General features: G+C 67.6%; 59 protein-coding genes and 1 other RNA gene (1 of these 60 only partly in view). 24 read left to right on the top strand and 36 right to left on the bottom strand.

Translation table 11 applies throughout. The annotated features are described in order from the left end of the window. Positions 1–99 precede the first annotated feature (99 nt). Entirely contained in the window at positions 100–1,056 is a 957-nt protein-coding gene (locus tag F5X71_RS28040) for a GlxA family transcriptional regulator (RefSeq protein ID WP_167464708.1), read from the bottom strand. A gap of 154 nt (positions 1,057–1,210) precedes the next feature. Between F5X71_RS28040 and F5X71_RS28045 the strand changes: the two genes are divergently transcribed. Continuing rightward, entirely contained in the window at positions 1,211–1,666 is a 456-nt protein-coding gene (locus F5X71_RS28045) for a hypothetical protein (protein ID WP_167464709.1), read from the top strand. A 13-nt stretch (positions 1,667–1,679) separates the two neighbouring features. Here F5X71_RS28045 and F5X71_RS28050 read toward each other — a convergent pair whose 3' ends face one another. The 6 genes from F5X71_RS28050 to F5X71_RS28075 all read right to left on the bottom strand — a co-directional run bounded on the left by F5X71_RS28050 (position 1,680) and on the right by F5X71_RS28075 (position 5,415). After that, positions 1,680–2,042 (bottom strand): ribosomal subunit interface protein, encoded by a 363-nt coding sequence (locus F5X71_RS28050; protein WP_238815514.1) that lies wholly within the window; start codon positions 2,040–2,042, stop codon positions 1,680–1,682. 111 nt (positions 2,043–2,153) lie between these two features. Continuing rightward, on the bottom strand, positions 2,154–2,816 hold the full coding sequence (locus tag F5X71_RS28055; RefSeq protein WP_167464710.1) for a VC0807 family protein: 663 nt from the start codon (positions 2,814–2,816) through the stop codon (positions 2,154–2,156). Positions 2,817–2,938: 122 nt separating this feature from the next. After that, positions 2,939–3,277: a hypothetical protein gene (locus tag F5X71_RS28060; RefSeq protein WP_167464711.1), complete on the bottom strand. Its 339-nt coding sequence runs from the start codon at positions 3,275–3,277 to the stop codon at positions 2,939–2,941. 213 nt (positions 3,278–3,490) lie between these two features. Then, positions 3,491–3,883 (bottom strand): hypothetical protein, encoded by a 393-nt coding sequence (locus F5X71_RS28065; protein WP_167464712.1) that lies wholly within the window; start codon positions 3,881–3,883, stop codon positions 3,491–3,493. Between the two features lie 138 nt (positions 3,884–4,021). Further along, positions 4,022–4,930 (bottom strand): EamA family transporter, encoded by a 909-nt coding sequence (locus F5X71_RS28070; RefSeq protein WP_167464713.1) that lies wholly within the window; start codon positions 4,928–4,930, stop codon positions 4,022–4,024. 155 nt (positions 4,931–5,085) lie between these two features. Continuing rightward, the gene (locus F5X71_RS28075) at positions 5,086–5,415 is read right to left on the bottom strand and encodes a plasmid stabilization protein (protein ID WP_167464714.1); all 330 of its coding nucleotides are present in this window, start codon (positions 5,413–5,415) and stop codon (positions 5,086–5,088) included. Positions 5,416–5,534: 119 nt separating this feature from the next. On the opposite strand from F5X71_RS28075, the gene F5X71_RS28080 reads away from it, so the two are divergent. Beyond that, positions 5,535–5,918 (top strand): helix-turn-helix domain-containing protein, encoded by a 384-nt coding sequence (locus F5X71_RS28080; RefSeq protein ID WP_167464715.1) that lies wholly within the window; start codon positions 5,535–5,537, stop codon positions 5,916–5,918. 87 nt (positions 5,919–6,005) lie between these two features. Here F5X71_RS28080 and F5X71_RS28085 read toward each other — a convergent pair whose 3' ends face one another. Together F5X71_RS28085 and F5X71_RS28090 are read right to left on the bottom strand one after the other, a co-directional pair. Beyond that, entirely contained in the window at positions 6,006–6,599 is a 594-nt protein-coding gene (locus F5X71_RS28085; protein ID WP_167464716.1) for an ATP-dependent Clp protease proteolytic subunit, read from the bottom strand. Between the two features lie 2 nt (positions 6,600–6,601). Continuing rightward, positions 6,602–7,204 carry a ClpP family protease gene (locus F5X71_RS28090; RefSeq protein WP_167464717.1) on the bottom strand — a complete coding sequence of 201 codons (603 nt, stop codon included), beginning with the start codon at positions 7,202–7,204 and terminating at the stop codon, positions 6,602–6,604. Positions 7,205–7,282: 78 nt separating this feature from the next. Here F5X71_RS28090 and F5X71_RS28095 point away from each other — a divergent pair, with 78 nt between their 5' ends. Then, entirely contained in the window at positions 7,283–7,771 is a 489-nt protein-coding gene (locus F5X71_RS28095; RefSeq protein ID WP_167464718.1) for a GNAT family N-acetyltransferase, read from the top strand. A 119-nt stretch (positions 7,772–7,890) separates the two neighbouring features. Here the strand turns inward: F5X71_RS28095 and F5X71_RS28100 are convergent, their stop codons facing one another. Next, positions 7,891–8,781, bottom strand: coding sequence for a helix-turn-helix transcriptional regulator (locus tag F5X71_RS28100; protein ID WP_167464719.1), 891 nt, complete (start codon positions 8,779–8,781; stop codon positions 7,891–7,893). Between the two features lie 101 nt (positions 8,782–8,882). On the opposite strand from F5X71_RS28100, the gene F5X71_RS28105 reads away from it, so the two are divergent. Then, on the top strand, positions 8,883–9,632 hold the full coding sequence (locus tag F5X71_RS28105; RefSeq protein WP_167464720.1) for an SDR family oxidoreductase: 750 nt from the start codon (positions 8,883–8,885) through the stop codon (positions 9,630–9,632). A 62-nt stretch (positions 9,633–9,694) separates the two neighbouring features. Here F5X71_RS28105 and F5X71_RS28110 read toward each other — a convergent pair whose 3' ends face one another. Beyond that, a complete protein-coding gene (locus F5X71_RS28110) occupies positions 9,695–11,260 on the bottom strand; it encodes a peptide ABC transporter substrate-binding protein (RefSeq protein WP_167466799.1) in 1,566 nt (521 codons plus the stop codon). Between the two features lie 218 nt (positions 11,261–11,478). Continuing rightward, a complete protein-coding gene (locus F5X71_RS28115) occupies positions 11,479–13,203 on the bottom strand; it encodes a thiamine pyrophosphate-dependent enzyme (protein WP_167464721.1) in 1,725 nt (574 codons plus the stop codon). A gap of 251 nt (positions 13,204–13,454) precedes the next feature. Here F5X71_RS28115 and F5X71_RS28120 point away from each other — a divergent pair, with 251 nt between their 5' ends. Then, the gene (locus F5X71_RS28120; RefSeq protein WP_167464722.1) at positions 13,455–14,207 is read left to right on the top strand and encodes a PIG-L deacetylase family protein; all 753 of its coding nucleotides are present in this window, start codon (positions 13,455–13,457) and stop codon (positions 14,205–14,207) included. A 6-nt stretch (positions 14,208–14,213) separates the two neighbouring features. Here the strand turns inward: F5X71_RS28120 and F5X71_RS28125 are convergent, their stop codons facing one another. The 16 genes from F5X71_RS28125 to recQ all read right to left on the bottom strand — a co-directional run bounded on the left by F5X71_RS28125 (position 14,214) and on the right by recQ (position 29,562). Next, on the bottom strand, positions 14,214–16,343 hold the full coding sequence (locus F5X71_RS28125) for a prolyl oligopeptidase family serine peptidase (protein ID WP_238815515.1): 2,130 nt from the start codon (positions 16,341–16,343) through the stop codon (positions 14,214–14,216). A gap of 169 nt (positions 16,344–16,512) precedes the next feature. Further along, on the bottom strand, positions 16,513–17,094 hold the full coding sequence (locus F5X71_RS28130; protein ID WP_167464723.1) for a TerD family protein: 582 nt from the start codon (positions 17,092–17,094) through the stop codon (positions 16,513–16,515). Positions 17,095–17,314: 220 nt separating this feature from the next. Continuing rightward, positions 17,315–17,974 carry an RraA family protein gene (locus tag F5X71_RS28135; RefSeq protein WP_167464724.1) on the bottom strand — a complete coding sequence of 220 codons (660 nt, stop codon included), beginning with the start codon at positions 17,972–17,974 and terminating at the stop codon, positions 17,315–17,317. 65 nt (positions 17,975–18,039) lie between these two features. Continuing rightward, entirely contained in the window at positions 18,040–18,366 is a 327-nt protein-coding gene (locus tag F5X71_RS28140) for a hypothetical protein (protein ID WP_167464725.1), read from the bottom strand. A 144-nt stretch (positions 18,367–18,510) separates the two neighbouring features. After that, complete coding sequence (locus tag F5X71_RS28145; RefSeq protein WP_167464726.1) at positions 18,511–19,110, bottom strand: TetR/AcrR family transcriptional regulator; 600 nt, start codon at positions 19,108–19,110, stop codon at positions 18,511–18,513. 47 nt (positions 19,111–19,157) lie between these two features. Next, positions 19,158–20,411, bottom strand: coding sequence for a pyridoxal phosphate-dependent aminotransferase (locus F5X71_RS28150; RefSeq protein ID WP_167464727.1), 1,254 nt, complete (start codon positions 20,409–20,411; stop codon positions 19,158–19,160). Further along, positions 20,411–20,965: a cysteine dioxygenase family protein gene (locus F5X71_RS28155; RefSeq protein WP_167464728.1), complete on the bottom strand. Its 555-nt coding sequence runs from the start codon at positions 20,963–20,965 to the stop codon at positions 20,411–20,413. The genes F5X71_RS28150 and F5X71_RS28155 overlap by 1 nt, the downstream gene beginning before the upstream one ends. Before the next feature lie 101 nt (positions 20,966–21,066). Next, positions 21,067–21,972, bottom strand: a complete 906-nt coding sequence (locus F5X71_RS28160) for a LysR family transcriptional regulator (protein ID WP_167464729.1) — start codon at positions 21,970–21,972, stop codon at positions 21,067–21,069. Positions 21,973–22,029: 57 nt separating this feature from the next. After that, positions 22,030–22,437 carry a hypothetical protein gene (locus F5X71_RS28165; RefSeq protein WP_203218227.1) on the bottom strand — a complete coding sequence of 136 codons (408 nt, stop codon included), beginning with the start codon at positions 22,435–22,437 and terminating at the stop codon, positions 22,030–22,032. A gap of 177 nt (positions 22,438–22,614) precedes the next feature. After that, positions 22,615–23,241, bottom strand: coding sequence for a Fic family protein (locus tag F5X71_RS28170; protein WP_167464730.1), 627 nt, complete (start codon positions 23,239–23,241; stop codon positions 22,615–22,617). Positions 23,242–23,525: 284 nt separating this feature from the next. Continuing rightward, positions 23,526–23,897: a transfer-messenger RNA gene (gene ssrA / locus F5X71_RS28175) on the bottom strand. A gap of 67 nt (positions 23,898–23,964) precedes the next feature. Next, a complete protein-coding gene (gene smpB, locus F5X71_RS28180; RefSeq protein ID WP_167464731.1) occupies positions 23,965–24,438 on the bottom strand; it encodes an SsrA-binding protein SmpB in 474 nt (157 codons plus the stop codon). A 64-nt stretch (positions 24,439–24,502) separates the two neighbouring features. Next, a complete protein-coding gene (locus F5X71_RS28185) occupies positions 24,503–24,733 on the bottom strand; it encodes a hypothetical protein (RefSeq protein ID WP_167464732.1) in 231 nt (76 codons plus the stop codon). A 67-nt stretch (positions 24,734–24,800) separates the two neighbouring features. Then, positions 24,801–25,877: a metallophosphoesterase gene (locus tag F5X71_RS28190; protein ID WP_167464733.1), complete on the bottom strand. Its 1,077-nt coding sequence runs from the start codon at positions 25,875–25,877 to the stop codon at positions 24,801–24,803. A gap of 98 nt (positions 25,878–25,975) precedes the next feature. After that, positions 25,976–27,460 (bottom strand): alkaline phosphatase, encoded by a 1,485-nt coding sequence (phoA, locus tag F5X71_RS28195; protein ID WP_428981406.1) that lies wholly within the window; start codon positions 27,458–27,460, stop codon positions 25,976–25,978. Positions 27,461–27,690: 230 nt separating this feature from the next. After that, positions 27,691–29,562 (bottom strand): DNA helicase RecQ, encoded by a 1,872-nt coding sequence (gene recQ, locus F5X71_RS28200; protein ID WP_167464734.1) that lies wholly within the window; start codon positions 29,560–29,562, stop codon positions 27,691–27,693. A 196-nt stretch (positions 29,563–29,758) separates the two neighbouring features. Here recQ and F5X71_RS28205 point away from each other — a divergent pair, with 196 nt between their 5' ends. Both F5X71_RS28205 and F5X71_RS28210 read left to right on the top strand, forming a co-directional pair. Further along, a complete protein-coding gene (locus F5X71_RS28205; protein ID WP_167464735.1) occupies positions 29,759–30,730 on the top strand; it encodes an SMP-30/gluconolactonase/LRE family protein in 972 nt (323 codons plus the stop codon). 50 nt (positions 30,731–30,780) lie between these two features. Continuing rightward, positions 30,781–31,308 carry a GNAT family N-acetyltransferase gene (locus F5X71_RS28210; RefSeq protein WP_238815516.1) on the top strand — a complete coding sequence of 176 codons (528 nt, stop codon included), beginning with the start codon at positions 30,781–30,783 and terminating at the stop codon, positions 31,306–31,308. 80 nt (positions 31,309–31,388) lie between these two features. Here F5X71_RS28210 and hisN read toward each other — a convergent pair whose 3' ends face one another. The 3 genes from hisN to F5X71_RS28230 all read right to left on the bottom strand — a co-directional run bounded on the left by hisN (position 31,389) and on the right by F5X71_RS28230 (position 32,998). Further along, a complete protein-coding gene (hisN, locus tag F5X71_RS28215) occupies positions 31,389–32,174 on the bottom strand; it encodes a histidinol-phosphatase (RefSeq protein ID WP_167464736.1) in 786 nt (261 codons plus the stop codon). 252 nt (positions 32,175–32,426) lie between these two features. Beyond that, positions 32,427–32,801 (bottom strand): type II toxin-antitoxin system death-on-curing family toxin, encoded by a 375-nt coding sequence (locus F5X71_RS28225; RefSeq protein ID WP_203218228.1) that lies wholly within the window; start codon positions 32,799–32,801, stop codon positions 32,427–32,429. Beyond that, complete coding sequence (locus tag F5X71_RS28230) at positions 32,798–32,998, bottom strand: CopG family transcriptional regulator (protein WP_238815517.1); 201 nt, start codon at positions 32,996–32,998, stop codon at positions 32,798–32,800. Before F5X71_RS28230 ends, F5X71_RS28225 begins: the two co-directional genes overlap by 4 nt. 138 nt (positions 32,999–33,136) lie before the next feature. Between F5X71_RS28230 and F5X71_RS28235 the strand changes: the two genes are divergently transcribed. The 4 genes from F5X71_RS28235 (at position 33,137) to F5X71_RS28250 (ending at position 35,749) form a co-directional block, all read left to right on the top strand. Beyond that, positions 33,137–33,376 (top strand): hypothetical protein, encoded by a 240-nt coding sequence (locus F5X71_RS28235; RefSeq protein WP_167466804.1) that lies wholly within the window; start codon positions 33,137–33,139, stop codon positions 33,374–33,376. 91 nt (positions 33,377–33,467) lie between these two features. Next, positions 33,468–34,583 carry a peptide chain release factor 2 gene (gene prfB, locus F5X71_RS28240; RefSeq protein WP_167464738.1) on the top strand — a complete coding sequence of 372 codons (1,116 nt, stop codon included), beginning with the start codon at positions 33,468–33,470 and terminating at the stop codon, positions 34,581–34,583. 109 nt (positions 34,584–34,692) lie between these two features. Next, entirely contained in the window at positions 34,693–35,538 is an 846-nt protein-coding gene (locus F5X71_RS28245) for a mechanosensitive ion channel family protein (RefSeq protein ID WP_167464739.1), read from the top strand. A gap of 13 nt (positions 35,539–35,551) precedes the next feature. Then, entirely contained in the window at positions 35,552–35,749 is a 198-nt protein-coding gene (locus F5X71_RS28250; RefSeq protein WP_238815518.1) for a hypothetical protein, read from the top strand. 10 nt (positions 35,750–35,759) lie between these two features. On the opposite strand, the gene F5X71_RS28255 is transcribed toward F5X71_RS28250, so the two are convergent. Then, a complete protein-coding gene (locus tag F5X71_RS28255; protein ID WP_167464740.1) occupies positions 35,760–36,383 on the bottom strand; it encodes a TetR/AcrR family transcriptional regulator in 624 nt (207 codons plus the stop codon). Between the two features lie 89 nt (positions 36,384–36,472). On the opposite strand from F5X71_RS28255, the gene F5X71_RS28260 reads away from it, so the two are divergent. After that, positions 36,473–37,912 (top strand): carotenoid oxygenase family protein, encoded by a 1,440-nt coding sequence (locus F5X71_RS28260; RefSeq protein ID WP_167464741.1) that lies wholly within the window; start codon positions 36,473–36,475, stop codon positions 37,910–37,912. Between the two features lie 52 nt (positions 37,913–37,964). Then, positions 37,965–38,216 (top strand): DUF6374 family protein, encoded by a 252-nt coding sequence (locus F5X71_RS28265; RefSeq protein WP_167464742.1) that lies wholly within the window; start codon positions 37,965–37,967, stop codon positions 38,214–38,216. A gap of 53 nt (positions 38,217–38,269) precedes the next feature. On the opposite strand, the gene F5X71_RS28270 is transcribed toward F5X71_RS28265, so the two are convergent. Beyond that, a complete protein-coding gene (locus F5X71_RS28270) occupies positions 38,270–39,268 on the bottom strand; it encodes an IS481 family transposase (RefSeq protein WP_167463479.1) in 999 nt (332 codons plus the stop codon). A gap of 326 nt (positions 39,269–39,594) precedes the next feature. Here F5X71_RS28270 and ftsE point away from each other — a divergent pair, with 326 nt between their 5' ends. Beyond that, positions 39,595–40,275 (top strand): cell division ATP-binding protein FtsE, encoded by a 681-nt coding sequence (gene ftsE / locus F5X71_RS28275; protein ID WP_428981407.1) that lies wholly within the window; start codon positions 39,595–39,597, stop codon positions 40,273–40,275. After that, positions 40,275–41,180: a permease-like cell division protein FtsX gene (gene ftsX, locus F5X71_RS28280; protein WP_167464744.1), complete on the top strand. Its 906-nt coding sequence runs from the start codon at positions 40,275–40,277 to the stop codon at positions 41,178–41,180. The genes ftsE and ftsX overlap by 1 nt, the downstream gene beginning before the upstream one ends. A gap of 77 nt (positions 41,181–41,257) precedes the next feature. On the opposite strand, the gene F5X71_RS28285 is transcribed toward ftsX, so the two are convergent. Continuing rightward, on the bottom strand, positions 41,258–41,635 hold the full coding sequence (locus tag F5X71_RS28285) for a MerR family transcriptional regulator (RefSeq protein WP_167464745.1): 378 nt from the start codon (positions 41,633–41,635) through the stop codon (positions 41,258–41,260). A 58-nt stretch (positions 41,636–41,693) separates the two neighbouring features. On the opposite strand from F5X71_RS28285, the gene F5X71_RS28290 reads away from it, so the two are divergent. Beyond that, complete coding sequence (locus F5X71_RS28290) at positions 41,694–42,455, top strand: alpha/beta fold hydrolase (protein ID WP_167464746.1); 762 nt, start codon at positions 41,694–41,696, stop codon at positions 42,453–42,455. A gap of 37 nt (positions 42,456–42,492) precedes the next feature. On the opposite strand, the gene F5X71_RS28295 is transcribed toward F5X71_RS28290, so the two are convergent. Then, positions 42,493–43,965, bottom strand: a complete 1,473-nt coding sequence (locus F5X71_RS28295; protein WP_167464747.1) for a glycosyltransferase family 39 protein — start codon at positions 43,963–43,965, stop codon at positions 42,493–42,495. A gap of 196 nt (positions 43,966–44,161) precedes the next feature. Between F5X71_RS28295 and F5X71_RS28300 the strand changes: the two genes are divergently transcribed. The 8 genes from F5X71_RS28300 (at position 44,162) to F5X71_RS28335 (ending at position 55,181) form a co-directional block, all read left to right on the top strand. Then, positions 44,162–45,556 (top strand): acyl-CoA dehydrogenase family protein, encoded by a 1,395-nt coding sequence (locus F5X71_RS28300; RefSeq protein WP_428981408.1) that lies wholly within the window; start codon positions 44,162–44,164, stop codon positions 45,554–45,556. A gap of 33 nt (positions 45,557–45,589) precedes the next feature. Continuing rightward, entirely contained in the window at positions 45,590–46,819 is a 1,230-nt protein-coding gene (locus F5X71_RS28305; protein WP_167464749.1) for an acyl-CoA dehydrogenase family protein, read from the top strand. A gap of 808 nt (positions 46,820–47,627) precedes the next feature. Next, positions 47,628–48,260 carry a hypothetical protein gene (locus tag F5X71_RS28310; RefSeq protein ID WP_167464750.1) on the top strand — a complete coding sequence of 211 codons (633 nt, stop codon included), beginning with the start codon at positions 47,628–47,630 and terminating at the stop codon, positions 48,258–48,260. A 102-nt stretch (positions 48,261–48,362) separates the two neighbouring features. Continuing rightward, positions 48,363–48,863: an ArsR/SmtB family transcription factor gene (locus tag F5X71_RS28315; protein ID WP_167464751.1), complete on the top strand. Its 501-nt coding sequence runs from the start codon at positions 48,363–48,365 to the stop codon at positions 48,861–48,863. A gap of 493 nt (positions 48,864–49,356) precedes the next feature. Next, entirely contained in the window at positions 49,357–50,982 is a 1,626-nt protein-coding gene (locus F5X71_RS28320; RefSeq protein WP_167464752.1) for an acyl-CoA synthetase, read from the top strand. A 156-nt stretch (positions 50,983–51,138) separates the two neighbouring features. Further along, positions 51,139–52,797: an acyl-CoA synthetase gene (locus F5X71_RS28325; protein WP_167464753.1), complete on the top strand. Its 1,659-nt coding sequence runs from the start codon at positions 51,139–51,141 to the stop codon at positions 52,795–52,797. A gap of 84 nt (positions 52,798–52,881) precedes the next feature. Further along, positions 52,882–53,445, top strand: a complete 564-nt coding sequence (locus F5X71_RS28330; RefSeq protein ID WP_167464754.1) for a hypothetical protein — start codon at positions 52,882–52,884, stop codon at positions 53,443–53,445. A 248-nt stretch (positions 53,446–53,693) separates the two neighbouring features. Then, positions 53,694–55,181: a PepSY-associated TM helix domain-containing protein gene (locus F5X71_RS28335; RefSeq protein ID WP_428981409.1), complete on the top strand. Its 1,488-nt coding sequence runs from the start codon at positions 53,694–53,696 to the stop codon at positions 55,179–55,181. Between the two features lie 126 nt (positions 55,182–55,307). On the opposite strand, the gene F5X71_RS28340 is transcribed toward F5X71_RS28335, so the two are convergent. Then, a protein-coding gene (locus F5X71_RS28340) for a hypothetical protein (RefSeq protein WP_167464755.1) crosses the window boundary here: on the bottom strand, positions 55,308–55,470 show its 3' portion. Its footprint extends 86 nt past the window's final position; 163 of the gene's 249 nt are visible here — the last part of the coding sequence; its start codon lies beyond the right edge, outside the window; it ends in the stop codon at positions 55,308–55,310.

Raw genomic sequence — 55,470 nt, forward strand, 5'->3', positions numbered from 1 at the left:
CTGCCCTTGCCTCGATGGTGGATCAGGATGCAACGCAGCGATCCTACCGAGAAACGGAGAACAAAGCTCCGGTTTGACGTGACATCCATCCACCCCTGGTCAGTTGCCGACGCCGGACCCGTGGAACGCCGCACGATAGCTCTGCGGAGTGGTGCCGACCACCCGCTTGAACCGGTCGCGGAACGCGGTCGGTGAGCCGAAACCGACCTGCCCCGCGATCCGATCCACGGGATGTCCGGTGGACTCCAGCAGATACTGCGCCTGCCGAATCCTGGCCCGCAGCAACCATTGCAGCGGTGTGGTGCCGACCTGCTCACGGAAGTGCCGGTTGAGCGTGCGGGTGCTGAGCTTGGCGTGCGCGGCGATGTCGTCGAGGGTCAGATCCTTCGCGGAATTGTCCCGCATCCACTGCATCACCGGCTCGAGCGAGCACCCGCGCGGGGTGGGCGGCTGGTCGTGCACGATGAATTGCGCCTGTCCCCCTTCACGTTCCAGCGGCACCACCGAGAGCCGGGCGGTGTCGGCGGCCACCGCCGATCCGTGATCGCGTCGAATCATGTGCAGGCACAGGTCGATTCCCGCCGCGGCGCCTGCCGAGGTGAGGATTTGGCCGTTGTCCACGTAGAGCACGTCCGGGTCGAGATCGATCTCGGGAAACCGGGCGGCGAACTGCGTCGCGGCGATCCAGTGGGTGGTCGCGCGCTGCCCGTCGAGCAAGCCGGTGGCGGCGAGCACGAACGCGCCCACGCAGATAGAAGCGATCCTGGTACCCGCGGCCGCGGCCCGGCGCAGTGCGTCGAGCACCTCTTCGGGCACGGGGCGCTCGGGCTCGGCCCGGCCGGGCACGATGATGGTGTCGGCCTCGGCCAGGGCGGCCAGATCGTAGGGCGCGTGCAGTGTGAACGCGCCCGCGTCGACGGTCGAGGTGAGGCCGCACACGCGCACCCGGTACGCCGCGCGGCCGTCGGGCAGGCGGGCGCCGCCGAACACGTCGACCGGCGTCGCGAGGTCGGATGGAATGACCTTGTCCAGCGCCAGGACCGCTACGACATGCATGGCTTCAGAATAGGGTGCACCCGGATTCCAGCCAATAGCCATGAGCAGTACTTCTTCGATAAACCCCGATGTCAGAGCCATTGGCGAGAATCGACCGGCGTATGGCCGTTTCGCCTATTTCGCTCCGGGCAGATGATCACTTAGTCTCGCGGCTGTGACGAAGTTCCTGCTTTCGGTCCATGTGCTGGCCGTGATCATCGCCGTCGGGCCGGTCACGGTCGCGGCGAGCATGTTCGCGCCCACCACCCGCCGCGCGCTCGCCGCCCCCACCAACGATCGCGACCCCGCCGTGCTGGCGACGCTGCACCGCATCTGCCGGGTCTACGCCTACATCGGCATCCTGGTGCCCACCTTCGGCGCACTCACCGCGTTGAGCCTCGGCGTGCTCACCGACAAGTGGCTCATCGTCTCGATCGGCCTCACCGCGGCCGCCGCCGGCGTGCTCGCGATGCTGATCCTGCCCGGTCAGCACAAGATCCTCGCCGATCTGCCCGCCACGACCCCGGCACTGATCCGACGCCTCGGCATGGACACCGGCATCTTCAACGTGCTGTGGGTGGTCGTCACCGTGCTGATGATCGTGCGCCCCGGCTCCACCACCGGGGCCTGACGAGCACCACTGCCTATTCCGGCGCCATGTGCCGGATCGACTCCCCGCCCTTGGTGTGGTGCAGCCTGCCGAACCGACTGTCCAGCAGATGCGCCATGCTCTCGGCCGCTCCGGTGTACGCCTCCTCGACCGACGCCGCCCGATGGGTGACCGCCACCGGCGGTTGACCGTTCGGGCGCGCCTCCAGCACGCACTGCTTGTCGTCCGGTCCGCCCTTCGCGCCGTTCTGATCGGTGAGATGCGCCTCGACCCGCGTCAGCTGCGCGCTGAAACGGTCGAGCACCGAGGCGATTTCGGCCTCGGCCCGCTCGATCAGGCTGGCGCCGCCGTGGATGCCGCTTCCGGTATTGACCTGGATCTGCACAGCTTTCTCCATTCCCGTTGGGTGGCAAACTCGACGAAACCGACACTACCCGTGCGGGCACGGTGGCCGAGATCACGACGCGGGCCCGGTCCGGGACGGACCGGGCCTCGCGGTACGCGGAGCTCAGGCGCGATCGGCCCGCTTGCGCAGGGCGATCGTGGCCGCCAGCAGCGGCACGACCACCGCGATCATCAGCACCGGCGAGAGCCAGGCCATGGTCGGGATCGGCAGCTGGTAGGCGAGCACCGCGCGGATCGCGGCCTCGGCCACCAGACCGGCGCCCCACAGCACGGCCAGGGTGGCGAACATCCGGCGCTTGGCGGCGTTGTCGCGGTAGACCTGTTCGAGTGCGGCCACGCGTGCCGGACCACCGGCGACAGCGGCCTTGCGCGCCGCGAGATAGGTCAGCGGCTTGCCGACCACGGCGCTGATCAGAAAGGCGAGACCGACCAGCAGCGTGCCCACGGAATCCTTCACGATCATCATCCTCGGGTCACCGCTGATCAGTGACGTGACGAGACCGAAAGCGAACACGCCCAACAGGATTGCGGGGAACACCTCCAGCTTGCGGTGCCGGATCGCCTCGGTGAGCAGCATCGCCCCGGACAGCACGGTGCCGGCGAGCAGCCCGGCGAAATCGCTGTAGCCCAGCGCGTGCAGCAAGAAGTAGGCGCCGACCGGAACGGCGATATCGCGGGCGATCGGCGCGAGCAGGCGCGCGTGGCTGATCGGCGCGGCGGCGCCGGTGGGCTCGGTGATTTCGGTGGTCTCGGTGGTGATGGTCATCGGAGTGCTCCTCGGCGGCGTATTCGGCGGTGCGCTACGTGAATTGACGCTACGGACGCCGGGGAGCCGACAGATCTGTCAACCATCACGACTGTGCCATGACAGATGTCATGGGCGGTGCGCTATGCCCACAGTGCGGCGACGACGGTCTGATAGTCGCACGGTCCGAGCGAGGGCCGTCCAGTCGCCAGCAGCCACCGCTCGACCGCGCGGTCGGCATCGGTGCGATAGGTGCGATCGCCGCCGCGCTCGATCTCGATCACGCCGCGGTGCACCCGCAGGGTTTCCGCTTCCGACAGCTGAGCGATGAAACCCTGGTATTCGCTGTCGTTTTCGCCGGGACCAGCGGCCGCCCGCGGTGCCGCGGCGATCAGGCCGTGCAGCTGCGCCTCGTCGCCGGAGGACAGCCGCCACCGGGGATTCGGCCGGTCGGAACGGAGATCGAGTTCGACCCGGATCATGCGCACACCCTCGCTGCCAACGCGCCACGACGGGCGGCGGTGACCGCCTGCCCGAGCGGGGTCCGGCATCACTCGCCCCTCGGCGGGCGCTCGAATGCGCTGATGGTAGCTCTGTTTCGGGGCCGCGGCCACCGGGTGGGACGGGCCGCTCCGGACACGCCGCCGCCACCCCGGTACGCGCGTGCCAACCGGCTTCACCTGGTGTAGGCCGGGTCAGCCGCCGAAGACGTTGCAGCCGTAGCCCAGATGCACGCCGTGGCCGACACGCACGTCCACGCTCGCGACGATCTGGTCGTCGGGTGCCTGCACCGCGCTGATCGTGTGCGGGCCCTCCGTCGCGGGCACCCAGTCGGTCAGCGCGGTGCCGCCGGACGGGCGCACCGCCGCGAACGGCACGCCGTTGTCGTAGAAGACCACGGGCTGCGACACGTCGGTCACCGCCGCGCGCGCCGTGTAGGTGCACCCGGTCCCGTAGTTGGTCGCCAGCCCGAAATTGATCCCCGGGTACATCGCGACCCGCGTCACCGTCGCCCCCGCCACCGGCGCTGCCCCCAACACCGCCGCCATCCCGAACACTCCCGCCACAACACCGATTCGCATCCGCATCCCGAGGGTCCTATCCGTCCTGATTACCGGTCCGCGACCCCGGCCGACGCAGCCACGCACCCGGGGCAACTCCCCTAGATCCTCACCCCGACCCCGCCTCGCGCGTGCCCGAACCGCCGAACTCGTGGCCGGACCTGGTCAGGACTTACTGGAAGTACGGGTCGCACCCGCCGAGGCGGCCACCACGCAGATGATGCCCAGCCACTGCGGAATGTTCATGACCTGACCGAGCAGGACCAGCCCCGCCAGCGCGGCCACCGCCGGCTCCAGGCTCATCAGCACGCCGAACACCCGGGGCGGAATCCGCCGCAGCGCTTCCAGTTCCACCGAGTACGGCAGCACCGACGACAGCATCGCCACCAGGAAACCCACCACCAGCACCTTGGGGTCGAGCAGCGCGCTGCCCGCCTCGACGATGCCGATCGGCGCGATCAGCAGCCCGCCGAAGGCCATCGCGATCGCGAGGCCGCCACCGCCGGTGGTCTGTTCGCCCAGTGCCGCGCTCAACAGGATGTAGCCCGCCCAGAGCACGCCGGCAGCCAGCGCCAGCAGTACACCCACCCATTCGACGTCCCCGTCGGCCTGGGTCAGCAGCAGCACACCGCCGCCCGCCAGCACCGCCCACACCGGGTCGATCCAGCGGCGCGACCCGGCCAGCGCGACGGCCAGCGGCCCGAGGAATTCGATCGTCACCGCCATCCCGAGCGGAATCCGATCCATCGCCTCGTAGATGGACAGGTTCATCAACGCGAGCACCGCGCCGTAGGCGAGCGCCACCGGCACCGCGCGCCAGCCGATGCGCAGCGCCGAACGCCAGAACAGCACAAGCACGATCCCGGCGAAGGCCAGCCGCACGCCCGCGGCGCCCGCCGCGCCGGTGGCCGCGAACAACTGCTTGGCCAGCGCCGCGCCCACCTGCACGCTGACGATCCCCGCCAGCACCAACGCCGTGGGCGGCACGCCGCCCAGTCCCCGCTCCGCGACGCCCCGCCACACGGTCCAGGCTCGTCCCTCGCGAATCGGCCGTTCGACGTCGATCGCTACCACGCAACTCTCCCATCACAGATCAATGTGCCGCGGCGCCGTTCGCTCAGCGGAACACATCTCTACGACAAGGAGAATCCGGTTTTTACTCCCCCACGCACGAATGTGCTCTCGCCGCGGGCACTGTCCCCGCGGCGAGAGCACACCGATCCGTGCGGCTACTTGCGGCCGAGCGCGGACTCCAGCTGCGACTTGGTCATCTTGGAGCGGCCCTTGATGTTGCGCTGTCGGGCCTCGTTGTAGAGCTGATCGCGGGTCGGTCCCTTGGGGCCTTTACGCCCGGACCGCTGCCCGCCGCGGCTCTGCGGTGACTTGTCCTTGATCGAGGAGCGGCTCGCGGTCTCGGATTCACCGGACTGCGCACGGTTCTTGTTCACCGTGCGCGCCGCGATCTCCTTGGCCCGTTCGGTGCTCGCGCCACGGTCGCGCGCCGAGTCCTTGATGTGCTCGTACTGACGCTCGCGCTTATCACTCCATTGCTTCGGCATGTCACACCTCCTGCGCACCGAGTACCCCCGCAGCACTGCGCAAACATGCCCGGCCGTGGCCCTTCCGCCCTGGGTGAACATCGCGCTGTCCGGCGGCGCGAGGTGCGAGACTCGACGGTATGGCAGCACAAGAGGATGGTGTCGTAGTCGATCTCGCCGCGCGCCGCCGCGCCGAACCTCGCAGCGAGCGCGTCGAAGCGCCCGCGAGCACCCCGCTGCTGCGGGCCGTCTACGGCGAGGTGCTGCGCGACGAGCGACTCGACCAGGATCGAACGCTGGCCGAGGTCGCGACCGAAGTCGGCATGTCCAAGCAATACCTGTCCGAGATCGAGCGCGGACGCAAAGAACCGTCCTCGGAAATGCTGCACTCGATCTGCGGGGCCCTCGGCCTGCCCATCGAATCCCTGCTGTTCCGCGGCGCCCGCCGCCTCGGCGCTATCCGCCGACTGCACCCACGCAAAATCTCCGAAACCCGCGTCCAAATGCTCGCCCTGGTCGCCTGACCCCACGAAACCAGTTCGGAGAGCGGTCTTTTACCGAGAAGGCGGCGCCGACGGGACAGTACCGTCGGCGCCGCCTTCTGGCTCCGGTCAGCGGTCCCGGGTGACGATCAGTTCGTCGGCCAGGCCGTAGGCCACCGCGTCCTCGGCGGTGAAGACCCGATCGCGGGCGGTGTCCTTGCGCAGCTGTTCGACGGGCTGGCCGGAGTGTTTGCTCAAGATCTCCTCGGTCTGCGCGCGCAGCCGCATGACCTCTGCCGCCTGCAGGGCCAGGTCGGAGATGGTGCCCTGGCCCTGGGCGGACGGTTGATGCAGCAGGACCCGCGAGTGCGCGAGCACATATCGCCTGCCGGGGGCGCCCGCGGCCAGCAGCACCGCCGCCCCCGCCACCGCCTGCCCCATGCAGTAGGTCTCGATCGGGGTGCGCATGAACTGCATGGTGTCGTAGATCGCGAGCACCGCGGTGTTCGAACCGCCCGGCGAGTTGATGTACAAGCCAATCTCGCGGTCCGGCGACTCCGACTCCAGGTGCAGCAGTTGCGCCATCACCACATTGGCGACGCCGTCGTCGATCTCGGTGCCCAGGAAGATAATTCGGTCGTTGAGCAACCTGCTGAACACGTCGAAGGACCGCTCGCCGCTCGGCGTCCGCTCGATGACGTGCGGAATGGTGTACTGCGACATGGCTACAACCCCGCTCGATGTCCGTTGGTGAATGGTGCGATCTCGTGGAAGTTTCCGGCGATCCGATCGACGATCCCGTACTCGCGCGCCTGCTCCGGAGTGAACCAGCGGTCCCTGTCGCTGTCCTCCCTGATCTCCTCGAGCGTGTGACCGGTCTCCGCCGCGAGAATCTGCTCGGATTGCAGCTTCATGTATTCGAGGTTCTCCGCCTGGATCGCGATATCCATTGCGGTGCCGCCGATCCCGGCCGAAGGCTGGTGCATCATGATCCGGCTGTGCGGCAAGCTGATTCGCTTGCCGTGCGTGCCGGAGGCGAGCAGCACCTGCCCCATGCTCGCGGCGAATCCGACCGCGACGGTGATCACGTCGTTGGGGATCAGCTTCATGGTGTCGTAGATGGCGAGCCCGGCCAGCACCGACCCGCCCGGCGAGTTGATGTAGACGACGATGTCGCGTTCGGCGTTCTCGGTGGACAGCAACACCAGCTCGGTGCAGGCCCGCTCGGCCATCGCGTCATCGACCTCGCCGGTGAGCAAGATCGTCCGATGGCGGAACAATCTGTCGGCTAATTGGCCTCGATAGTCCAGGTGCGATGTTTCGATCATGACTCAGGTGTAGTCGCGCCGGCGGCCCCATCGGCGCTGTGTCTGCCAACAGCAGACACACCCGGATATAGTGCGCGAATGCAGGACGGCACGACATTGCGGCAGGCCAGAGCCGAGGACACGGCGGCGATCGCGGAGATCTGGTACGAGGGCTGGCAAGTCGCGCACCTGGGCAACGTGCCCGACGAACTACGCCACGCCCGCACCCGCGCCTCCTTCGATACCCGTGCGGCACAACGTCTCTCGCAAACCACCGTCGCGCTCGTCGACGACGGGATCGCCGGGTTCGTCATGGTGGTCGACGACGAGATCGAACAGGTCTACGTCGCCGCCCGCCACCGCGGCACCGGCCTGGCCACCCACCTGCTCGCCGCCGCCGAACAGCACGTCCACGCCAACGGCCACCCCGAAGCCTGGCTCGCCGTCGTCCCCGGCAACACCCGCGCCCGCCGCTTCTACGAAACCCACGGCTGGACCGACAAAGGCCTGTTCACCCACCACGCCCCTGGCCCAACCACCCCCATCCCAGTCCCCGCCCACCGCTACGTGAAGACCGTCGGCCCATAACCGAGCACAGCCAATTCCTGGATCAGCGCGCAGGTGGCCAGATCACGAGCAGCCCGCCTGCGGTCTTTGCCCTTGGCCAGGTTGCGCACGAGGTCGAGGCAGCGGGGGCTGTGTTCGGTTCAGTCTGCTGAAGGGACCGGACTGTTGCGGTTTGTCTCGATCGGGTGGGGGTTGTGCAGGAGCAGGTCGTCGGTGGCGATCATGCTACCGAGCAAGGACAGGGTGCGCTCGGAGTCCGAACCCGGCTGGGCGTGGTAGGCGATGAGCATTTGGCCCGGTGCGCCGTTCACCGTGAAAGTCTCGTAGGCCAGGGTCATTTCGCCGACCAGCGGATGGGCGAAGCGTTTGCTGCCCGCGATTTTCGCGCGGATGTCGTGCCTGGCCCAGAGCGTGCGGAATTCCTCGCTCTTGAGCGACAATTCGCCGACGAGATCGGTCAACCGCGGGTCGTTCAGATCGGTACCGACATTGGCCCGCAGGCTCGCCACCGTCTCCGCGGCGTGCTGCGCCCAATCCGGGTAGATCCGGCGCGCCTCCAGATCTAGAAACATCATCCGGACCTGATTGACACCGGGCACCGAACATGGATTGACCGCTGCGGCAAGCGGATTCGCGATCAACACGTCGAGATACCGGCCGAGCACCAAGGCGGGCGTGTTGGGCCACTGCGACATCAGGCTCGCGAGCCCGGGGCTCACCCGTTCCGCGCGCTGCGGCGCTCGCCGCCGGCGCACCACCGGCCTGGCCAGATCCCGCAGATGCGCGGTGGCCTCCTCGTCGAGGGCGAACACCCGCGCCAGCGCCGCCACCACCTGCTCGGAGGGATGCTTGTCGCGTCCTTGCTCGAGCCGCACGTAGTAGTCGGCGCTCACCCCGGCCAGCAGCGCGACTTCCTCGCGCCGCAACCCGGACACCCGGCGCTGACCCCCACCCGACATACCGAAATCCTCCGGGCGCACCAACTCCCGCCGCGCCCGCAGAAAGGCGCCCAGTCGATTATCGGAATCCATATTTCGAGCGTAGCCGGGCACCCGCGACCCCGGGTGGCCCCCGCACTACCAGGAAGTCCTTCCCCTGGCACGGCGTCGTGACCAGCACAAATCTTGTGGTCATGACAAACAACCTCACCGGCCGCATCGCGGTCGTCACCGGCGCGTCCAGCGGCATCGGCGCCGCCACCGCACAACGGCTCGCGGCCGACGGAGCGAAGATCGCCCTGCTCGGGCGGCGCAAGAACCGGCTCGAAGAACTGGCCGCACAGATCAACGGCGAAGTACTCGCGATAGCCACCGATGTCACCGACCAGCAGTCGATACGGGACGCCGCGGCGACCGTGCGGGCCGGCTTCGGCCCGGTCGATCTGGTGGTCGCCAACGCGGGCGTGATGCTCGCCGCGCCGTTCGAGGCCGCGGCCACCGACGAGTGGGATCAGATGGTGGGCACGAACATCAACGGATTGCTCTACACCGGAAGGGCTTTCATCGACGACCTGCTCGCGGCGGCGGCCGCGGGCGGCCGGGCCGATCTGGTCCTGGTCGGTTCGATCGGCGGGCACCAGGTGTTCCCGAACTACGGCGTGTACACCGCCACCAAGGCGGCGGTCGCGCACCTGACCCGCAATCTGCGCGCCGAGTTCGGACCGCGCGGTGTACGGGTGAAGAACATCGAACCGGGACTGGTGCGCACCGAACTGGGCGACGGCATGCGCGACATTGATCAGAAGGCCGGGCTCGCACAGTGGCGCGACGGGTTGGAAACCCTTGTGGCCGAGGACATCGCGGATGCGATCGGCTACGCGGTCGCGGCGCCCAAGCGGGTGAACGTGGCCGAGATGATCGTGGTCCCGACCGAGCAAGGCTGACAAGCGAAGGCCCGCTGACGTTTTCACACGTCAGCGGGCCCGCCGTCACGAATACCGAACCGCTACTTCTCGATTCCCTCGAAGTCGAACAGCCCGTTCCAGGCCAGCTCGGCCTTCTTCACGTTCTCGGAGCGGCCGGCGGCGGCCTGGTAGTCGAACATCGGAATGTCGGCCATGTCCTTGAACAACAGCGCCTGCGCCTGCGCGACGATCTTGTAGGACTCCTCCTGCGTCGGCGCGGCGAGCGCATCGTTGAGCAGCTTGTCGAACTCCGGGTTGTTGTAGTCGACATTGTTGGTGTCGGAGAAGCTGTAGTACATCGCGCTGAGGAACTGCAGCATCGTCGGGTAGTCACCCTGCCAGCCGTACCGGAACGCCTTGTTGATCGTCTTGGCGTTGACCAGGTCTCGGATGGTCTTGAACGTCGGGTACGGGGCGCCGATGGCCTCGATGCCGAGGGTGTTCTTGATGCTGTTCGCCGTGGCCTCGACCCAGCCCTGGTGCCCGCCGTCGGAGTTGTAGGCGATCTCGTAGCGACCCGACCACGGGGAGATGGCATCGGCCTGCGCCCAGAGCTTCTTGGCCTCCTCCGGGTTGTACTTCAGCACCTCGGAGCCGGGCAGATCGGCCTGGAAGCCCGGCAGCGTGCTCGCGGTGAAGTCCCGCGCCGGAATCCTGGTGCCGTGGAAGATGTTCTGCGAGATCTGTTCCCGGTTGATCGCCATCGACAGCGCCTTGCGCCGCAGCACCCCTTCCGCACCGCCGAAGTGCGGCACCGTGGTCTGGATTCCGATGCTGGCCTTGTACGCGATCGGCTTGGTGATCGCGCGATCGCCGAGGTCCTGCTCGTAGCTGGCCATCGCGCTGTCGGGGATCACGTCGAGGGTGTCGAGGTTGCCCGCCTGCAGGTCCGCGTACGCGGTGTCGAACGACTGGTACATCACGAAACGCAGGCCCTTGTTCTTGGCCGGGCGACCGCCCTTGTACTCCGGATTGGGCACCAGGTCGATCTGCACGTTGTGCTGCCACGCGGAGTCGCCGGCGAACTTGTACGGACCGTTGCCGATCGGGTGCTCACCGAAGGCCTTCATGTCCTTGAACGCCACCTCGGGCAGCGGATAGAACGGCGCGTAGCCGAGCTCGGTCTCGAAGTCGATGGACGGCGCCTCGAGCTCGACGGTGAAGGTGCGGTCGTCGATCACCTGCAAGCCGGACATCGTCTTGACCGTCGGGTTCTCCGCCGACACGTCCTTGAAGCCCTTGATCGGGTTGAACACGTAGCTCTGCAGCTGTGCGTTGGTGCTGAGCGCGCCGTAGTTCCAGGCGTCGACGTAGGACTTCGCGGTGACCGGGGTGCCGTCGCTGAACTTCCAGTCCGGCTTCAGGGTGATCTTGTAGTTCTTCCGGTCGGTCGTCTCGATCTTCTCCGCGACCTCGTTGTGCGCCTTGCCGTCGGCGTCGTAGTACTTCAACCCGGCCCACAGCCGGTCGACGACGCGCCCGCCCATGTTCTCGTTGGTGTTGGTGGGCACCAGCGGGTTCTGCGGCTCTCCGCCGTTGGTGGTCACGATGCTCGTGTCCCCACCCCCGTCCGAGGAACATGCGGTCAGCCCGAGGCTTGTGGCCATCAGTGCCGCCGCGAGCAGCGCACCAGCTCTTGTGAATCTCACGCGTTCTCCCGATTCATAACAGGCCATTGAGACACACCCGAGCACAACGGAACCTCCCCGTGCCCGACCTCGACAACCTTGGAATGTCCTCGGACACTAAACCTTCCACGCCGGATTGTCATGGGATCTACCCATGATCGGACGGCGCCGGGCCACGCGCGCCTGGTCGCGTCGGTTCACGCACGGCTCTCGATGCTCTCCTTCACCTTGGCGATGGCGAACCCCCACGCCTGATCCAGCGTCGGCTTCGGCGGCACCGAGATCTCGTCGGGATTGGTGATCACGTCGAGCAGCACCGGCCGACGCTCGCCCAGCGCCTCCGCGATCGCCCCGTCGAGTTCGTCGGGGTCGGTCACCCGGCGCGAGCGCAGCCCCATCGCCGCCGCGACGGCGGCGATATCCGGGTTGTCCAGCACGGTGCCGAATTCGGGCAGACCACCCTCCTCCTGCTCGAGCTTCACCATGCCGAGCCTGCCGTTGTCGAACACGACCGCCGTGAACGGAAGGTCGTAGGTGACCGCCGTGCGCAGATCGCCGAGCAGCATCAGCAGCCCGCCGTCACCGCAGAAGGCGACCACCTGCCGGTCACGATCGAGAATCTGCGCGCCGAGCGCCTGCGGCATCGCGTTGGCCATGGACCCGAAATTGAACGAACCGAGCAGCCGGCGCGAGCCGCGCATGGTGAGAAAACGCGACAGCCATACCGTCGACATACCGGTGTCCGAGGTGAAGATCGCGTCGTCGGCGGCGTGCCGGTCCACCGCGGCGGCCACCGCCTCCGGCCGGATCAGCTCGTCCGGATTGTCCAGGTGACGGCGGATCCGCCCGAGGAACTTGCGATCGTGCTTCGGCTCGGCCAGCCGCAGTTGGCGCTCGCTCCAATCCTGATAGTGCGACCGCGCCTTCGTCAGATGCTTGTCCGACTTCCCGGCGTCCAGCTTCGGAAGCAGCTCGCGCAACGCCGGGCCCGCGTGGCCGACCATCGCCACGTCGACCGCGGTACGGCGGCCGATATGTTCCAGGCGCGAGTCGAGCTGGATGACCGTCTTGCCGGTGGGGTACCAGTCGCGATAGGGGAAGTCGGTACCGACCAGGAACAGCACGTCACAGTCCTCGAGCGCCGCGTTGGCGGCCGGATTGCCGATCAAACCGGTCTGCCCGACGGCGTACGGATTGTCGTGTTCGAGCCCCTCTTTCGCCTTGATCGTCAGCACCATCGGCGCGCTGAGCTTCGCCGCCAGTTCCAGCGTCTCGGCCCGCGCCTGCCTGGCTCCGATCCCGACCAGCAGGGTCACCTTCTCCGCCTTGTTCAGCGTCTCGGCGGCCTGACGCAGCTCGTCGGGGCCGGGAACAACCGTGCGATCGCGGGCGACGAAGCGCGGGCGCGCGTCGGGATCGGCGAGCTTCATTGCGCCGACATCGCCCGGAATCGTCAGCACCGCGACGCCCTGACGCGAGACGGCGGCGTTCACGGCCTGCTCGAGCAGCCGTGGCATCTGTTCCGCGGTGGTGACCGTCGCGGTGAACTCCGCGACATCGGCGAAGACGGAGTCGTTGTCCACCTCTTGGAAATACTCACTGCCGATCTCCGCGGTGGGCACCTGGCCACAGATCGCCAGCACCGGCGCGTGCGACTTCTTCGCGTCGTAGAGCCCACCGAGCAGGTGGATCGAGCCGGGGCCGACCGTGCCCATGCATACGCCGATGGTCCCGGTCAGCTGGGCCTGCGCACCGGCGGCGTAGGCGGCGACCTCCTCGTGCCGCACCCCGACCCACTCCACCCGATCGTCGCGCCGGATCGCGTCGGTGATCGGGTTGAGCGCGTCACCGACGACGCCCCAGACCTGGGTGACGCCCTCCGCTGCCAACGCGCTGACAATCATTTCCGCGATCGTGGTCATTCCTCGGCTCCTCTGCGATCGGTTGTCCTTTGCGGCGTCTGTACCTCGTCTTTTCGCGGGCATACCCGGCTACCGGCACACCATGCCCAGTAGCGAGGTGCACCACATGCCGTTTGCGCCGTGCCCCGCCGGGTAGCCGGAACGCATGGGTGACTCCGGTCCACGGACGGAGTCACTGTCTGTCTCCGTCGACGTCGTGCCCAGCGCGATCGGGCCGACCTCGGCCGTGCGCACGCGGAAAAGGAGTTCCCATGGTTGCCGAACAGCTCATCGACTCAGCCGCCCGCGGCACCCCGGTGAGCGCGTGGTCCGCATGGCGGCAGCGCCATCACGAACTCTCCCTCGTTGGCTGGCAGCACCTGGTGGTGGTGGCCCCGCATCCCGATGACGAGGTGCTCGGCGGCGGCGGGCTGATCGCGCTGGCACGCGCGCAAGGCCTACCGGTCACGGTGGTCACGGTCACCGACGGCGAGGGCTCCCACCCCGGCTCACCCACCTATTCGCCTGCCGCGCTCGCGGACCTGCGCGCACGGGAATCCCGGCGCGCGGCAGCGGAATTGGGCGTCGACGCACCGATTCAACTGGGTGTCGAGGACGGCAAAGTGGCCGATGCGGAGGCGGCGGTGACCGACGCGATCACCGGTGTCCTGGCCGAATGCGGACGCTCGGGTGTGTGGTGCGCGACCACCTGGCGCCACGACGGACACCCCGACCACGAGGCGGTCGGTCGCGCCGCGGCGGCGGCCTGCGCGGGGTCGGCCACTCGGCTGCTCGAATTCCCGATCTGGATGTGGCACTGGGCGACTCCCGAACATCCCGTGGTGCCGAGCAGCCGCGCGCGCACCCTGACCCTGACCGATCCGGCGGTCGATGCCAAACTGCGGGCCATCGCGCAGTTCCACAGCCAGATCCTGCCGATCTCGCAGCATCCCGCCGATCAGGCCGTGCTGCCGCCGCACGCGCTCGACCGGTTCACCGGTACCACCGAAACATTCTTCGTCTGAACGGGATCACGTCGTCGGCATGAGCCGCCGCATGAAGTAGGTGTATTGCAGCGCGATCATCCGCGCCTGCTCATCGATGGTGGTGCCCGCGCCGTGGCCGCCCTGTGTCGCCTCGTAGAACAGGTACGGATTACCGAGTTCGCCGAGCCGAGCGGCGAATTTGCGGGCATGCTGCGGACCGACCCGGTCGTCCTTGGTGGTGGTCCAGATGAACGGCTCGGGATAGCGGACCCCGGCCCGCAATTGCCCGTAGGGCGAGATGGATTCGAGGAAGGCGCGCTGTTCGGGATCGGCGACGCTGCCGTATTCGCCGACCCAGGACGCGCCCGCCGCGATCTGCTCGTAACGCACCATGTCGAGCAGCGGCACCTGAATGCCGACCGCCTGCCACATCTGCGGGTGCTGGGTGAGCTCGACGCCCATCAGCAGCCCGCCGTTCGAACCACCGAGGATGCCGAGATGTGCTGGCGCGGTGATGTTCCTGGCGATCAGATCCTCGCCGACGGCGGCGAAATCGTCGAACGCGCGCTGCCGGTGGGTCGTCAGCGCGGCCTCGTGCCAGGCAGGTCCGAACTCGCCGCCACCACGAATGTTCGCCACCACGAACGCCCCGCCCCGCTCGAGCCACAGGCGGCCGAGAACACCGTCGTAGGTGGGCGTTTGGGAGAGCTCGAAGCCGCCGTAGCCGTACATGATCGTGGGCGTGCTGCCGTCGAGCCGCTGCCCGGCGCTGTGCACGATGAAGTACGGCACCTGGGTGCCGTCGGGCGAGACGGCCTTGTGCTGGTCGACCACATACCGCGACGAATCGAACCGGGGCGGTGTGGATTTCACCGGCTGCGCCTGCCCGGTCACGGTATCGAGCCGCCACACCGCGGTCGGCTCGAGGAACGAGGTCACCGACAGATACGCGGTGCGGCCCTTCGCGTCCGCGTCCACCGCGGCGACGGCGGCGTTGTCCGGCAGCGGAATCGGCGCCGCGGACCACGAACCGTCCGGCTGCGGGGTGTACACGGCGGCCCGGCCGCGCACATCGTTCAGCGAGGTGACGACCAATCGGTCACGGGTGGCCAGCACGCCCTCGGCGGTCTCCGTCGGACCCGGGACATAGACCGGCGTTGCGTGCAACCGCCGCGGATCCCGCATCACCTCGTCGGCCTTCAGCGAGACCAGAGTTCCCGCCCGGAATGTCGCGCCCTCGGTGGTCCAGTCCTGCCGCACGGTCAGCACGATCCGATCGCCGACCAGCCCGGCCAGGTCCGACTTCGGCGGCAGTGCGAGAGCGGCCGTGCCCGATCCGGTGAGCAGCGTGTAGCTGCGTTCGAAGAACGAGGGCGTGCGTTGAACGACGTTGACCCTGCGGCCGTTTCCGTCACTCAGCAGCAGCGGCGTGGTCGCCAAACCGTCCGCCTTGTCGCCGCGCACGATCTCCACCGCGTCCGCGAGCGGGCGGCCGCGGGTCACCTTCTTGACGATGTACGGATAACCCGACGTGGTCATCTCGCCCGGCTGCCATTCCCGCGACACGAGCAGGGTGTCCTCGCCCGACCACGCGACATTCTGTTTGCCGCGCGGCAGCACGAACCCGTCGGGGACGAATTGCCCGGTGGTCACGTCGAATTCGCGGATCGTGATCGCGTCCTCGCCGCCTTCGGACAGGCTGATCAAACAGCGCTTCCCGGTCACCGACTCGCAGTCGGCGCCCTTCCAGACCCAGTTCTTGCCCTCCGCCGCCGACAGGGCGTCCAGGTCGAGCAGCGTGGCCCACCGCGGTTGCGGCGACTCGTAATCGGCGACCGAGGTGACGCGCCAGATGCCGCGCGTGTGCTCGGGGTCCTGCCAGAAGTTGACGATCCGTCCGTCGACGAGCCGCGGCATCGGGAGACGGTCCGGGGCGTTGCCGAGTTCCTTTGCGGTGGCGAGGTTCTCGGCATAGCGCGGATCCTTTTCGAGCACCCCGAGCGTCTTCTCGTTCTCCGCGGCGACCCAGGCCCGCACCCGCGGACTGTCCAGCTCCTCCAGCCACTGGAACGGATCGTCCGGCGCCGCGTCCCGCCCGCCGCACGCCGCGACGGTCACCACCGTGCACACCGCCGCCGCGATCCGGACCATGCCTCGCACGCCTACACCACTCATGCTGCTCCTCGCGGAATCACACGTTGCTGCACCGACCGAGCTACCCCCGGCACCCTACCCGAGGCATGCGCGGGCCAGACCGAACCGAATCCCCATCCCGACAACGCTGAAGCCCCGCGAGTGGCGCTCCGACATTCCCGGCCCGCCAACGCGGGCCGGTCCGAGTCGGCTACGCCAGGGCGAAGCGGAGCAGTGCCTGCTTGTCCCCCTGCTTGATCTTGCCCTTGCGGTTGAGCACTTCCAGCTGCCAGTTCGAGCCGTTGCGGAAGGCGCGCGCAACGGCGTTGGCGTTGTCGGCGCCGAGCAGCGACGGCCAGATGTCGGCGACCTGCTGGCTGCTGCCGCCGCTCGCGTCATACACCTTGAAGCTGATGTTGTTGGCTTTTTCGAAGGAGCTGCCCTTCTTGAAAGCGGCGGCGACGAACACGATCGCGTCGATACCGCCCGGCACGTCCGCGAAGGTCACGTGCACCGTCTCGTCGTCGCCGCTCGCTGCGCCGGTCTGTTCGTCTCCGGTGTGCAGCACCGAGCCGTTGCCGAGCGGGTCGAGCGAGTCGAGTCCGGCGAAACGGACCGGCTCGCTGCCCTGCATCAGGATGGCGATCAGGTCGAGGTCGACGCCGCGCTTGCGCCGCGCCCAGCCCAGTGCGCCGCCGCTGGTACCGCCCGAGGGATCCCAGCTCACCCCGACACTCAGCTTGGTGACGCCGGCGAGATCCGCGGCGCCGTCTTCTTTCTTGAGCGTGATCATAGGCTTCAGACTAGCGGCGGTTTCGTAAAGCCAAGGGGACGAACAACTCTCGTCTCGGCAGTTGGCAGCGCAACGAAACCGATTGATACCCTTCAGCTCTCAATTGCCGCCGGGCTCTGGTGTACGGTTCGAGCGGACACAGGGGGCGCGGCCCATCGAACATGGCGACAGACTCCCTCGACGACGCGGAGTCGCGTAGTTGCCGACCGCGCACCAGGACTCAGGTCAGGAATTGCAGCGCGGAGGGCTCGCCCCGGTGCAGGGCGTCGGCATGGGCGGCGACGTTGAGTCCGTCGCTGAGGGTGGCGCCCGCGTCCAACTTCGCGACCAGCCTGGCCTCGGCCTCCTTGACCGACGCGGCGGCGTCGAGCAACGCCTCGATGCGATCCGGCGCGACCACGATGACGCCCTCCTCGTCGGCCAGGATCAGATCACCCGGCACCACCGGAACACCGCCGCACGTCACCGGAAGTCGCAGCTCGCCGAGTTCGGTTGTGCTGCCTGCCATCGGAGTGACGAAGCGGCTGTATATCGGCAGTGGGCAGGATCGGACATAGGCGATGTCGCGATACCCGCCGTCGACCACGATGCCGCCGAGTTGCCGCACGAGCGCGCCCCTGGCGAACAGCTCACCGGCGAACGCGATCTCGCTGCCGCCGCCGTCGACCACGATCACATCACCGGGTGCCGCCGCCTCGATCGCGCGTAGCACGGCGAAGAAGTCCCCGGTGCACCGAACAGTGAACGCGGGGCCGAAGATCCGCACACCGCCCGAGCGGAGCCGAATCGCGCTGTCCATCACTCGCGTCGATTTGTCGGCATCGCACAGCGCGGTGGTATCGACCGCGCGAAACTTCTCGACAAGCTGGTCGGCCGGCATCGGTTCCGCCCCTTCGAGGATAGGAAAACGCAATTGCCCCGACTTTACTCCGGGCCGCGGTGCCGCTACGGAAATCCCAGTGGGTCTTGGATATTGAAGGTGTAGACCTCGCCGAGATACCAGAACAAGGCCGCCGTGGTCGGCTCCGCCTCGTCGATCACGCAGAACTCGAGCCCGGTGAGCAGGATGGATCGCCGCTCGGCCAGGCATTGCACCGGACCCCGCGATTGGTCGTACAGGCCCGCGACCGCGAACCGCTGCCCCGACACCGCAATTGTCTTGGGCCCGTTCCACAACCAATCCGGCCTGCCGAAAACGTACCAGTAGCAGCCGAACACAAAAGTGGCGAGCACAAAGAGGGTGGCCAGCAATCCTCGGGCCATGTTTGCCATCTCGCACCTTTCCCCGGGCCATGGTTTCGCGCAAACAGCTGGTTCGAGACGACGCCGGGAGATCATACGACGGGCACCCGCGCGATCCGCGCCGCCGAGCGCACGCCCGCATGTCGGGCCGCGACACCGCGGCGGCGGGTCCGGTCAGGCCGGCGGGAACGCGCGCAGGACCGCGTCGACCAAGGCGTCGGCGAAGGCCGCGTCGAGCGGGCCCGAGCGCATCAACCAGCGCTGGGTGATCGGTGCGTACAGCAGCTCGAGGATCAAGTCGAGATCGGCGTCCGCGGGCAACTGCCCGGCCTGCTGCGCGCTGCGCAGCCGCGCCAGCTTCGCCGCCTTGATCGGCCGCTCCATCCGTTCCCGGTAGGTCTGCGCCAGTTCCGGGTCGTTGATGATCTCGATGTTGAGCGCGCGGATCGGCGCCTCGAACGCCGGGTCGCCGAACTCGGCGACCGTGGCGCGCAACACCGTTCGCAGATCCGCTGCCAGATCACCGGTGTCGGGCAGCGCGATGTCCCCGTCCGCGCCCGCACTCAACGCGGCCAGCGCGTCGAAGACCACCGCGCCTTTCGACGGCCACCACCGGTAGATCGTCTGCTTCCCCACACCGGCCCGCGCCGCGATCGCCTCGATCGACAACTTCCCGTACCCGACCTCCGAGATCAGCTCGTACGTCGCGGTCAAGATCGCCCTGCGCGACCGCTCACTGCGCCGAGCCGGATCCGGCCCACTGCCTCCTGCCATCCTCAGACCATACAACGAAACGAGACGGTCCGTCTTGATCTAGGTGCTCAGGTCAGGGATTGCATCGCGGTGTGGAGACGGTCGAGGGCGGTGGCGATCCAGGGCAGCGCGGTCGGGTCGGTGCTGGCCAGGGCTTCTCGGCGTTGGTCGGGGGTGCTGCCGTAGAGCAGGCTGGTCGCGGCACGGAAGCGCAAGGCGGTGGGAGTGTCGCCGAAATGCGCACCGGCCAGAACCCCGATGCCGAACTCATCGAGCAGCAGATCCGCCAGGGCGACGCCGGTCTCGATGCCGCGCCGCGACAGCCCGGGGCGCAGGGGCTCCAGGTCCGGGTAGAGGTAGAAGCCCGCTTCGGGTGCACGGCAAGCGATTCCAGACTTGGTGAATACCGTGTGTGCCGCGGTAGCGACGGCCGCGTGCAGTCGTCGGCTGGCAGCGATGCGTTCGGTCACTGCCGGGGGCGCTTCGAAGACGTACGTCGCCGCCGCCTGCATGGGTCCGGAAAGGCAGGACCAGACTTCGCTGCCCAGACCGCTGATCCGTTGCGCCAGTTGCGCTCCGGCGCTACCGGGTGGCGTCCGGAGCCAGCCGATGCGCCAGCCGCCGAGGGCCATCGATTTGCTCAGCCCGCCCGTCACGATCGTGCGCTGCGGCAGCAGCAGTGCCGGACTGCACAGTGCCGCAGGCTCATACGCGAGATCACGATAGATCTCGTCGCAGATGATCGTCAGCCCGTGCCGGTCGGCGATATCGCAGACCCGCTTCAGCACGGCCGCGCCCGCGACGGTGCCGGTGGGATTGTCCGGCACGGTCAGGATGAGTATGCGCGGATCGGTACCCGCCGTGCGTGCGGTCGCCAGCGCGGCCTCGAGCAGGTCCGGGTCGGGCACACCACCCACCTCAGGCGGAATCGGCACCCCGATGACGCGCTTGCCGATCACCCCGATCTGGGCCGGATAGCTCACCCACGACGGAACAGGCAGCACGACATCGCCGGGCAGCACCGCGATCGCGGCGAACAGCAGGGCTTTACTTCCCGGCGCGAGCAGGACCTGCTCGGGGCTCGTCGGCAGCCCACCACGCGAGAGATATCCCGCGGCCGCCACCCGCGCGGGGGCGGTGCCCGCCACCGGGGTGTACGAGTTCGCCATCGCGCCATCGGCAAGCGCCGCAGCGACTTCCGGCAGCACCGGCAGCCCGGCCTCGCCGAACCCGAGGTGCAGGATGTCCTCGCCCGCCGCGCGCCGGGCATTGATCTTCTCGTTCAGGGCGAGCGTGGCCGAGGGTGGCACTACGGCGTCCATCAGGCCTCCGCGATCGGCAGTCGGTATTCCCGGCGCACGCTGGTACCGAGCTTGCCGATGTGCGCGCCATAGATGTGGATCGAAATCACCGTCGTGGCACCGGCATTGCGCACCAGATGGATATCCCCCGGCGGTGCGAAGCCGCACGCGGTGCCCGCGGGGTTGATCACGTCGGCCGCCACCACCAGGCGGGCGTCCGGGCCAGCGCCGCGCAGCTCATAGCGCCGTTCCGTCTCGGTGCCCTCGTAAACGCCTGCGACACACCACGCTACGTGGTCGTGAATGGGTGTCTGCTGCCCCGGGCGCCAGACGATGGCCACCACCGAGAAGCTGCCGTCGTCCTCGGTGTGCACGAGGTGCTGGCGATACCGCTGCGGGTCGCCTTCGCGGTACTGGTCGGGCAAGAGATCCGGCTGCCGCAGGAAGGGCTCGAGCCGATCGGCGACGAGCCGGGCCGCCTCGGCGGGCGGACGTTCGAGCCGCACGACTTCCCTTATCGCGCAGACGAGATCGGCGAGCTGTGGCGTGCTTGGTGCCGCTGTGCTGGTCGTCATACCGACCAGGATGCGGGCCGCGACCGCAGCGGTCTACTTAGACAATGTTGCCGATACCCAAGGATCGCTTATAGATGGAATACGCCTGCACACAACAATTTTCACGTCAAACTCATCGCGTTCGCGGCACACTGGATGGCCTCCATCATGAGCCGGGTCACCGGGATCCGCTGATGCCCGGACAGCGTGTACGCCGCCACCGTCCGGGAATCGGCGGGTATCACAGGACGGCTCACCACCTTCGGGTGCCGGATGAACGACTGCACCATGCTCGGCATCACCGCCACCCCGGTCCCCTCGGCCACCAAGCTCTGTACCGCCAGATTGTCGTCGGTGGTGAAGTCGATGTGCGGCTCGAAACCGGCGGTCGCGCACGACTCGATGAAATGGCTCCGGCAGCGCACACATCCCGCGATCCAGCGTTCATCGGCGAGTTGCGCCAGCTCGACGGTGCGCCGCCGAGCCAGCGCGTGCCCGCGCGGCAGCAGCACGATCAGCGGGTCGTCGAGCAGCGAAACCTTGTACAGGTCAGCGGAATCCGGCTGTTCACCCGCGTCGTAGGTGAAGGCGAGGGTGATATCGCAGTCGCCGCGACGCAACGCCTCCACCGATTCGGGCGGCTCCGCGTCGAACAGCTCGATCCGGATACCGGGGTGCCGCGCTTTGATCGAGGCCACCGCCGACGGGACGAGCGTCGCGCACGCGCTCGGGAACGCGCACACCCGGACCCGTCCCGACTTCAACCGGGTGATCGCCGTCATCTGCTGCTGCGCCGCCGAGATGGTGCCGAGAATGCCCGCCGCGTGCCTGGCCAGGATCTCGCCCGCGTCCGTCAACCGCAACCCTCGGCCCACCCGCACGAACAGCGGCGTGCCCACCGACCGCTCGAGCGCCTTCATCTGCTGGCTGATCGCGGGCTGCGTGTACCCGAGATGCCGCGCCGCCGCCGCGAAGGAACCGGTCCGTACGACCTCGTCGAAAACCCGAATGTGCCGTGAGTCGAACATGGCCAAGAATAAGCACCGCTTTGACCGCCACAGCAATTCATGCAGGCCCGCGGTCGGTCAGGGTGCTTCGGGGGCGATCCGGTGGCACAACCAGGCGAGGGATAGGGGGTAGCGGTAGTCGATGCCGCCGTGCCCGGCGTCGAACAGCTCGAACTCTATGATGCCGGCGGGGACGTAAGCGGCGAGCAGCGCGGCACGGAACGCTTCGGCGCCGATGTCGAGGAACCACTCGTCCCTGGTGCCGCCGTCGATCCAGATCCCGCGCAAACCACGCAGGGCCTCAGCGTATTTCGGGACTATGCGGACCGGATCCCAATCGAGCCAACGCTGCCAGGCCGCGTCGTCCAGCACTCCGGTCACCGGGTCGAACGGCAGCTCCACCGTGCCGTCCTCGCGCGCGGAGAAACATGCCGCCACACCCAGCAGGCCGAGCAGATCCTGATCCTCCGGCTTGGTGAAGGCCACGCGCGAGCGGAAGTCGTCCCACCACCGGTGGATGTCCCCGTCGCGCTGGAAGGGGATTGATATGCGAATCTGCTACTCGTCGTAACGATCCGCGGCAGCAGGGGTAGACGATCAGACCGAGGACCGAGATAGGCGGTCCATCAGCTATGCATCAACATCGACTAGGCGTGCCAGCGGTCATTCACCGAACAAGCGGACTGGTACAAGCTCCGCGAGATCGCTTGGGTCTCGGTGCTTGTCGTACTCGCGCAGCAGAGCTATGTACCGAGGCTTATCGAGCGCCCAGTCGTACTGCTCCAGCACGTCACCGTCCTGCGCAGCGAAAAATACGAGGTCGGCGAGCAGACGAGTAGTACGGCCATTTCCATCTGTGAAGGGGTGGATCCTGACCGTTTCAGCGTGCGCCGCGATACCGAGCTGACGCGGCGTCCAATCATTCGTGTGCTGCCAACGGTAACGGATGGTCTCCAGTGAGGCGTGGAGCTCAACAGCGATCTGCTCAGGCGCGACGCCGATGTTCAACTCACGCATCCGGAACTTCCCCGCCCACGTCCAAATATCTCCATAAAGTCGACTGTGGAGTTCGCGCAGAAAATAGCCGCTCAACAACTCATCCAGAGTCAACGTGGCACCGAACACTGCGGTCAGCAGGGCCACGCTGGCTTGTTCCTGTACGGCCTGCTCGAGGTCATAGATGGCGGCCTTACTTACCGGCTCTCCGAGCAACTCCCGGATGTCAGGAAGCAGCGCGTCTGCCTCGTCGTGGGTGATCGGTGTCTCGCCATAGCCCGGCGTCAGGGACATCAGACCCGCGATCGACGCTTCATCAGGAAGCTCTCGACCCGCGCTGACCGTGTATAGCCAGTGGGCACGACCCGGTTCTCGAGCCGCGCAGAGGCCTTGGTCGACTGGACAACGACCCGCTTGACGACCTCTTGGGATACCGAACGACGCTTCACGACTCACCCCTTATCCATTCCGCGTTCTGCACTTCGATGCTACCGGCCGAAGGCCGAACTGAGCATCCTGCCGCATTAGTTCGACACTGAAACGAGCGAGGCCCATGCCTTGTTGGCATGGGCCTCGTGCTGTGGAGCTGCCGGGAATCGAACCCGGGTCCTCCGCCGCGTCTCCAGGGCTTCTCCGTGTGCAGTTCGCTGTGTCTCTACTTGGATCTCTGAGTCTCGCGAACTAGCTCAGATGACGATCCCAGTCGCTGTTGGATTTTCCGTCCGGGTCCGCGACCGGCTCGGACGGTAAGTCCCTCTAGCTGATGCCAGTACCCGGGTCGAGGGACGAACCCGGACTGACAGAGACGACCTACTGCTTAGGCAGCGAGGGCGTACTCGCGCTGATTGGAATCGGCGCTTAATTGGTTGCAATGACGCTTACGGTGGTCTCTTGCCTGCACCGACACGCTTCCCCTAGATCTACGTACGCAGTCGAAACCGTTCAGCCCCGTACGTCCCGGCACCTTGCCGGGCTGTTCATATTAACACCGGCCGATGCCGGGTTCTTCCCATTATTTCACCGCATGCCCTTGACCCGGCGCCCGAGCTCGCGGGTGACCTCGCGCTCCGCGGTGCGTCGGGCCAGGTCTTGGCGCTTGTCGTAGTCCTGCTTGCCCTTGGCGAGGGCCAGCTCGACCTTCACCTTGCCGTCGGAGAAGTACATCGACAGCGGGACCAGCGTCTGGTTGCCCTCCCGCGACTTGCCGACGAGGCGATCGATCTCGCGCTTGTGCAGCAACAGCTTGCGGACCCGGCGCGGGGAGTGGTTGGTCCAGGTGCCGTGGCTGAATTCCGGGATGTGCAGTCCGCGCAACCACACCTCGCCGTTGTCGACCGTCGCGAACGCGTCCACCAGCGAGGCCTTGCCCTCACGCAGGCTTTTGACCTCGGTACCCACCAGCGCGATCCCGGCCTCGTAGACGTCCAGGATCGTGTAGTTGTGCCGCGCCCGGCGGTTGGTCGCGATGACCTTGCGCCCCTGTTCCTTCATAACGCTCAACCTTAAGTGACGCGGCAACCCGATTATTCCCAGGTTGTGGCGTGGCGCTCAGCGATCAGCCGCCGGGACGCAACAGCACCCAGACGGTGAGCAGGGCGATGAAGGCGAGCACGAGCAGCACGGTGGAGATCCGTGGCCTGCCCGGCCGGGGCAGCGGTCGGCGGCCCAACCACACGCTTTCCACGCTGGGATCGATGCCGCGGCTGACGATCGGCGGCGCATCGGGGGGCTCGGTGCTCGGGGAGCTGTCGGCCGCGTCGTCGTCGGGGCCATCACCGCTAGCCATAGCGAGCACGGTAACCCGAACGACGGTGATACGCCCCGATTACCGGGTGTGGCAACAGAGTTGATACTCAGGCCAGACGTCGGGCGAAGGCCTCTGTCGCCGCCGAGGTGGCCACGTCGACGGTGAACACCCGCAGGTCCGTGCGGCTTTCGTCGAGGTCGAGCACCATGAAGCCGAGCTGGTGATAGTTCTCGAACAGCGCGGCGTTGGCACCGTGCGGCGTGAGCGCGGGTTCGGCGGAGACGGTCTTGGCGGCCGCGCCGGACACGATCTGGCGGGTGCCCTTGGATCCGATCGTCGGCTCCAGCACCTGCAGCGAATGGTCGTGGCCGGACAGCAGGTATTGGCAGCGGCCGAGCACATGATCTTCGAAGAAGCGTTTGACGTGGACGCCGTTGATCGGCTCGATCGGCAGGTTCTCGTAGTTGCCCGCGTTACCGTGCGGTCCGTTGTTGAGGTACGGGTGATGGGTGCAGGCGATCTTCCAGGTGGCCGTCGATTCGGTGAGTGCTTGGTCCAGCCAGGCGCTCTGCTCGTTCATGAACTGACCATCGGCCGCCCAGTACGGCGCGAAGATCGGTGGCACGTAGGCGGCGATCGGATTGAGGTCGAGCACGAAGAACTCGACGACCGGATTCTCGTGCGGCACCCGCACCGAGTAGTACCGGCTCGGCATCCACCAGCGCGGCGAGTTCGCGTGGTACTCGACCTCGTAGTTGCCGCGCAGCAGCCAGCCACCGTCGCCGGGCAGCGCCGAGCTGTTGTCGTGATTGCCGAGCACCATCAACCACGGAAAATCCAGGCCGGTATTCGGGTTCTCGAACTTGTCCGCGAACTGGGGGTCGGCGCCGTTGTTCGGACCGGCCTCGTAGATGTTGTCGCCGAGGCCGAGTGCCAGCGAGAACGGCTCACGCCGGTGGAACTCCCGCATCGCGTCGGCGACCGCCCACTGACCGCGCGCACCGGTGCCCGCGTCACCGGTCACCAGCACCCGCACCTTGCGCTCGGTCGGGAAGTCGAACTTGGTGACGCCGGGCGCCACCGGCACCGCCTGGGCAGGCGAGAGACCGACCAGCGACGCCCCCGCCGCGATGCCCGCAGCCCCGGCGAGAAAGTCCCGCCGACCAAAGTTGTTGTCAGGCATCTGAAATCCTCCACGATCCGGTGTCCCGCCCGGCAACCATCTTCACCCATCGGGGCGAGCCCGGCGACGCAGGGCGGGACGAATCGCGGCGCGTGTCGCTATTTCGCGGCCGGCTTCTTGCTGCGATCCAGGCCGAGCGCGTCGCAGATGGTGAAGAACATGTCGGTCTGATCGGTCAGGCCGACCACGTTCGCGGCGCGCGGGCCGTAGGCGGCGACACGCAGCTGAGTGCCGGTGTGCTCCTGCGAACCGCCGGTATCGGAGGTGCCGTACGAGACGCCGATCTCGGCGCCGTCCTTGGTGACGACCTTGCTGGTCAGCGCCGGGGACTTGGTCTCGAGCGGGACGATCTGGCTGCTGTGCGCGTGGTCGGCGGTGACGATCACCAGGGTGTTGCCGTCCTTCTCGGCGAATTCGAGCGCGGCCTGCACGGCCTCGTCGAGGTCGACGGTCTCGCCGACCTGACCGCACGGGTTGGCGGCGTGGTCCTGCTTGTCGATCGAGGCGCCCTCGACCTGGAGGAAGAAGCCGTCCTTGCGGTCTTGGAGCAGGTCGATCGCCTTGCGGGTCATGGTCGCCAGGTCGGGCACGGTGGCGGCGCGCTCCGGGTTCGGCCTGCAGGTCTGCGCGGGCAGGTTCACGCCGTTCGGGACCGCGGTGTCACCGATCCAGCGGACCGGCATGTTGCCGGGCGAGAACAGGCCGAGCACCGGCGCGTCCTGGTCCGCCTTGGTGATGCCATCGAGGCCCGCCTTGTCGGAGACGAGCTGGTAGCCCCGGGCCTTGGCCTGGTCACGCAGGGTCTGCCCCTGCCACTGGCCCGCGACCGCCTTCTGCTCGAAGCTCTTGGCACCGCCGCCGAGGGTGACGTCGGCGCGCGTGTTCAGCAGCTGCTCGCTGATCGAGCCGAGCCCACCGTTCTCCAGCGCGTTGGTCGGGCACTTCACCGTGGTCTCTTCCGGGCCGTAGCACTTGCGCTCGGTGACGTGCGCGGCCTGCACGGCCGGGGTGGCGTCCTGGATCTCGGCGGTGCTGACGTTGCCGGTGGCCTTGCCGTTCGCCTTGGCGATCTCGGTGAGATTGGCCTGCGGCTGTCCCGCGAGGTTCACGCTGATCGCGCCGTTGTAGGTCTTGGTGCCGGTCGCCCAGGCGCTGGCGCTGGCCGCGGACTCGGTGACGTAGTCCGGCTTTCCGGTCTTCTTGTCCAGCGAGTAGTGCGTGTAGGAACCGGTGAGCGGCAGCGCGTCGATGCCCTTGAAGTAGCCGCCCGCCCCCTCGGCGACATTGCGCGCCAGCGTGATCTCGGAATCGCCCATGCCGTCGCCGATCAACAGGATGACGTTCTTGGCCTGGTTGCCGTTGAGCGAGGCACGCACCGCGTCGGTGCGGTCACCGCTGGTCCGGCGGGCGCCACCGTTGTCGCTCAGCGTCCCTTGGGCTTTGGGGCTGATGAGCGCACCGTTGCCCTGTTTCGTGGAGTCGGAGGATCCGCAGGCGGCCAGGGCTCCGATGAGAACGGCGGCGCCCATGACCGCGCCCGCACGGAACCGGCGGGGCAGGGAACGCGACGAGACAGGGGGCATGAGCGAAGACTCCGTTGTTCGAAGTGACGTGGGTCGGTCGGAGCTTTACGAGACCTTCTGAACAAAAAGGGCACAACGGGCAACCTCACGGTTACCAGCCGCTGTCTTATACGCATGTACGCATGCCTGCGCACACCATGAAATAGGCGAATATCACTGCTACACAGTGTTTTTCCCGCGAGCCCGAGCCGCTGTCCGACCCGCGGGAGATGTCCGAAAGGTGGAGAATGTCACTCTCCGGCCAAGACCTCCAGCACGCCCTCGCCGTACTTGGCCAGCTTGTTCTCACCGACGCCACCCACGGCGCCGAGTTCGGTCAGGCTCGACGGCTTGCGCGCCGCGATCTCGCGCAGCGTGGCGTCGTGGAAGACGACGTAGGCAGGCACGCCCTGCTCTTTCGCGGTCGCCGCGCGCCATTCCCGCAGCCGCTCGAACACCGGCACGTCGGCGGGTGCCATATCGACGACGGCCTTGCTCGCCTTCGCGGCGCGGGCCGGCTTGGTTGCCCGCTCCGGTTCCCGGCGCAGCAGCACCTGCCTGCCGTCGAACAACACCTCGTTGCTCGCTTCGGTGAGCGTCAGCACCCCGTAGTCACCGTGCACGGCGAGCAGCCCGCCCGCGAGCAATTGCCGCACCACGCCCCGCCATTCGATGTCCCGGAGATCGGTGCCGATCCCGAAGACCTTCAGCTCGTGGTGATCGTGTTGCAGCACTTTGGGATTCTTCTTGCCGAGCAGGATGTCGACGATATGACCCGCGCCGAAGCTCTGGCCGCGTTCACGTTTCAGCCGAAGCACCGTGGAAAGAAGCTTCTGGGCGGGCACGGTGCCGTCCCAGGATTCGGGCGGGGTGAGGCAGGTATCGCAGTTGCCGCACGCGGTGCCCGGCTGATCGAAGTAGTTGAGCAGCTGGACGCGCCGGCAACTGACCGTCTCGCACAGCGCGAGCATCGCGTCCAGGTGCAGCTGCAATTGGCGCCGATGGGCGGCGTCGCCCTCCGACGAATCGATCATCTTGCGTTGCTGCACAACGTCGTTGAGCCCGTACACCATCCAGGCCGTCGACGGCAGCCCGTCGCGGCCGGCGCGGCCGGTCTCCTGGTAGTAGCCCTCGACCGACTTCGGCAGGTCCAGGTGGGCGACGAAGCGCACGTCGGGTTTGTCGATGCCCATGCCGAAGGCGATGGTGGCGACCACGACCAGGCCGTCCTCGCGCAGGAACCGGGCCTGGTTCTGCGCGCGGGTGCGATTGTCCAGCCCGGCGTGGTACGGCACCGCGCGGATGCCGTTCTCGGTGAGGAAGGCCGCGGTCTTCTCCACCGAATTGCGCGACAGGCAGTAGACGATGCCCGCCTCGCCCGCGTGCTCGGTGTTGATGAATTCCAGCAGCTGCCGGTCCGGCTTATTCTTCGGCTCGATCCGGTATTGGATATTGGGCCGGTCGAAGCTGGCGACGAAGCGGCGGGCCGAGCCCAGGTCGAGTCGTTGCACGATCTCGTCACGGGTCTTGCCGGTGGCGGTCGCGGTCAGCGCGATGCGCGGCACATCCGGCCAGCGCTCGTGCAGCACCGACAGCGCCAGGTAGTCGGGGCGGAAGTCGTGGCCCCACTGCGAAACACAGTGCGCCTCATCGATCGCGAACAGCGCGACCTTGCCCCGGTCGAACAGCTGCGCTGTCGATTCCAGCCGCAGCCGCTCCGGCGCCAGGTACAGCAGGTCGAGCTCACCCGCGACGAACTGCGCCTCCACGGTGCGCCGCTCATCCGGGTACTGGGTCGAGTTCAGGAATCCGGCGCGCACACCGAGCGCGCTCAGCGCGTCCACCTGATCCTGCATCAGCGCGATCAACGGCGAGATCACCACTCCGACGCCGGGGCGAACCAGCGCGGGTACCTGGTAGCAGAGCGACTTGCCGCCACCGGTCGGCATGAGTACGAGCGCGTCACCCCCCGCGACCACGTGTTCCACGATCTCGCGTTGATCGCCGCGGAAGCTGTCGTAGCCGAAGACCCGGCGTAGAACCTCTTGCGCCGCACCGGATCCCGCGTCCGCACCGGTCTCGGTGTCGGTCGCCACGGCCGCGAATGCATCGGGGGGAGTCACCCGGCCCATCCTACGAGTGCCCGCTCGCCGCGCCACCGGTACGTCGCCCGACTTCCCGGCCCGAGTCCCGGCTACTGCACATGTGGACAAACCACAATCCGCGCCGCCGCGGCGCGGGCGTTGACCTGCGACCGCGCCGAATCACGCGGAATTCGCCGGGACGAGCGACCGGCACGCTCCTGTTAAGTTGGCGCACATGGCATTAAGGCTGGCGAGTACCGGAATTCGCGCCGTCGTGTTCGCACTGGCGGCGGGGTTGCTGTCGGCCGTGCCCACCGCGACCGCCGCGCCCGCCGCGCCCGCATCGGCGCAGTGCACCGACGGCTGGCAGGCGACCACGCTGGTCGATGGCGTCGGAAACCTGGAGAATCTCGACGCCGACGGAGCGGGCGGGTACTACGTCACCGGCATCGTCGACGGCTTCCTTGGCCACGTCGACAGCGCGGGCCGTTTCGAGAAGCTGCTCACCGGGCTGGATCTCCCGGCCGGCGTGCGGGTCGCCGGGCCGTATGTCTACTTCCTCACCGGGGACGGACTCACCGCGGCACCGGGCACGCTGCAGCGCTACGAGATCGCGACCGGCGCGGTGACCGTCCTGCTCACCGGCCTGAACGGGCCGAACGGCCTGCTGCTGCTCCCCGACGGAGATCTGCTCTTCAGCACCATCGGGGTGCGCGGGCCGCAGACCGGAATCGGCCGCTACCGGCCTGCGACCGGCGAATACACGCGAACCTGGTCCAGCCTGCCGCTCACCAACGGCCTCGCGCTTGCCCCTGACGGCCGGTCGATCTACACCGACAACCTGACCATGCGCATCTTCCGCATTCCGCTGGACGCGCCGGAAAGTCCCGTCGTGATCGCCGGAATACCGAATCTGGTCACCCTGCCCGACGATATGGAGGCCACCCGCTCGGGCGCCCTATTCGTCGCCGACCACGCCTTCGGCGCGATCAACATGATGGACACCCGCACCGGCACCGCCTGCGCGATCATCACCGGACTGATCAAACCCGGCCCGACCCGTAACCCACCCGACGGCACCACCTCGGTCCGGATCGCCCCGGACGGCGACGCCTGGGCGCTCTACATCACCGCGATGGACGGCACCCTGCGCCGCCTGCGCCCACCGGCCGACATCGACCTGACCCCCGCGACCTCGGCGCTCTAGTGCGAGCGAGTGATAGTGAGAACCAGCAGCACCTCGGAAAGGGAAACACCATGCCGGAACCCGCCCCCATGGTTTTGGCCACCCGCGCCGACGCCGAGGACATCGCGCAGCTGCGCGATCGACTCGCCCGTTGGATGGTGGACAACGGCATCGACCAGTGGCATCCCGGCGAATACCCGGCCGAACTCGTCGCCGACGAGGCGGAGCGCGGCGAATGGTTCGTCTGGCGTGACGACACGGGCGCTTTGATCGCCACGGTCCGGCTGGTGTGGCGCGATCCGGATTTCTGGGGCGCCGACGACGACACCGAGGCAGGCTACATCCACGGGCTCATGGTCGCGCCGGAGCAGCGCGGCCGCGAACTCGGCGGCCGGATCATCCGGTTCTGCACCGACCACACCCTCGACCGCGGCGTCACCCTGCAACGCCTCGACACCGCGGCGAACAACCCGGTGCTCCGGAAGTACTACACCGCACAGGGTTTCACCGAACTGCGCGAGGTGCCCCTGCCCGCCCACTTCCACGGCAACATCAACGTGGTGCTGATGGAGCGCCTACTGACCCCCGCCGACGCCTGATCGTTCGGGTGGATTCCGGCGTACACCGGCATCCACCCCACCGGGCTCGAAAACCGATCATATGCGCCGCACAGCGCGATTCAGCCTCGCAACCGGGCCAACGTCGCGTCGTGCAGGAGGCCGTTGGTGGCGATCGCGTCGCCGCCGTGCGGGCCGGGGGTGCCGTCCAGGGCGGTGAAGCGACCGCCTGCCTCGCGCACGAGGATGTCGAGTGCCGCCAGATCCCACAGGGACACTTCGGGTTCGGTGGCGATGTCGACGGCGCCCTCGGCGAGCAGGCAGTAGGTGAAGAAGTCGCCGTAGCCGCGCACCCGCCAGACGTCGTCGGTGAGGGCGAGGAAGTTGTCGCGCAGGCCGCGTTCGTGCCAGCCCGACAGACTGGAGAAGGCCAGGCTGGCGGCGTCGAGTTCGCCGACCGCCGAGACCGAGATCTGTTTCGGCGCTTCGGTGTCGACGCGATGCCAGGCGCCCGCGCCCGCCCCCGCCCACCAACGCCGCGACAGCGCGGGCGCGCTCACCACGCCGACCACCGGGACGCCGTCGTCCAGCAGCGAAATGAGGGTCGCCCAGATCGGCACGCCGCGCACGAAGTTCTTGGTGCCGTCGATCGGATCGATCACCCACTGCCTGCCCTCGAGCTCGACGTCACCGCCGAACTCCTCCCCCAGCACCGCGTCGCTCGGGCGCTGCTCGGCCAGCACCTGCCGAATCGCCTGCTCCACCGCCAGATCCGCGTCCGACACCGGTGTCAGATCCGGTTTCGCGTCGACCCGCAGGTCCAGCGCGCCGAACCGGGCCCGGGTGAGCGCGTCGGCCTCGTCGGCCAACCGCAGGGCGAGTTCCAGGTCAGAGGAGTAGTCAGCCACGGACGCACCCTATCGGGCGCCGCCCCGCGGAGCGGCACACGGTGTGCGGCCGGTGCAGCGTGGCTATGCGACCGCGACGGCACGGGCGGCGGTCAACGCCTCGGCCCACCACTGGAGTTGATCGAGCAGCGCGGTGGCCGCCGCGGCATGCTCCTGCGGTTCGCGCAACGCGCCCGCTCGTCGAAGAGACGCCGACGCGATGCACCACTCCGATGCCGGTCCGAGCCATAGTCGGGTCCTTCGATTTCCTACTCAACGGAAGCGCCGCAGTGCGTCAGCGATCTTGTCTATCTCTTCCAGCTCGCCAGTCGCGATCGAGATCACGAGCCGCTCCTGCACGTCGGTGTCCACGTTCAACCGAATCCCGTTGATATCCAAGAACGTGACTGTGGACAGCCACGCGGTGCGCTTGTTCCCGTCCACGAACGAATGATTCCGGCACAGCGATTGCAGCAATGCTGCGGCCTTGTCGAACAGGTCCGGATAAGCGTCTTCGCCGAATGCACTCGCACCAGGACGGAAGATCGCGGATTGCAGCAATCCAAGGTCGCGGACCTGAGCATTGCCCTCCATCACGAGTTCGTCGGCGATCCACACCACGTCCTCGAGATCGAGGTATTCGATCACTTCAACCGCTCCATGAGCTCAGCGAACCGAGCCGCCTGCGTGGTCGCGGACTTACGAACCCGGTCACGGTGAGCGTGGCGCTCCACGTATTCAGCGACAGCCTTGTTCACGATCTGGTTCATGCTCGCCCCTTCCACTTTGGCTTGCTTGGCCAAGCTGGTCTCGTTGTCTTCGGTCAATCGGATCGGCATACCCACCAAGGTACCATTGTGGTACCATATCTGCTACGTGGTCCACCGCATTCACTACGCATTCATGAGCAGGCCTGGACCAGCAGGGATCAGCGACCGGTTATCAGGCTCTCCACACTCCATAACGACCTATAGCCTGAAGGAATATCCCAGGGACCCGAGTTCACCGAGCGGGTCGCGACCGTACCGAGTCTCCCGTCCGCCACCGGCATCACCCGATTCGTGCATCCCGAGGCCGGCGCGCTGCGGCTGGCCTACGAAACCCTGGAACTGTCCGCCGACGACGATCAGAGCCTGATCGTGCACCTGCCCGCCGATGACGCGACGGCGACCGCCCTGGACGCCATGACCGGCCGCCGCCCCGGCGCCTTGCGCGCGGTCTGAGCACCGCCGCACGAGCGCCGCTCCCCCGCACGACCCGGCACGGCCGCACTGCTGCTTCGACAGTGGCGCCGTACCAGTAGGCTTGAGCATCGTGCATCCTGACGTTTCCGCTGATCTCGCCGAACTCGACGCCACCCTCAAGACGGTCGAATCGGTCCTCGACATCGAGGAGCTGCGCCGACGTATCGACGAGCTCGAGCACCAAGCCGCAGACCCCGATTTGTGGAACGACCAGGACCACGCGCAGCAGGTCACCAGCGAGCTCTCGCACGCGCAGGGTGAGCTGCGCCGGGTCGAAGAATTACGCCAGCGCCTCGACGACCTCCCGGTGCTCTACGAGCTGGCCGAGGGCGAAGAGGGCGAGTCGCGAACCGCCGCGCTCGCCGACGCCGACGCCGAACGCGCCGCACTGCACGGTGACGTGGAGGCGATGGAGGTCCGCACCCTGCTGTCGGGCGAATACGACAAGCGCGACGCGCTGGTCAACATCCGCTCGGGCGCGGGCGGCGTGGACGCCGCCGACTGGGCCGAGATGCTGATGCGCATGTACATCCGCTGGGCCGACCGGCACAAGTACGCGGTCGAGGTCTACGACACCTCCTACGCCGAAGAGGCGGGCATCAAGAGCGCCACCTTCGCGGTGAAGACGCCTTACGCCTACGGCACGCTCTCGGTGGAGATGGGCACGCACCGCCTGGTGCGGATCAGCCCGTTCGACAACCAGGGCCGCCGCCAGACCTCCTTCGCCGAGGTCGAGGTGCTGCCCGTGGTCGAGACCACCGACCACATCGAGATCCCGGAGGGCGAGGTGCGCGTCGACGTGTACCGCTCCTCCGGTCCCGGTGGCCAGAGCGTCAACACCACCGACTCTGCGGTGCGCTTGACCCACATCCCCACCGGCATCGTGGTCACCTGCCAGAACGAGAAATCCCAACTCCAGAACAAGATTTCGGCGATGCGGGTGTTGCAGGCCAAGCTGCTCGAGCGCAAGCGCCAGGAAGAGCGCGCCGAGATGGACGCGCTCAAGACCAACGAGGGCGCCTCCTGGGGCAACCAGATGCGCTCCTACGTGCTGCACCCGTACCAGATGGTCAAGGACCTGCGGACGAACTACGAGGTCAACAACCCCTCGGCGGTGCTCGACGGCGACATCGACGGGTTCATCGAATCGGGAATCCGTTGGCGGATGCGCGAACAGGCCAGTTAAGTTCGCCCTTTTGGCGCATTAAGTCCGTCCGCTCGCGCGGAATGGGCGAGCAGACGCCGGTAACCTGGCTGGCGTGCGTCCAGTCGGTAGTTCCCTCGAGGTGTTGACCATGCCACTCGCGACGACCTCGGAGACCACGAACTGGTTGCGTTCCAATGGTCTCGAGATCGTGCTGCTGATTCTCGGCGCGGTGCTGTTCAGTCGATTCGCGACGTTCGTCCGGGATCGGATCACGCGCAAGATCGACGAGGGCTTCCGCGGCGGTGACGCGCTGGTGCGGTCCGAGGCGGCCAAGCACCGGCACGCACTGGCCCAGGTGGTCACCTGGGTGGTGCTGACCATCGTCTATGTGCTGGTCGGCATGGAGGTGCTACGCAGGCTCGGGTTCGCGATCACCGGATTGGTCGCGCCCGCCGCGGTACTCGGCGCCGCGCTCGGTTTCGGCGCGCAACGCATCGTGCAGGACATCCTGGCCGGATTCTTCTTGATCACCGAGCGCCAGTACGGCTTCGGTGACGTAGTTCGCATCGCGGTGACTGGCTCCTCGGAGATCGCCGAGGGTACCGTCGAGGACGTCACGTTGCGGATCACCACATTGCGCAACTCGGACGGTGAAGTGATCACCGTGCCCAACGGACAGATCGTGAAAGTGACGAATCTGTCGAAGGATTGGGCTCGCGCGGCGATCGACGTACCGGCGCCCGCGAGCGCCGATATCACCAGGATCAACGAGATCCTGCACGAGGTCGGTACAAAGGCGTACGAAGACGCTCGGCTGAAGCCACTGCTCCTCGACGAGCCCTCCGTGATGGGCGTCGAGGATCTGACCGTTGACCAGATGAACATCCGAATGGTTGCCCGCACCCTGCCGGGCAAGCAATTCGAAGTCGGACGCGAACTGCGGGTACGAGTAGCCGCGGCTTTGCGCCGGGAGGGTATCAGTGAGACCACGTAGAACCATCTCGCTCTTGAAGGAGTCGGTGCGACCCAGCACGCTGCTGAAGGAGTCGGTACGACCGCGACGTTCCACCGCGATGCTGATGGCGGCGTGGGTCGGGACCCTCGTGCTGTACCTGTTCGTCAAGCCCGACGCGGTACCGTCGCGCCCGGAACCGCTGAACACCGTTCCGGCAGCGGTGAATCCGGCGGTCGCGCCGCCGCGCTGAGCGCGCGGATTCAGGACGGGTCGCCGAGCACCCGGACGCACATGTCGGCGCACTCCGCGGCGAGTTCAGCCGCGGTCAGGTCGAGCGTGTGGTCCAGCCAGCCCTCGATGAGTTGATTGACGCCGCCGGTGATGAACAGCGCCGCGCGGCGCAGCCGGGCCGGGTCGGGCGTGACGCCCAGGGCGATGGGCGCGTGCTCGACGACGAGGTCGGCGATCATCGTGAGCACGTCGTGTCGCCGCCGCACCAGCGCCGGGAGGTCGCCGGGATCGCTGGCGACGATGCGGTAGATGTGCCGATCGCCCGCGACGGCCTCCAGAAACGCCTGGAGCGCGGCGCGGAGCCGGTTCTCTGGCGTCCCGGCGCTGGACACTCCGGCTTGGACGAGCGTCGCCAGCAGTTGATCCCGGACCTCGTCGGCGACCGCGGCCAGTAGTTCCTCGCGGTTGGCAAAGTGCTCGTAGAAGTACCGATCGGTGAGCCCCGCCGTCTTGCACACGCCGCGGACGGTGACCGCGGCGATCCCGGATTCGCCCCAGGTCGTGCGGGCCGCGGCGAGCAGCCGGGCACGCCGCTCGGCGCTGCGGTCGGCCGCGCTGACACCGCCGTAGCTGCGCAGGGCCTGATTCGTCATTGACAACACTCTAGGCGGACTCCTACATTTGCGGACATACGTCATCAGATGACAGTCGTCATCAGATTTGCGATTCAAGGGAGAATCCGATGACCACAGCACACCGCCCCGCCGCCTACCGTCAGGTCACCGCACCGCTGCTCGACGAGTTCGACTACCGCCTCACCCGGATCGACGGGCAGCTGCCGAAGGAGCTCCAGGGCACGCTGTATCGCATCGGACCGGGCAAGCATCAGGTCGGACGTTCGTTGCTACACAACGTGTTCGACGGCGACGGGATGATTTCGCAGTTCGTGCTCGACGGATCGTCGGTGCGGGTGCGCAATCGCTATGTCCGCACCAGGCATTTCGAGCACGGGCAGCGCTCGGATCGGATCCGCTACCGCGGTGTCGGCGGGCAGATCCCGGGCGGCCCACTGGCCAATATCGGCAGGCTCCCGGCCAACGTGGCCAACACCAACATCGTCGACTATGCCGGTGGGCTGCTCGCGCTCTGGGAGCTGGGCAACCCGCACCGTATCGACCCGGACACCCTGGACACATTGGGCCCCACCGATTTCGAGGGACGGCTCGGCTTCCTCGGCGCGTTCTCCGCCCACCCGAAATGGGATCCCACCACCGGCGAGATGTACAACTTCGGCCTGGACATCCTGCCCACTCCGCGCATCCGCACCTATCGCGTCGACCGAGCCGGACGGCTGCACCGGCTCGCGACGATCCCGCTGCTCGATCTGCCGTGGAATCACGACTTCGCGCTCACCGCACGGTATCTGGTGTTCGTCCTCGATCCGATCCTGCCCGACATCCCCAAGCTCGCGCTGGCCACCCATTCGTTCATCGACTCGCTCGAATTCAAGCGCGCCAAGGGAACTCGTTTTCTGCTCGTGCCGAAGCACGGGGGCAGGCCACGGATCGTCGAGCACGAGGCACTGCTGCACGTGCACCTCACCAACGCCTACGACGACGGCGACGACGTGGTCGTCGAACTGGTACGCCTGGATACCGAGTGGGACTCGTTCCGTCGCATGACCGGCATGGTCAATCGCGCCGACGCCGCGGCACCCCAGTTCCCGGACTCCCGACTGATGCAGTACCGGATCACCAAGGGCGGCACGGTCATCGAACGCCAACTCACCGACCGTTCCGGCGAGTTCCCGCAGTACGACTGGCGGCGCGGTACCCGCGAACACCGCTACAGCTACCTCGCCGGCGCGGGCGGGCCCGCCGGAGTGTTCAACTCGATCGTCAAGGTCGATCACCACACCGGCGCGGTGCGCAGCTGCGAGCTGGGCGCGAGCTCGGTCGGCGAGCCGCTGTTCGTCCCCCGCGCCAGAGACTCCGCCGAAGACGACGGCTGGCTGCTCGCGCTCAATCACGAGCTCACCGAAAACCGTTCACAGCTGCTGATTCTGGACGCTCGCGACCCCGAGCGCGGACCGCTGGCCACCGCGTGGCTCGACCACCACATCCCCTGGGGTTTTCACGGCACGTTCACCCACCGCGTCGCCGACCCCGGGCCGATGGCCTGACGATCGACCGCATCAAATCGAACAAGGGTTCGACTCGAGGTATCGTCGGCCCATGTCACAACCTTCGCGCCGGGAGTGGGCGACGTGGAATCTGGAGCAGGTCCGTGACCAGCTGCTCGACGCGGCGGCATTCGGCAAGCGGCTGACGCCCGAGCACCTCGAGCACGCGGCCGGGCGGATCGGCGCGAGCCTGCGGGTATTCCAGGAGCTGACCCGCGGCGGACCGGATTTCGGCGCGATCGCGGGACGGGGCTGCACCGGACGCGGGCAACTCGGCCCGCGGGGCGAATCGCCGGATCGATAGCGACCGGATCGCACAGGTGCCTGCGTGCTCCCGTGGACCGAGCCCGCCAAGCGCTAGGTGTATGAGGCCATGACGTTGGTGACGCCGGTTCGGAGGCGGCTCGCTGGTGGCCGGTTTCCAGCGGCCGAGTGTGGTCGATGATAGTTGTAGTGGATGTTCCAGATCTGCAGCGCCTGCTGGCGCTGCAGATCTGAAGTCCACTCGCGGGCGTAGAGGAATTCCTCGGCCAGGATCCGGTTGTAACGCTCGACCTTGCCGTTGTGCCGCGGTGTGTAGGGCGTGATCCGCTGATGGCGGGCACCGAGGAGCACCTTCGCGAAGTCGCGGGCTTTGTAGCAGGCACCGTTGTCGGTGACGATCCGTTCGATGCTGGTGATGCCGTGAGCGGCGAAAAATGCCCGGGCCCGGAACACGAAACCGATTGCCGTGACTGCTTTCTCGTCCGGCAAGGCTTCTGTGTAGGCCAGCCTCGAGTAGCCGTCGACAGCGGTGTGAAGGAACACGTAACCGGGCCTGCAACGTTTGTTCGCCGCGCGGGCGGCTTTGTCCTGGGCCGATCCTCGACCGTGGATGCGCCAGCCGCCGCCGTCGGGGATCTTTCCGACCTTCTTGATATCGATGTGGACCATATGGCCTGGTCGGCGGGCGATGATCCGGCGCGGGGCCCGGTTCGGTTCACCGTTGGGGTCCAGAAACCGGCGTCGGTTCAGCCCGAGCCGGACCAGGTGCCGGCCCACGGTCCGCACCGAGATCCGGGTGCCTTCGGCTGCCAGTTCAAGTGAGATCCGGCGAGCGGACCATTTCCTGGTCCGGCGCAACAGTTCGATCCGGGCCACCACCTGCACTGGCGTGGCCGATGGTGACAGATGCGGGGCGCTGGACCGGTCGAGGAGCCCGAGCTCGCCGTGCTGACGAAATCTGTTGACCCACTTCGACGCACATCGGCGGGAGATGCCCATCTCGGCGGCGACATGGGCGATCGGGCGGGTCCGGCAGCGGTCCACGAGCCGGTGGCGGCCCTCGACAGTCAACGGGGCATTACGGTGAGACACGGCGGTTCTTTCGGTCGCGTGGCGGATGTGTGAGTTGGCGCTTCACATCCTGCCGCCGGAAGAACCGCCCCCTTTCAGCCCACCCCACGCCCCGCGTCACCAACGTCACGACCCACAACAGCTAGGATCGCTGGCGCGGGTTACCCCTGGTTAGCTGGAATTCGGCCGGTAGCACGCCACAACCCCGACCAGAGCCGATGCCGACCGCTGCACACCGATGTACAGCTGTGCCACGATTGGAGCGAAATGCCCTGCCAGACAAGGCAACAGCCGCCGGATGGACGATCGGGTCCGCGACACCCCGGTAGGGGGCGGATGTGATCACCATGCGCAATGTCAGCAAGTCGTACAAGACCTCGACGCGACCGGCGCTGGACAACATCAGCGTCGAGGTGGACAAGGGCGAGTTCGTCTTCATCATCGGGCCGTCCGGTTCGGGCAAGTCGACCTTCATGCGACTACTGCTGAAAGAGGAAACGCCCACCTCGGGGCAGATCCAGGTCGCCGACTTCCGGGTCGACAAGCTGCCCGGCCGCAAGGTGCCGAAGCTGCGCCAGCGCATGGGCTGCGTGTTCCAGGACTTCCGGCTGCTGCAGCAGAAGTCGGTGCACGACAATGTCGCGTTCGCGCTGGAGGTGATCGGCAAGCGGCGCCAGTTCATCGAACGCACCGTCCCCGAGGTCTTGGAGATGGTCGGCCTCGGCGGCAAAGCCGATCGACTACCGAGTGAGCTCTCCGGCGGCGAACAGCAGCGCGTGGCGATCGCCCGTGCCTTCGTGAACCGGCCGCTCGTGCTGCTCGCCGACGAACCAACCGGCAACCTCGACCCGGACACCAGTGGCGACATCATGATGCTGTTGGAGCGAATCAACCGGATCGGGACGACGGTGCTGATGGCGACCCACGACAACCACATCGTCGACGCGATGCGCAGGCGGGTGATCGAACTCGATCGTGGCCGCCTGGTGCGCGACGAGGCGACCGGTGTGTACGGAGTTGATCGCTGATGCGCGCGAGCTTCCTGTTCAGCGAGGTCCTCACGGGCCTGCGCCGCAATGTCACCATGACGATCGCGATGATCCTGACCGTCGCGGTCTCGCTGACCATGCTCGGTGGCGGCCTGCTCGCGGTGCGGATCGCGGACAAAACCGAGCAGTACTTCCTGGATCGGCTCGAGGTGCGGCTGTACCTCACCGAGGACGTCTCGGCCAACGACCCGGACTGCTCGCGTGATCCGTGCAAGACGCTGATGGCGGATCTGAAGGCGACCAAGGACGTGGAGTCGGTCCAGTACCTCAGCCGCGACGACGCCGTGCGCGAGGCCAAGGAGAAGACGTTCAAGGACCAGCCCGAACTGGCCAAGTACGTCAGCGAGACGCCGCTGCCCGCGTCACTGCGGGTGAAGATGAAGAACGCGGAGCTGTATCCGCAGATCTACGAGAAGTTCTTCGACCGGCCCGGGGTCGGCATGGTGCGCAACGACAAGGACATCGTGGACCGGCTGGTCAGCCTGTTCGACGGGTTGCGCAACGCGGCCTTCGGCCTCGCGGTGCTGCAGGCGCTGGCGGCGCTGCTGCTGATCGCGAACATGGTGCAGATCGCCGCGTTCACTCGCCGCACCGAAGTCGGCATCATGCGGCTGGTCGGCGCCACCCGCTGGTACACCCAGTTGCCCTTCTTGCTGGAGGCGGTGGTCGCGGCGCTGGCCGGATCGGTGGTCGCGGTGCTCGGCCTGCTCCTCGCGCGGCCCCTGGTGATCGACCGGGCGCTCGGTGACCTGTTCGCCAGCAAGGTGTTCCCGCGCATCACCGGCGACGACATCGCGATGGTCGCACTGGTGATCGCGCCGGTCGGCGTCCTCTTCGCGGCGTTGACCGCGTACGGGACACTGCGCTACTACGTGCGGGAATAGCCAACTCGCCGCGGTCGCCGCGAGCCGGTCCGGACGTCGCGGGCCGGCTCGCCTGCGTTCGTGGTCGGCGCTCGGGTTCAGACGTGCTCGGCCGGCGCCATGTCGCGGATCATGGCACGCTGCCGGGTCAGCAGCGCCCGCTGCCGTTCGAGTTCGGCGATCCTGTCCGCCAATTCGCTGTACCGGTCGTCGACGATGCGCACCGACGTCTCGCAGGCTTGGATCCATCGCGTGCCGTCGTGCTCCACCGCGCAGGACAGCAGGCCGCGGATGTCCTCGGTGGACAGGCCCGCCGCCAGCATCTCCCGGATGTAGGCGACCCGGTCGGTGGCGTCCTCGGCATAGGACCGGTAGCCGAGGCCGTCCCGCTGCGGACGCAGCAGCCCCTGCTCCTCGTAGTACCTGAGCAGGCGGGTACTCACCCCCGTGCGCCTGGCCAACTCTCCGATCAACATATGACCTCACTCACCGCAGCTTGCCTTCACATCTATGTGAACTTCTAACTTGGCAGTCATGACAGCAATTCCCTTGCAGACCACAGTCACCGGCAGCGGACCCGGACTGGTCCTGGCCCACGGCGCCAGCGGCAGCATCGCGGCAAACTTCGGCGAGCTGATTCCGGTCCTCGCCGAGACGCACACCGTGGTCGCCTCCGATTACCCCGACGACGACACCGCGCTCACTCATGACGGGCTGGCGGACGCACTCGTCGCCGCTGCCGTCGAGGCGGGCGTCGAGACCTTCACCGTCATCGGCTACTCGCTCGGCACCACGATGGCCGTGCGGGCCGCCGTGCGGCATCCGGACCGCGTGCGCGGCCTGGTGCTGGCCGCCGGTTTCGCGAAGGCGGACAACCGCACCCGGCACATCGTGCGGCTCTGGCAGGAACTGCTCGCGGCCGGCGAGAACACCGCCTTCTCCCGGTTGGCCGCGACCGTGGCCTTCAGCACCAGCTACCTCAACAGCCTCTCGGCCGAAGCCGTCGACGAGTTCGTCCGCGCCGGCGCGACCACAATTCCGGGTGGCACCGTCCAGCAGGCGCGCCTGGTCGAGACCGTCGACACCACGGGCGATCTGGGTCGGCTCACCGTGCCGACCCTGGTTGTCAACGCGACCGAGGACCTCCTGGTCGACGCGTCGAACTCGCGTTTCCTCGCCGACGCCATCCCCGGCGCCGAATACACCGAGATCGCGGCGGGTCACGTGCTCATGGCCGAACAGCCCGAGCAGTGGCGCAAGACCGTCGAGGAGTTCCTGGTGCGGCACCGTCTGTGATCCCCCGCCTGGCTGACCCGTCCGGCCATCCGACGGGTCAGCCCAGGCGCTTGGCGTGCGCCCAGAGCTCGGACCAGGGTGCGCGCGGGTTGCGGCAGATGAACAGCGGTGCGCCTTGCTCGTCGTTGTCGATCCCCAGCCCGTTGTCGACCCGGCCCGCGGGTCGGATCTCGGCGAACAGCTCGGCCAGGCGGTCGCGCTCGATGCCGACGGTGAGGTACTCGGCCGTGCCGTCGCGCGGCGGCCCCCACCACCAGTACGCGTTGTGGCCCGAGTGCGGCGCGGGCAGGCGGTACGGGTCACCGAATCGTTCGATGGCACCGGCTTCGCCGTAGTTGGCCGTGAGCACCGCGATGTCGTCGCCCATGCCCGCGCGCACCGCGCCGACCTGCCGGACGAGTTCCGGCCAGCCGATGGTCTCGCCCGCGTCGTAGTTGATCGCCAAGACCGGGGTGTCCTTCAGCACCGCGACCGGTAACACCGGCAGGAACAGCAGCGCGCTCGCCGCCGCGTTGCCCGCGACCACGAGACTCACCGCGGCCCAGCGCGTCTTCCGCTCGCCCAGCCACTTCGTCAGCCCGACCGCGCCGGCCGCGAGCAGGATCGGATACAGCACCCCCAGGTAGTACGCTTTGCCGCCGAGCACCAGGAACAGCACCAGGAGCAGCGGGTAGGTGGCGGCGAACGCGCGATAGCGCCGGTCCCCGGCCAACCGCCACAGCCCGAACAGCCACACTGGCGCCAGCAGCGGGCCCATCAGCCCGAACTGCAAGAGCAGGAACATGATCGGCGAATCCGAGGTGCCGGAGGAGCCACCCGCGATCGCCCGGCCCATCGCCCACTGCGGCCAGCCATTGCGCGCCTGCCAGACCAGATAGGGCAGCCAGATCAGCACCGCGATCCCGATCGCCACCGGAAAGTACTTGGTGGCGAAGATCTTTCGCGGGCCGAGCAGCAGCAGTGCGAGCACGAGCGCGGTGACCGGGAAGATCAGCAGCAGCTTGTTCTGCAGGCCGATGCCGACGACCACGCCGATCGGTAGCCAGAGGCGTGGACCGTGGAACCACAACGGCTTTCGGCGCGTTGTGTCCGTATCACCACCGCCACCGAGGAGCTTCAGCACGAGCAACGACAGCACCGACCACACGGCCAGCTCGAACACCGTGGTGCTGAGCAGGTGTCCGGCGCCCATCAGCAGCGCCGAGCTCGCCACCGCCGCGGCCGCCAGCGCCTGTGCCGAGCGACCGCCGCCGAACTCCCGCGCGAACAACCCGGCGCAGACCACCACCAGGGTTGCCGCGAGTATCCCGGGCAGCCGCAACAGCAGTAACGAATCGGGATCGATTGCCGCCATCGCCTCGGCCACCAGCGGCGTCAACGGCGGCTGATCCGGGTACCCCCAAGAAAGGCGCCGACCGGCCGCCAGGAAGTACAGCTCGTCGCGGTGGTAGCCGTAACGCGAGGCCACTGTGACGAGAACGACGGCGAAGCACGCCGCGACGATGGGCATCGGCTCAGCGTGACACAGACTCCGCCGTCGCACCGGTTGCTCCGGTGTCGCGCGCCGCGATCGGCGGCCGGGCTGCCGAGCCGTTCCCGGCAGCGTATGCTGCATCTCGACGCGGTTCTTACTCTGGAGTAAGATAGTCTTACTCAGGAGTAAGATAGCTGGGACAAGACCTCACCCCACCCACCCGAGAAAACAGGTGATGATGAGCACTCGAGACAGCGCAACGAAGCGACGTCCAGACACGTCCGCGGTCGGCCTGAACCACCCCAAGCGGGACTGGATGGGCGCGGCGATGCGGGTGATGACGACCCTGACCGGGTCGGAACTCGCCGAGAAGTACAACCTGCGCAAGCCGATCGAGCGAGTCACCTACGAGGGCACCAAGACCGGCTTCCGCACCCTCGGCGCCGCCACCCGCGCCTTCGCCAAGGTCACCGGCGGCGGCCAGCCCAAGCGGCTCGCGCCCAACGAGGCGAAGAACAAGGACTTCTTCGACCTGACGCCGACCGACGAGCAGCAGATGATCACCGAGACGGTGAAGGAATTCGCCGCCGAGATCCTGCGCCCGGCCGCCTACGAGGCCGACGCGGCCGCCAAGGCGCCGCGCGATCTGCTCGAGCGTGCCGCCGAACTCGGGATCACCCTGATCAACGTGCCGGAGGAACTCGAAGGCGCCGCCTCCGAGCGCGGCGCGGTCACCAATTCCCTTGTGGCCGAAGCGCTCGCGCACGGCGACATGGGCCTCGCGCTGCCCATCCTCGCACCGAGCGGTGTCGCGGTCGCCCTCTCCCAGTGGGGTACCGACGCCCAGCAGAAGACCTACCTGCCCGCCTTCACCGGCGAGAACGTGCCGCAGGCCTCCGTCGTGATCAGCGAGCCGCGCGCGCTGTTCGATCCGTTCGCGTTGCAGACCAAGGCCGTTCGCTCGCCGAGCGGCTACCGGATCTCCGGCGTGAAGAGCCTGGTGCCCGCCGCCGCGGACGCCGAGCTGTTCCTGATCGCCGCCGAACTCGACGGCCGCCCCGCGCTTTTCATCGTCCCGTCGGACGCGCCCGGCCTGGTGGTCGAGGCCGATCCGAGCATGGGCCTGCGCGCGGCCGGTCTCGGCCGCCTGCTGCTCGACAACGTCGCGGTCGGCACCGACGCGATCCTCGGTGACGGCGACGCCAAGCAGCGCGCCGAGGACTACGCCGACGCGGTCCGGCTGGCTCGCCTCGGCTGGGCCTCGCTCGCCGTCGGCACCGGACAGGCCGTGCTGGACTACGTGATTCCCTACGTGAACGAGCGCGAGGCGTTCGGCGAGCCGATCTCCAACCGCCAGGCCGTCGCCTTCATGGTCGCCAACATCGCGATCGAGCTCGACGGACTGCGCTTGGTCACCCTGCGCGGCGCCTCCCGTGCCGAACAGGGCCTCTCCTTCGCCCGCGAGGCCTCACTGGCCCGAAAGCTGGCCACGGACAAGGGCATGCAGATCGGCCTCGACGGCGTGCAGCTGCTCGGCGGCCACGGCTTCACCAAGGAACACCCGGTCGAGCGCTGGTACCGCGATCTGCGGGCCATCGGCGTCGCCGAAGGTGTCGTGCTCATCTAGTCGGCCCGTTCCTTACTTCAGGAGACCTCCACCATGATCAATCTCGAACTCCCCAAGAAGCTGCGGGCCAGCGCCAACCAGGCCCACCAGGTCGCGACCGAGATCTTCCGCCCGATCTCGCGCAAATACGACCTCGCCGAGCACGAGTACCCGGTCGAGCTGGACACCATGGCCGCCATGGTCGAAGGCCTCGCCGACTCCGGCACACAGAAGATCGGCGGCGCGGCGGGCGGTCGTGAGGACGACAGCGAGTCCGACAACCACGCCACCGAACTGCTCGGAAACAGCAACGGCGGCAACATGTCCGCGCTGCTGAACGCCCTGGAGACCTCCTGGGGTGACGTCGGCCTGATGCTCTCGATCCCCTACCAGGGCCTCGGCAACGCGGCCATCGCCGCCGTCGCCACCGACGAGCAGCTGAAGCGGTTCGGCAAGGTGTGGGCCTCCATGGCGATCACCGAGCCGTCGTTCGGTTCCGACTCCGCCGCCGTCACCACCACCGCCGTGCTCGACGGCGACGAGTGGGTGCTCAACGGCGAGAAGATCTTCGTGACCGCGGGCCAGCGCTCCACCCACATCGTGGTGTGGGCCTCGGTCGACCGCAGCCTCGGCCGCGCGGCGATCAAGTCGTTCGTCGTGCCGCGCGACGCTCCCGGCCTCTCGGTGGCCCGGCTCGAGCACAAGCTCGGCATCAAGGCCTCCGACACCGCGGTACTGCTGTTGCAGGACTGCCGGATTCCGAAGGACAACATCCTCGGCAGCCCGGAAGTCAACGTGGAGAAGGGTTTTGCCGGGGTCATGCAGACCTTCGACAACACCCGGCCGCTGGTCGCCGCGATGGCGGTCGGCGTAGCCCGTGCCGCCCTCGAGGAGCTGCGCGCCATCCTGACCGACGCCGGCGTGGAGATCTCCTACGACATCCCGCCGAACAACCAGCACGCCGCGGCCGCCGAATTCCTGCGCATGGAAGCCGATTACGAGGCGGCGTACCTGCTGTCGCTGCGCGCCGCCTGGATGGCCGACAACAAGAAGCCGAACTCGCTCGAGGCCTCCATGTCCAAGGCCAAGGCGGGCCGCACCGGCACCGACGTCTCGCTCAAGGCCGTCGAACTCGCCGGCGCCATCGGCTATTCCCAGCGCACCCTGCTGGAAAAGTGGGGCCGCGACTCGAAGATCCTCGACATCTTCGAAGGCACCCAGCAGATCCAGCAGCTCATCGTCGCCCGCCGCATCCTCGGCAAGACGAGTGCTGAGCTGAAGTAACAAGGCAGACAAAGGAAACCGGTGTCGGACTGTACCAAGTCCGACACCGGTTTTTTCTGTTTTCGCCTTCGGTCACCAACTCGACGTCTCTTGCCAGGCCACCATTGCGCACAGGAGCGACCAATCGCCGGACTTATCGCCGATCGCAGGAGGCACCGCAGGTTGCCGTTGAATTCCGCGCAACATTTCGCCGTGTGAGGTGTACAGTTGCGTTTGTCACGCGAGTGATGCCGAGCGGTGAGACCGCTGCGCTAACAGCGGTCTCACCTGATGGGTCTACCTAATCCACACTCGGCGGACCAGGATGAGCGCCCCGGCGATTACGGCAGCTGTTGCAAGTACGATGCCATAATCGACCGGGGCCTTGCTCTTTGCCCGGCGATGTTTCGCCATTCCCCACCACCTCCTTCCTGGGCGCGATGTCGGACCGTGTCCATCGCCCCTCGAAAAGAGGTGGGGTCACCCTATGCGAACTCAGGGTCAGAAGTGTTGAAACACAGGCACTTTCAGCGCCGAAACCCGGGTTTCCCCCCAAGGTTCCAGTTGCGCCGTGGTTTTCGGTTCCAGAACAGCCCTTAGGGTGGATTCGCGGGTATGCGGGAATTCGGATGTTTCAGATTTGGCGATGGGATGGGGACGTATTCGTCTCCAGTGTCTGGATTGTTGCGGTCCAATTGGAACGGTTCGGAATGTCGCGGATGAAATGGGGCCTGCGGGTTGGATAGTGGAACCACGCCGGTCGGGAATGATTGTGGAAGACCGGTGTTTTCTGTCGAGCCGTATCAGAGACCTCGAGGAGAAACTGCACATGCAACGACCGAGTGTGATCCGCCGCCTCGTGACCGTGTTCGCCACCACGGCGGTTGTCGTGGGTGTCATCGCAGGCCACGCCGCCGCGGCGCCGACCGCCGTCGACTGGGACACCGCGGCGCGGCAGTTGCGCGCGGCGGCCGCGGGCAACGCGGCGGCCGAGCAGGCGGTGACTCGGCTGCTCGCCTCGGGGCAGCTGAACCGGTCCGGACAGGTGGCGCTGCCCGCGCAGCCGTTCCAGATTCCGGCGCAGTCCGATATCGGCCGCGGCGCCGGTCCCGGCGTCTACGGGTCCGGAATCGCGCTCGGGCTCGACGGATTCCGGTTCGGCTTCTTCGGCGGGCCGGGCACCATCGCGCCGAACCAGGGTGGCGCGAAACTCGAAGTGCTGTGGATCAATCTGTCCAACGGCCGCAGCGGCACCGAGGTGCTGTTCGAACACAACGACGTGCCGGTGGACACCACCATCCGTACCCGGCCGCTGGACACCGGCGCGGGCATGATCGTCGCCGCGGTCTACGGCAGCCTGTGGCACCGCTGGTCGGTTCCGGTGAGCGACGCGAATCCGGACGGGTACCAGTACCAGTTGGGCACCATCTCGGTTCCGTCGTTCGGCGCCGTCTACAACTGAGCGATCGCGCCTGCCCAGCGAGCGTGCCGGCCGCCGCCACGGCCGGCACGCTCCCCCGATGCCCTCTTGTTCGGACCTACGTAGTTCCGTAGCTTTTGTGGCGTGAGTCTGGAAGAGCGGGTTGCGGAACTCGAACGGCGGCTCAACGGGTTGCTGCCCTTCGAGAACGGAAACGGGCACGAGGCCTCGACAGATCGCTGGGCGGCCGCGCGCCTGCACGAGGAGTTCGCCGCGGCGGACGAGCCGAACGGCGGGGTGCTGTTCGCGGGCTCGCTACGCTTACCGACCGACGAACAGTACAGCTGGCAGGCCACCTTCACCACCGGCGACCTGATCGAGGACGACTGGGCCGAGACCGCGGAATGCCTTGCCGCACTGGGTAATCCGGTGCGCCTGCGGCTGCTGCGGGAGATCATGGGCGGGCGCAGGACCGCCGCCGAGCTGGTCGGCCTCGAGGGGGTCGGCACCTCGGGGCAGGTCTATCACCATCTGCGCCAACTGGCCGCGGTGGGCTGGCTGCACACCGCCGGCCGCGGGCGTTTCGAAGTGCCCGCGGGCCGGGTGGTGCCACTGCTGATCGCGCTGGCCAGCGCGCGGCGCTGAACCACGCGACCCGCGCTCAACCCAGGTCGCCGAGCTGACCCGCACAGAGCGCGAAAACTACAACTATGAGGGTGCGGATCAGCCGCACTGGTCACCACACGAGCAGGCGCCGCCGGATTGGCAGCCACACTGGCAGTTCGGGCCGCAACTACACTTCGGCGCCGGTATCGAAGTCGAGCGAACAAGCCTGATGATCATCGTTGAATCAGCCTCCATTCTGGTGTTCGACTATCCCTTGCGTGCATCGAACGCGCGCGGCGAGACCATGTCAAATAGCCGCCGGTCCGGCGGTCGGGCGACACGCCGGTTACCGAACTTCCCGTCCGGGAGACCCCCGAAATTCACCCCATGAAATCCCGATACGACGGCCGTGTCCGATTAATCCGGTTCAGTCTGTGACCACGCACACTAAGCACTGCTACGGTATGCCGAAAGTGCCGTACGAGTTCGCTAGGTCGAGTGCCGACGCGAGGTTCTGTGGAGGTGTTTCGACATGAAGGTGGCGCACGCGCTCGAGGTCGTCAAGGCGTTGGGAGTGTTGCGGTCGCGCGGAGTATCCGATCCGCGCAAACCGCTGGAAACGCTTCGGACGATGAAGGAGTCGCAGATCTACGGGCCGCAGGCCACGCTGATCCGCCACGGTGCGCGCATCGCACCCGACTCCCTCGCGCTGGCCGACGAGAAGGGTGAGCTGACCTACGGCGAGATCGACAAGCAGTCCACCGCGATCGCGCGCGGCCTGCACGCGGCCGGGCTCACCGAGGGCACTGTGGTCGGCGTGCTGGCCCGCGATCACCGCGGCCTGATCCTGTCGATGGTCGCCGCGAGCAAGGCGGGCGTGCGGGTGGCCCTGATGAACACCGGGTTCGCCAAGCCGCAGTTCGCCGAGGTGTGCCAGCGCGAGAAGGTCAAGGCGATGCTGCACGACAGCGAGTTCCTCGGCCTGCTCGACGCGCTGCCCGCCGACCTCCCCCGCTACCTCACCTGGGTCGACGAGGGGACCGAATTGCCTGCGGGCGCACAGACTCTCGACGATCTGGTGGCGAGCAATTCCAGCGAGGAACTGGCCCCGCCGAGCAAGCCCGGCGGCTTCATCATCCTCACCAGCGGCACCACCGGCCTGCCCAAGGGCGCCACCCGCGCCAAGGTTTCTCCGCTGGCCACCGCCCAGTTCCTCGATCGTGTGCCGTTCCCGTACCGGGGCGCGCAGGTCATCGTGTCGCCGATCTTCCACAGCACCGGCTTCGGCACCTGGCTCGTCGGCATGGCCATGGGCAACAAGATCGTGGTGCGCCGCCGCTTCGACGCCGAGGCGACGCTGAAGTTGATCGCCGATCACAAGGCGGAGATGCTCGTCGCGGTGCCGACCATGCTGCACCGGATGACGGAGCTGGATCCGGCCATCCGCGCCAAGTACGACATCTCGTCGCTGAAGGTCATCCTGCTCGCGGGTTCGGCGCTGTCGCCGGAGCTGACCGTGAAGGCGACCCAGGTGTTCGGGCCGGTGCTGTACAACCTGTACGGCTCGACCGAATGCTCAGTGGCCGCCATCGCGACCCCGGACGATCTGGCCGTCGCACCCGGCACCGTCGGTCGCGCGCCGGTCACCTGCGAGGTGCGCCTGTTCGACGACAACGACAAGCAGGTCACCGCGATCAACACCACCGCGCGCATCTTCATCCGCAGCGGCACGCCGTTCGAGGGCTACACCGACGGCCGGAACAAGCAGATCATCGACGGCTTCATGTCCAGCGGTGATGTCGGTCACTTCGACGAGCACGGGCTGCTGATGGTGGACGGCCGTGACGACGACATGATCGTCTCCGGCGGCGAGAACGTCTTCCCGCAGGAGGTGGAGAACCTGCTGCTGGAACGGCCGGACATCTTCGACGCGGCGGTCGTCGGTGTCGACGACGCCGAATTCGGTAAACGGTTGCGCGCCTTCGTAGTTCCCGAGCCGGGCCAGAACCCGGACGGCGAGGAGATCAAGGCATACGTCAAGAACAACCTGGCCCGCTACAAGGTGCCGCGCGAGGTCGTGTTCCTCGACGACCTGCCGCGCAACCCGACCGGCAAACTGCTGCGCCGGGTCCTGGTGGAGTACGACACCACCGCCTGACCGTCATCGGCTGGTACCCACCGGTAGGAGCTGTTGAGATACGTGACACATCGGGTTACAGATGGTTGCTATTGTTAGCGGCAGCACTGGATCCCGTAGTCGCGGTCCGTATCACCCACCGGCTCCCCGGGTGGGACCGCCGGAAGGTTGTTGTCGATGGTTGTCTCCTTCCCCGCGTTGAGCGGCACTGCCCGCAAGGCCGGAACGCTCGCGCTCGGCGTGAACGTCATGGTCAAGCGGCACCTGTTCAATCCGCTCCGGCTCGATCAGGCGGTGCGCTCGGCGATCAACGTGACCAAGCTCGGTCCGTTCGCCGGGGTCGCCATGCATGCCGCGCAGACCAGGCCGCACGCGGGCGCGATCGTCGACGAGGCCGGTGAGCTGACCTTCGGCGAACTGAACGAGCAGTCCAACGCGCTGGCCCGCGGCCTCGCGACGCAGGGCGTGCGGCCCGGCGACGTGGTCGCGGTGCTGGCGCGCGATCACCGCGGCATGGTGCTGAGTCTGCTCGCGGCCGGCAAGCTCGGCGTGCGCACGGTGTTGATGAACACCGGGTTCGCCAAGCCGCAGTTCGCCGACGTGGCCACCCGCGAAAAGGTGAAGGCGGTGCTGCACGACAGCGAGTTCATCGACCTGATGAGCGCGATTCCCGCCGCCATCCCGCGCATCTTGACCTGGGTCGACGCCAAGGACAACGCCGATCCGTCGATCCCGACCATCGCCTCGCTCATCGCGGGCGAGTCGACCGCGCCGCTGCCCGCGCCCGCGAAGCCGGGCGGCATGGTCATCCTGACCAGCGGCACCACCGGCACGCCGAAGGGCGCGCCGCGCGACCGGGTGAGCCCGTTCGCCTCGGCGCAGTTCGTCGACCGGGTGCCGCTGCCGCACAACGGCACCATGATCATGGCCGCGCCGATCTTCCACGGCACCGGGCTGTCCCAGTTCACCCTCGGCATCGCGCTCGGCAATCGGGTGGTCTTCCAGCAGCGCCGGTTCGACCCGGAGCTGACGCTGAAGAACATCGTCAAGTACCGCGCGGACTCGCTGGTCGTGGTGCCGACCATGCTGCAGCGCATCCTCGATCTCGACGAGGAGGTGCTGGCGAAGTACGACCCGCGCAGCATCAAGGTGATCTTCGCGGCGGGCTCTGCCATCGCTCCCGACGTGGTGACCAGGACGCTCGATTACTTCGGTGACACGCTGTACAACCTGTACGGCTCCACCGAGTGCGCGGTGATGACCGTCGCGACACCGCAGGATCTGCGCAAGTCGCCGACCACCGCGGGCAAGCCCCCGGTCGGAATCAAGATCGTGCTGCTCGACGAGAACCGCAAGCCGATCACCGAGCCCAATGTCACCGGCACCATCTTCGTCGACAACGGCTTCGCGTTCACCGGTTACACCGACGGGCGCACCAAGGAGGTCGTCGACGGCATGATGTCCAGCGGTGATGTCGGGCACTTCGATGCCGACGGGCTGCTCTACATCGACGGCCGCGACGACGACATGATCGTCTCCGGCGGCGAGAACGTCTTCCCGCTCGAGGTGGAGAACCTGATCGCCGGGCGCGAAGACATCTTCGAGGCCGCCGTCGTCGGCGTCGAGGATCGCGAGTTCGGGAAGCGCCTGCGTGCCTTCGTGGTTCCCGGGCCGGACTCCAAGCGCGACGCCCAGGAGATCAAGGACTTCGTCAAGGCGAACCTGGCCCGCTACAAGGTGCCGCGTGAGGTGATCTTCCTCGACGAACTCCCGCGCAACGCCACCGGCAAGCTGCTGCGCAAACCGCTCATCGAGATGGACGTCGACGCGAGCTGAGCAGATAGCCGACGGCGAGTCCACAGTTGTTTCCCCGGTTGTCCACCGGGGAAAACCGTGCAATCCGTCGGCTACTATCAGCGGGTGAGTAACGAGTTCGGCCGGGCTGCTGCGGGACGTCGCAGCGCCGTCGCGCGGATGCGCGGCGCCTCGGCCGGAGCGAGCTCGGGCACCATTTCCGTTGCGGCACATGGCTGGGCCTCCGGTGGCCTGCCGCCCAGCGGCACCACCCTCACCCTGCTCGTCGGCACCGCCGCGCTGATCGGCGCGCTCGTCGCGGGGCTCGCGCCGCTGCGGGACACGGCGACCGGATTGGTCGCCGCCCTGGTCGCCGGACAGTTGCTCGGCCACCTCACCATGGGTCTCGGCTCGGGTCATCTGCATCACGGCGACGCCCAGCTGTCCCCGGCCATGCTCTGCGCGCACGTGCTGGCGGCCTGCGCCGCGGCCGCCGTGATCCGCGGCGCGGAGGCCGCCTATCGGGCCGGCACCGCGGTGCTGCGCCGGGTGCTGCCGCTGCCGCGCGCGCTACCCTTCCTGCCGGACCCGGTGCCGCTGCGCACCTCCCACCGCGACCGGGTCATCCTGCGTATCTTCGCCGCGCACGCGTTGCGCACCCGCGGACCACCGGTCGCCGCCACCCACTGATCTCTCCGTCGCGCCGACCGACGGTTACGGACACCCCGGTGCCCCGGCACCGTCGCCGACCGTTCCGCGCGAAGCAGCATCCGTGCAGCGCCCTGTTCGCCGAATTCCGGCGTCCCCGCCCCGCTTTCGTGGCTCAGCCCGGACAGCGCCCTGTCTTTGCCGACCCGATTCCCGGCCGCGTGCGGCACCGTCGTGCCCGCCCCTCGGCATCGGACATCGGGTTCCCGAACTTCAGAATCGAAACAATCGTGAGCACAACAGAAATCACGACGGACGCCGGATCGCCGGCCGCCGTCACCGACTCCGCGCCGCCGCACCGCCGGTCCGGGCAGTCCAAGCAGGCGCCCCGCAACGGGTGGTACGCACTGGCGATGCGACTGCACTTCTACGCGGGGGTGTTCGTCGCGCCGTTCATCCTCGTCGCCGCGGTCACCGGCGCGCTCTACGCGATCTCTCCGACGCTGGAATCGATCGTCTCGCGTGACCTGCTGAGCGTCGAATCCACCGGTGGCGCACCCAAACCGCTGTCGGAGCAGGTCGCAGCCGCCGTCGCGACCCGCCCCGACCTCACGCTGAACGCGGTCTCCCCCGCCGCGGGCGCCACCGACACCACCCGGGTGCTGTTCAGCGATCCGACGCTGGGTGAGTCGCAGCGGCGTGCGGTGTTCGTAGACCCGTATACCGCTCAGCCCGTGGGTGATTCGGTCGTCTACGGCAGTTCGGGCGCGCTCCCGCTGCGCACCTGGATCGACCGGTTGCATCGCGACCTGCACCTCGGCGAGCCCGGCAGGCTCTACAGCGAGCTGGCCGCGTCCTGGTTGTGGGTGATCGCGCTGGCCGGGCTGCTCGTCTGGGTGCGCCGGGTGCGCGCACGCAGGCAACGGAATTCGGCCCGCTGGCTGTTCGCGCCGGATCGGTCGCAGCAGGCGCGCGGGCGGACCGTGAACTGGCACGGCGCGGTCGGCATGTGGGTGCTGCCGATCATTCTGCTGCTGTCGGCGACGGGCATGACCTGGTCGACCTACGCGGGCGAGAACATCACCGAGTTGCGTCAACAGCTCAGCTGGACCACGCCCGCTGTCACCACCGCGCTGCCGGGAGCCGCTGCGCCCGCGCATGATTCGGGTGGCGAACACCACGCGGGCCATACTGCCGCGCCCGTGCAGGCCGATCCCGCTGACCGGATCGCCCAACTCGACCAGGTCTATCGGACCGCACGCGCCAACGGTGTCACACAGGCCGCCGAGATCACCATGCCGGTCGCGCCCGCGCAGGCCTTCGCGGTCAAGGAGCGGCGGATGTCGGGCACCTACACCGTCGACGCGGTCGCGGTGGACGGCGCCACCGGCGCGGTTACCGATCGCCTCGCGTACGCCGATTGGCCGCTGATGGCCAAGCTCACCAACTGGGGCATCCAGTTCCACATGGGTCTGCTGTTCGGACTGCTCAACCAATTGCTGCTGCTCGCGGCGATGATCGGGCTGATCACCGTGCTGGTGCGCGGCTACCTGATGTGGTGGCGCAGGCGGCCGACCCGCGGCGGCGCCGGACCGATCCGGCTGGGCCGGGCGCCCAAACGTGGCGCACTGCGTCGTTCCTCGCCGTGGGTCGCGGTGCCGCTGCTGCTGGCCGCGGCGCTGGTCGGCTGGTTCGCCCCGCTGGTCGGCGCGAGCCTGCTGGCGTTCCTGGTCGTCGACGTGCTCGTCGGCCTGCGCGCCCGACTGCGCGCCGCCTGACGGTTTCCTCCCCCGGACGACACGGTCCGGCCGCACGTGGCCGGGCCGTTCGACCGAAGCGGAAGCCCGGTCCACCCCGAGTCCGCCTGTGCTGTCGCGGAACTCGGGGTGCGACCGGATAGCTCGCTATGGCTTGTCGGTGGATTCTTCCTCGGGCGCGGGCGCCTGCTCAGGGACCGCGACGGGACGCAGCACGGCCCACGCGAGGAACAGCACCGCGACGACGCCCATGCCGATCCCGGCCCAGAGGTTGACGTTGACGCCGCCGGTCTTGGCCTCCTCGGCGGCG

It is taken from the genome of Nocardia brasiliensis (genome assembly GCF_011801125.1).
GTDB classification, from domain to species: domain Bacteria; phylum Actinomycetota; class Actinomycetes; order Mycobacteriales; family Mycobacteriaceae; genus Nocardia; species Nocardia brasiliensis_C.

Bases quoted from the DNA above. Each gene is read 5' to 3' on its own strand.
- F5X71_RS28040 (WP_167464708.1), bottom strand. From the start codon at position 1,056: ATGCATGTCGTAGCGGTCCTGGCGCTGGACAAGGTCATTCCATCCGAC.
- F5X71_RS28050 (WP_238815514.1), bottom strand. From the start codon at position 2,042: ATGGAGAAAGCTGTGCAGATCCAGGTCAATACCGGAAGCGGCATCCAC.
- F5X71_RS28055 (WP_167464710.1), bottom strand. From the start codon at position 2,816: ATGACCATCACCACCGAGACCACCGAAATCACCGAGCCCACCGGCGCC.
- F5X71_RS28060 (WP_167464711.1), bottom strand. From the start codon at position 3,277: ATGATCCGGGTCGAACTCGATCTCCGTTCCGACCGGCCGAATCCCCGG.
- F5X71_RS28065 (WP_167464712.1), bottom strand. From the start codon at position 3,883: ATGCGGATGCGAATCGGTGTTGTGGCGGGAGTGTTCGGGATGGCGGCG.
- F5X71_RS28075 (WP_167464714.1), bottom strand. From the start codon at position 5,415: ATGCCGAAGCAATGGAGTGATAAGCGCGAGCGTCAGTACGAGCACATC.
- F5X71_RS28080 (WP_167464715.1), top strand. From the start codon at position 5,535: ATGGCAGCACAAGAGGATGGTGTCGTAGTCGATCTCGCCGCGCGCCGC.
- F5X71_RS28085 (WP_167464716.1), bottom strand. From the start codon at position 6,599: ATGTCGCAGTACACCATTCCGCACGTCATCGAGCGGACGCCGAGCGGC.
- F5X71_RS28090 (WP_167464717.1), bottom strand. From the start codon at position 7,204: ATGATCGAAACATCGCACCTGGACTATCGAGGCCAATTAGCCGACAGA.
- F5X71_RS28095 (WP_167464718.1), top strand. From the start codon at position 7,283: ATGCAGGACGGCACGACATTGCGGCAGGCCAGAGCCGAGGACACGGCG.
- F5X71_RS28100 (WP_167464719.1), bottom strand. From the start codon at position 8,781: ATGGATTCCGATAATCGACTGGGCGCCTTTCTGCGGGCGCGGCGGGAG.
- F5X71_RS28105 (WP_167464720.1), top strand. From the start codon at position 8,883: ATGACAAACAACCTCACCGGCCGCATCGCGGTCGTCACCGGCGCGTCC.
- F5X71_RS28110 (WP_167466799.1), bottom strand. From the start codon at position 11,260: ATGGCCACAAGCCTCGGGCTGACCGCATGTTCCTCGGACGGGGGTGGG.
- F5X71_RS28115 (WP_167464721.1), bottom strand. From the start codon at position 13,203: ATGACCACGATCGCGGAAATGATTGTCAGCGCGTTGGCAGCGGAGGGC.
- F5X71_RS28120 (WP_167464722.1), top strand. From the start codon at position 13,455: ATGGTTGCCGAACAGCTCATCGACTCAGCCGCCCGCGGCACCCCGGTG.
- F5X71_RS28125 (WP_238815515.1), bottom strand. From the start codon at position 16,343: ATGAGTGGTGTAGGCGTGCGAGGCATGGTCCGGATCGCGGCGGCGGTG.
- F5X71_RS28130 (WP_167464723.1), bottom strand. From the start codon at position 17,094: ATGATCACGCTCAAGAAAGAAGACGGCGCCGCGGATCTCGCCGGCGTC.
- F5X71_RS28135 (WP_167464724.1), bottom strand. From the start codon at position 17,974: ATGCCGGCCGACCAGCTTGTCGAGAAGTTTCGCGCGGTCGATACCACC.
- F5X71_RS28140 (WP_167464725.1), bottom strand. From the start codon at position 18,366: ATGGCAAACATGGCCCGAGGATTGCTGGCCACCCTCTTTGTGCTCGCC.
- F5X71_RS28145 (WP_167464726.1), bottom strand. From the start codon at position 19,110: ATGGCAGGAGGCAGTGGGCCGGATCCGGCTCGGCGCAGTGAGCGGTCG.
- F5X71_RS28150 (WP_167464727.1), bottom strand. From the start codon at position 20,411: ATGGACGCCGTAGTGCCACCCTCGGCCACGCTCGCCCTGAACGAGAAG.
- F5X71_RS28155 (WP_167464728.1), bottom strand. From the start codon at position 20,965: ATGACGACCAGCACAGCGGCACCAAGCACGCCACAGCTCGCCGATCTC.
- F5X71_RS28160 (WP_167464729.1), bottom strand. From the start codon at position 21,972: ATGTTCGACTCACGGCACATTCGGGTTTTCGACGAGGTCGTACGGACC.
- F5X71_RS28170 (WP_167464730.1), bottom strand. From the start codon at position 23,241: ATGTCCCTGACGCCGGGCTATGGCGAGACACCGATCACCCACGACGAG.
- smpB (WP_167464731.1), bottom strand. From the start codon at position 24,438: ATGAAGGAACAGGGGCGCAAGGTCATCGCGACCAACCGCCGGGCGCGG.
- F5X71_RS28185 (WP_167464732.1), bottom strand. From the start codon at position 24,733: ATGGCTAGCGGTGATGGCCCCGACGACGACGCGGCCGACAGCTCCCCG.
- F5X71_RS28190 (WP_167464733.1), bottom strand. From the start codon at position 25,877: ATGCCTGACAACAACTTTGGTCGGCGGGACTTTCTCGCCGGGGCTGCG.
- phoA (WP_428981406.1), bottom strand. From the start codon at position 27,460: ATGCCCCCTGTCTCGTCGCGTTCCCTGCCCCGCCGGTTCCGTGCGGGC.
- F5X71_RS28205 (WP_167464735.1), top strand. From the start codon at position 29,759: ATGGCATTAAGGCTGGCGAGTACCGGAATTCGCGCCGTCGTGTTCGCA.
- F5X71_RS28210 (WP_238815516.1), top strand. From the start codon at position 30,781: ATGCCGGAACCCGCCCCCATGGTTTTGGCCACCCGCGCCGACGCCGAG.
- F5X71_RS28245 (WP_167464739.1), top strand. From the start codon at position 34,693: ATGCCACTCGCGACGACCTCGGAGACCACGAACTGGTTGCGTTCCAAT.
- F5X71_RS28255 (WP_167464740.1), bottom strand. From the start codon at position 36,383: ATGACGAATCAGGCCCTGCGCAGCTACGGCGGTGTCAGCGCGGCCGAC.
- F5X71_RS28260 (WP_167464741.1), top strand. From the start codon at position 36,473: ATGACCACAGCACACCGCCCCGCCGCCTACCGTCAGGTCACCGCACCG.
- F5X71_RS28265 (WP_167464742.1), top strand. From the start codon at position 37,965: ATGTCACAACCTTCGCGCCGGGAGTGGGCGACGTGGAATCTGGAGCAG.
- ftsE (WP_428981407.1), top strand. From the start codon at position 39,595: ATGCGCAATGTCAGCAAGTCGTACAAGACCTCGACGCGACCGGCGCTG.
- ftsX (WP_167464744.1), top strand. From the start codon at position 40,275: ATGCGCGCGAGCTTCCTGTTCAGCGAGGTCCTCACGGGCCTGCGCCGC.
- F5X71_RS28285 (WP_167464745.1), bottom strand. From the start codon at position 41,635: ATGTTGATCGGAGAGTTGGCCAGGCGCACGGGGGTGAGTACCCGCCTG.
- F5X71_RS28290 (WP_167464746.1), top strand. From the start codon at position 41,694: ATGACAGCAATTCCCTTGCAGACCACAGTCACCGGCAGCGGACCCGGA.
- F5X71_RS28295 (WP_167464747.1), bottom strand. From the start codon at position 43,965: ATGCCCATCGTCGCGGCGTGCTTCGCCGTCGTTCTCGTCACAGTGGCC.
- F5X71_RS28305 (WP_167464749.1), top strand. From the start codon at position 45,590: ATGATCAATCTCGAACTCCCCAAGAAGCTGCGGGCCAGCGCCAACCAG.
- F5X71_RS28310 (WP_167464750.1), top strand. From the start codon at position 47,628: ATGCAACGACCGAGTGTGATCCGCCGCCTCGTGACCGTGTTCGCCACC.
- F5X71_RS28320 (WP_167464752.1), top strand. From the start codon at position 49,357: ATGAAGGTGGCGCACGCGCTCGAGGTCGTCAAGGCGTTGGGAGTGTTG.
- F5X71_RS28325 (WP_167464753.1), top strand. From the start codon at position 51,139: ATGGTTGTCTCCTTCCCCGCGTTGAGCGGCACTGCCCGCAAGGCCGGA.